Origin of the sequence: Rhodoferax sp., assembly GCF_030653815.1 — a bacterium.
GTDB lineage: Bacteria > Pseudomonadota > Gammaproteobacteria > Burkholderiales > Burkholderiaceae_C > Rhodoferax.
Genome location: NZ_JAURYQ010000038.1, coordinates 55984 through 111712 on the forward strand (window position 1 = coordinate 55984; position 55729 = coordinate 111712).

Below are 55729 nucleotides of genomic sequence, written 5' to 3' on the forward strand. Positions count from 1 at the left end.
ACGGGGGCCTCCACGGGTTTACGATACAGCGCGACCAACCCGATTCAGGCAAAAATAGCCCATTCTTTTGGAGACACCCATGCGTTATTTCGTCACCGGGGCCACCGGGTTCATTGGCAAACGGCTGGTCAAGAAGCTGCTGGAGCGCAAGGGCGCGGTGGTGTATTTTCTGGTGCGACCGGGCAGCGCAGGCAAGGTCAAGGCCCTGCGTGAATTCTGGGGCGCCAGCGCGGCGCGCGTGATTCCGGTGACCGGTGACCTGACCAGCAAGAAACTGGGGATTGCAGCCGCGGACCTCAAGCAACTCAAAGGCCAGATCGACCATTTCTACCACCTGGCGGCCATTTACGACCTGAGCGCCGACGCCGCCAGCCAGATCGTGGTCAACGTGGAAGGCACCCGCAACACCATTGAGCTGGCCCGCGCCATCGATGCCGGGCACTTCCACCATGTGAGCTCCATTGCCGCCGCCGGCCTGTACGAAGGCGTGTTCCGCGAAGACATGTTCAATGAGGCCGAGAACTACGAGCACCCGTATTTCATGACCAAGCATGAAAGCGAAAAAATCGTGCGTACCGAGTGCAAAGTGCCCTGGTCGGTTTACCGTCCGGCCATGGTGGTGGGCGACAGCCAGACCGGTGAAATGGACAAGGTCGACGGCCCGTATTACTTCTTCAAGCTGATCCAGCGCATGCGCCAGCTGCTGCCGCCGTGGCTGCCGTCCATTGGCCTGGAGGGCGGGCGCATCAACATCGTGCCGGTGGACTTTGTGGTGGCGGCGCTGGCAACCATCAGCCACCAGAAAAGCATCGCGCAAAAGTGCTTCCACCTGGTTGATCCGGTGGGTTACCGCGTGGGCGATGTCCTCGACATTTTCAGCAAGGCGGCGCATGCGCCCAAGATGAACCTGTTCATCAATGCTGCGCTGCTGGGCTTCATCCCGCGCAGTATCACCAAGGCCTTGATGACGCTGGCGCCGGTGCGCCGGGTGCGCGCCGCCATCATGAAAGACCTGGGCCTGCCCGAGGAAATGCTCACCTTTGTCAACTACCCCACGCGCTTTGACTGCCGCGACATGCTGGCCGCACTGAAAGGCACCGGTGTTGAATGCCCGAACCTGCGGGACTACGCCTGGCGCCTGTGGGACTACTGGGAGCGTCATCTCGACCCCGAACTGCACATCGACCGCAGCCTGCGCGGCACCGTGGGCGGCAAGGTGGTGCTGGCCACCGGGGGCTCGTCCGGCATTGGCCTGGCCGCCGCGCACAAATTTGCCGAGGCCGGTGCCATCACCCTGATTTGCGGGCGCGACCAGGACAAACTCGACGAGGCATGCGCCCAGGCCAAGGCGCGCGGCTACCAGTTTGTGGCCTACGCGGTCGACATTTCTGACGCAGCCGGCTGCGAGGAATTTGTGCAAAAGGTGGTGGCTGAACACGGCGGGGTCGACTTTTTGGTCAACAACGCGGGCCGCTCCATCCGCCGCGCCATCGAATCCAGCTACGACCGCTTTCACGACTACGAGCGCACCATGCAGCTCAACTACTTTGGCAGCCTGCGCGTCACCATGGGTTTCCTGCCTGGCATGGTGGCCAAGCACCACGGCCATGTGGTCAACATCAGCAGCATCGGCGTGCTCACCAACGCGCCGCGCTTCAGCGCCTACGTGGCCAGCAAGGCCGCGCTGGACGCCTGGACGCGCTGTGCCAGCAGCGAGTTTGCCGACCAGGGCGTGACCTTCACCACCATCAACATGCCGCTGGTGCGCACCCCCATGATCGCGCCCACCGGCCTGTACAACAACGTGCCCACCCTCAGCCCCGAAGAAGCCGCCGACCTGGTCGCCCAGGCCTGCATCTTCAAGCCGGTGCGCATCGCCACCCGCATGGGCATTTTTGGCCAGGTGCTGCACGCCGCGCTGCCGCGCGTGGCCCAAATCGCCATGAACACCAGCTTCAGGATGTTCCCGGACTCCTCGGCCGCCAAGGGTGCCAAAGCCGACAAGCAAAAACTCTCACCGGAAGCCGTGGCGATGCAGCAGATGATGCGGGGAATCCATTTTTAGGGTGGTCATGGTCGCCACGTCGCGTTGCTCCTCGCGATGACGGTGCCTCGACTGCCATTGCGCAATGAATGACTGTCATTGCGAGCGAAGCGCGGCAATCCATGGAGCCCGGAAGTCCTCAAACCCCAAGCATTGCCAACCTATTAGAATCCACCGCACTCGGGAGTAATTGAATAATGGACGTTGAAGCGCAAGAGGCAGAAATCAGTCTGCTGGATTTGTTGGTGGTGGTGGCGGAAAACATCAAGCTGCTCCTGCTGGGGCCGCTGCTGGCGGGGCTGGTGGCCTTGGGCATCGGATACGCGCTGCCGCAAAACTACGTCAGCCAGGCCATCCTGCTGCTACCCTCGACCAACTCGACCAACTCGACCAACTCGGCGCAGGCTGCGGCCATGATGACCTCGCCGCTGGTGCTTGATCCCATCATCGCCACCGACCCCGAACTCAACGCCAAGCCCATTGAGACCGCCCGCATTGCTCTGGCCGGCAAGCTCAAGGCGGCTGTCGCCAAAGACGGCCTGCTGCGGCTGGACGCGACCGCCACGCAACCCCAGGCAGCCCAGGCGCTGGCCAATGCGGTCATTGACAACTGGCTCAAAAGCACCGTGCCTGGCCCGCAAGACCGTGCCGACCTGGAAAAACGCCTCAGCTACGCCAGCAATGCGCTGGCCTCCGTGACCACCCTGCTCAACACGCTCAGTGTGGACGGCGCGGTCAGCCTGGGCAAGCCCCTGACCCGCGGCGAGGCCGGCACCAGCCTGGTGGGCCTGGGCGAGCTGCAAACCCGCTACCTGAACGATGTACTTGGCATTCCGCGCAGCTTGCAAGGCCTGTCGCGCGACGTGGTCAAACAGCCCCCCACCTTGCCCACCGAGCCGGTCTCCAACAAAAAAGCGCTGATTGCCGTCATGAGCACCCTGGGCGCCGGCTTTGCGCTGCTGTTGTTTGTGTTCATGCGTCAAGCCTGGCGCAACGCGTCGCAAGATCCCGAAACGGCTCCCAAAATGGCGCGCCTGCGTGCAGCGTTTGGCGCGCGCAAAGCCTGATCTCATCACCCTGACTAACGGCGCCTGCTGGCGGTGTCACATGGCACGCCGGTAGCGCGTCCGAACCACGCTTTCACCCCTGGCCGGCAAAGCAGCTCTTTCATCATCCAGCGCGCGGACCGCATTGCTTTCGCTGAGAAGGGTATGGGGACTGAATTTGAAATCCGCAGGCAAGGCGGATGGATTATTTTAATAACTGACTTGAAGTTATTAAAAAGAGATAATACGATCCACCAAAAGAGCCACAACAACGGGCCGACAGGCGTTTCAACCTTTATATTTATTTAATACCATGACCAATTTGATCGATATTCAAAACCAGATCGCCATCCTGCAAAAACAAGCCGAAGAAATCAAGGCTCAGGAGTTTAATAAAACCGTGCAGGAAATCAAGGCGAAAATGGCGGCCTTTGGTATTACCCTTGATGATCTCAATGGTGGCGGCAAGACGCGTGTGCGCAAAGCCGGCGCAGCCAAGTCGGGCACTCCGGCACCTGCCAAATACCGCGGCCCCAACGGCGAAACCTGGAGCGGCCGTGGTTTGATGCCGCGCTGGCTGGCTGCTTTGGTAGCACAAGGACAAAGCAAAGAATCGTTTGCCATCTAACTTAATTTCCAGTCAAGAAAAGCGTCTTGAAAGGCGCTATGGAACTTTAGGGGGTTAGTTTGCAAAGTCGGGTTTTATATTTGTCGCGCACCGTCAAGCAGTTGGTGGTGCTTTCGCTTGACGTGGTGTTGGCTTTGTTGGCCACATGGATCGCATTTAGCTTGCGGCTGGATGCGCCGCACTGGCCCAGTGGTGCCCAGTGGTGGGTTTACGCGCTGGCACCCGTTATTTCCATACCCGTATTTGTTCGTTTTGGCCTGTACCGGGCCATTTTTCGCTATACCGGTCAGGCCGCGTTGCAGGCCACGGGCATGGCGGTCTTCATTTATGGATGCCTGTTAATGTCGGTGCTGGCTTGGCAACAATGGCCAGCCGTGCCGCGCAGCTTGGGGGTGTTGCAGCCCTTGGTGTTTTTGGTTTTGATTGGCGCCAGTCGGGCATTTGCGCGGTTTTGGCTGGCTGATGTGAATCGGGCTCGAGCCCATTGCGAAGGCCGCTTGCTCATTTACGGCGCCGGCACGGCTGGTGTGCAAACCGCCGCGGCCTTGCGCATGTCACATCAATATGCCTTGCTGGGTTTTGTGGATGATGACGCGACCAAGGCGGGCCGCAGCCTCAATGGCGTGCCTGTGTTTTCCCCCCATGAGGTGCCGCAGGTGGTGGCGAAACAGGGCGTGACCGACATCCTGCTGGCCTTGCCCAGCGCCACGCGCGACCGGCGCAACGCCATTTTGAGCAGCTTGCGGCCGCTACCGGTGCACATTCGCACGCTGCCGGGCATGTCAGACCTGGCCAGTGGCCGTGTCACGGTACAGGATTTTCGCGAGCTGGATTTAGAAGATTTGCTGGGCCGCGACCCGGTACCGCCCAACGCCGCGCTGCTGGCACGCGAGTTGGCGGCACAGGTGGTGCTGGTGACCGGCGCCGGTGGCAGCATTGGCGGTGAACTGACGCGCCAGATTGTCTTGCAGCGGCCACGTCAGTTGCTGCTGCTGGACCACAATGAATTCGGTCTGTACAGTATTCACCAGGAGTTGCAGGGCATTTGTGCCGCCCACCAGTTGGGTGTCGAGTTGATCCCCCTGCTTGGCAGTGTGGCCAATCCGGCCCGTTTAAAGGCAATTTTCGAGGTCTATCGCCCGGCCATGGTTTACCACGCTGCGGCCTACAAGCATGTGCCGATGGTCGAAGACAATCCCGGCGAGGGCGTTTTGAACAACGTGTTCGGCACGCTCAATACCGCCCGTGCGGCACAAGCCAGCGGTGCCAGGCGCTTTGTGCTCATTTCCACCGACAAGGCGGTGCGCCCCACCAATGTGATGGGCGCCAGCAAGCGCATGGCCGAACTGGTGTTGCAGGCGCTGGCCATGCAGCAGTCTGGCACCTGTTTCACCATGGTGCGCTTCGGCAACGTGCTGGGCTCCAGCGGCAGCGTGGTGCCCTTGTTCCGGCGCCAGCTCAGCGAGGGCGGCCCGCTGACCGTGACCCACGCCGAGGTCACACGCTATTTCATGACCATCCCCGAAGCCGCGCAGCTGGTGCTGCAGGCCGGTGCCATGGCCGTGGGTGGTGACGTGTTTGTGCTGGACATGGGCGAACCCGTCAAGATCCTGGACCTGGCCCGGCGCATGGTTGAGCTGTCGGGCCTGCGCGTGCGCGATGCCGATCACCCCGATGGCGACATCGAAATCGCCGTGACCGGCCTGCGCCCGGGTGAAAAGTTGTACGAGGAGCTTTTGATAGGCGACAACCCCAAGCCCACCGCGCACACCCGCATCATGAAAGCGCACGAAGATTATTTGGCCTGGGACGATTTGCTGCCCCACCTGAACACGCTGCGCACCGGCGCCGAGCAGGCTGACCTGGCCCGGATCAAGACCGTGCTGCAAACCTGCGTGCATGGTTATGGGGACGCGCAGCACTGAAGTCATGGATGGCCACGTCGCTGCGCGCCTCGCAATGACGGTTTGGGTGTCATTGCATCCTGCTCATCATTGCGAGCGAAGCGCGGCCATCCATGACTGCAACATGGTGCACAATTTGCCTGTCATCCCCAAAAACCCCCAAATCCCACCATGACCGACGTATCCCACATCTCTCCGCGTGACAAGGCCGAAATCCTGGCACAGGCGCTGCCCTACATCCGCAAATTCCATGGCAAGACCATGGTCATCAAGTACGGCGGCAACGCCATGACCGACCCCGCCCTGCAGGCCGATTTTGCCGAAGACGTGGTGCTGCTCAAGCTGGTGGGCATCAACCCGGTGGTGGTGCATGGTGGCGGGCCGCAGATTGAAACGGCGCTCAAGCGGCTGGGCAAAAAAGGCGAATTCATCCAGGGCATGCGCGTGACCGACGCCGAGACCATGGAGGTGGTGGAGTGGGTGCTGGGCGGCGAGGTGCAGCAGGACATCGTGGGCCTGATCAACCAGGCCGGCGGCAAGGCGGTGGGCCTGACCGGGCGCGACGGTGGCATGATCCGCGCCCAAAAGCTCAAGATGCTCGACAACGCCGACCCCAGCATCGAGCACGATGTCGGCCAGGTGGGCGATATCGTCAGCATCGACCCCAGCGTGGTCAAGGCGCTGCAGGACGACGCCTTCATTCCGGTCATCAGCCCGATCGGCTTTGGCGAAAACAACGAAAGCTACAACATCAACGCCGACGTGGTGGCGGCCAAGCTGGCCACCGTGCTCAAGGCCGAAAAACTGATGATGCTGACCAACATCAGCGGCGTGCTCAACAAGGCCGGTGAGTTGCTCACCGACCTGACGGCGCGCCAGATTGACGCGCTGTTTGCCGATGGCACTTTGAGCGGCGGCATGCTGCCCAAGATTGCCGGTGCACTCGATGCCGCCAAGAGCGGGGTCAACTCGGTGCACATCATTGACGGCCGTGTGCCGCACGTGCTGCTGCTGGAAATTTTGACCGACCAGGCCTTTGGCACCATGATCCGGTCACATTGATGGCCTGATCCCACACCCCATGGAAAACAAATCACACGCACTGGCCGCCGGCCTGTTTGTTGTGTTTGTCAGTGCCTTGCTGGTCGCGTTGGCGGTATGGCTGACGCGCGACACACGCCAACTGCGCAGCTACGAACTGGCCGGGCAGGTTAATTTAAGCGGTTTGCAGCCGCAGGCCAATGTGCGCTACCAGGGCGTGCCGGTGGGCAAGGTGACTGCCATCAAGTTGGACCCCCAGACCCGCGGCCAGGTGCTGGTGCGCATTGCGGTGGATGAGCTGGCGCCCATCAGCGTCACCACGTTTGCCACGCTGGCTTACCAGGGCGTGACCGGGCTGGCTTTCATTCAGCTTGACGACAGCGTGCCCGCCGATGGCACGCAAGCGCCTGGGATGCAATTGGCCAACAACAGCCGCATTCCGCTCAGGCCCGGTTTGATGAGCAAGCTGACCGACCGCGGCGAGCGGGTGTTGGGGCAGCTGGACGAAGCCGCCCAACGCCTGAACCAATTGCTGTCAAGCCAGAACCAGCAGGCCTTGATCACCACCATGGACAACTTTGGCAAGGCCGCCCTGGAGATTCAGCAGCTGACGGCGCAAACCCGGAGCTTGTTGCCCACGGTGGCGCAGGAAACGCGCGACAGCCTGGCCGCGTTGAAAGCGGCCTCGGTGCGCCTGGGCGACAGCGCCGATGTCGCCCGCACCTCGGCCGGCGCATTTCAGCGCTTGACCGAACGCATGGCGGCCCCCGGCGGCACGCTGGACCAGCTGGGGCAGGGCGTTGAGGTCTGGGTGGCCACCAACCATGTGCTGCAAGGTGTCGCCCTGCCGCGCCTGAACCTGCTGGCCCAGGATGTGGCGCGCAGCACGCGCCAGATTGGTGAGCTGGCCCAGACCCTGCGCGACACCCCGCAGGCCCTGCTGTTGGGTGCCCCCGCCCCCCTGCCCGGGCCGGGTGAACCCGGTTTTTCTGTGCCATGAACATGAAAAAAACTGCCACTCCGATTTACTTGCTCAGGCCATACGGTCTGTTGCTGGTGTTGATGCTGTTGCTGGCCGGCTGCACCGCAACAAGGCCGGAGGCTGCGATCAAGGTCTACGACTTTGGCCCCGCTCCGCTGCAGACCCCGGTAGCGGCGTCGCAGCCCGCCCTGGCCACCCTGGTGCTGTATGAGGCTCAGGTCAGCCCGGCACTCGAGGGCAACGCGCTGCTGTACCGCCTGGCCTACGCCGACGCGCAGCAGCTCAAGCCTTACGCCCTGGCGCGCTGGAGCATGCCACCCGCGCAGCTCATCGGCCAGCGCCTGCGCCAGCAGTTGGGCGCGCAGCGCGCCGTGGTGGCGCCGGGTGAAGCCACGGCGCAGCTCAACCTGCGGCTGGTGCTGGAGGAATTCAGCCACGTATTTGCTTCCGCAACCGACAGTCATGGCCTGCTGCGCCTGCGCGCCACCTTGACACAGCGCAGTGGCAGCGGCGAGACCTTGCTGGCGCAGCGCAGTTTTGTGGTTCAACAAGCGGCATCAACGCCCGATGCCCAAGGCGCCGTGCGCGCCCTGACGGCGGCCAGCGACCAGGCGATTGAGCAACTGACGGCCTGGCTACCCCCGCTTTAGCGCTGGCCCACGGCCACCTGGCCAAACACCGCCTGGGCCTCGCGCGGCAGGCAGCGCCAGTACTGCGGGCTGGCTTCCACTGTGCCGCCCAGGGCAGCGGCCGCTTGCCAGCCCCAGCGTGGCTGGTACAAAAAGGCGCGCGCCAGGGCGATCAGGTCGGCGTCGCCGGCTTGCAAGATGGCCTCGGCCTGCTGGGCTTCGGTGATCAAGCCGACCGACGTGGTGACCAGGCCGGTGGCAGCGCGGATGGCCTGGGCAAACGGCACCTGGTAGCCCGCACCCAGCGCAATTTTTTGCAGTGGCGACACGCCGCCCGATGAGACGTGAATGAAGTCGCAGCCAGCGGCTTTCAGGCGTTTTGAAAATTCGACACTTTGCAGTAAATCCCAGCCGCCATCCACCCAGTCGCTGGCCGACAGGCGCAAGCCCAGCACGCCATCAAAGGCCTGGCGCACGGCAGCAAACACTTCCAGCGGAAAGCGGATGCGGTTCTCGAACGAGCCGCTATAGGCATCGCTGCGCTGATTGGCCAACGGCGACAAAAACTGGTGCAGCAGATAACCGTGGGCGCTGTGCAGCTCCACCGCCTCGATACCCATGCGCGCGGCGCGTTGGGCGGCGGCCACAAAGGCATCACGAATCTCGACCAACTGGGTGCCAGAAAGGGCTGTGGGCGCCGGTTCGGTCGGCAAATGCGGTAGCGCCGACGGGCCAAAGGTTTCCCAGCCGCCCTGCGCGGGCGCCAGCAGCTGGCCACCTTGCCAAGGTACCGCACTGGAGGCCTTGCGCCCGGCATGCGCCAGCTGGATGCACACCGCCGTGTGCGGCGCCAGGGCGCGGGCACGCTGCAGGTGGTCGGCCAGGGCGGCTTCGGTGCGATCGTCCCACAGGCCCAGGCAGCTGGGCGTGATGCGCCCTTCGGGCAACACGGCGGTGGCCTCGATGGTGAACAGCGCGGCACCGCTGTTGAGCAGGTTGGCCCAGTGCATCAGATGCCAGTCGGTGGCGCAACCGTTTTGGGACGAATACTGGCACATGGGCGCCACCACGAGCCGGTTGGCCAGTGTCAGGCCGCCACGCGGCGAGGGCAGGGTCATGGGAGAAAAAAGCAGGCTCATGGGGCAATTCCAGAAAACCTTCATTTTCTGGAGCAAACCAGGACAATTTAAGGGTGTCTGAAAATAAATGTTGGAAAAACGGAAACTTGTCGTATCATGCAGCCCGTATTGTTTTTAAAACGGTACATGTTTTGCGGTGAATGTCAGTTTCGCGTCTGCTTCTTAAGTCTTTACTGGTTTGTTGATTGCGGTTATGGACTCCATCGCGTTTTGAGTTATTTTGAGGAGTCCTTTCATGGGCAACAAACTTTACGTCGGCAATCTGCCATATTCTTTCCGTGATGATGATCTGCAACAAGCGTTCGCAGCCCACGGTACCGTCACCAGCGCCAAAGTCATGATGGAACGTGACACCGGCCGCTCCAAGGGTTTCGGTTTTGTCGAAATGGCCGATGATGCGCAAGCACAAACTGCCATCGAAGCCATGAACGGCCAACAATTCGGTGGCCGTGGCCTCGTGGTCAATGAAGCCCGTCCGATGGAGCCTCGTCCTCCCCGTTCAGGTGGCGGCGGCTTCGGCGGCGGCGGCGGTGGTGGTGGCGGCGGTTACGGCGGTGGCGCTGGCGGCGGCCGTTCCGGTGGCGGCGGCTACGGCGGCGGCGCTGGTGGCGGCGGTAGCCGTTCCGGTGGCGGCGGTGGCGGTGGTTACGGCGGTGGCCGTAGCAGCTACTAAGCGCTTACCAACTTCGCCAGATACATTTCTGGCGAGCACAAAAAAGGTCCTTCGGGGCCTTTTTTGTTTATCAACCCGTCGCGCGCGGTTTGCGGGGCCGGCCGGCAAACAGGCGGTCAAACAGGGGGTTGGGCAGCACGCGCAGCAGTTTGGCCACCACACCCATTTGCCAGGGAATCACGCGGTAGCTGCTGCCGGCCGCAATGGCCTGTGCCGCTTTTCGTGAAAAGGTTTCGGGCTGCATCAAAAACGGCATGGTGTACTGGTTGTTTTGCGTCAGCGGCGTGGCAATGTAGCCCGGGCACAACGTCAGCACCTTGACGCCGCTTTGGCGCAACTCGCCGCGCAGGCTTTCGCAATAGCTGATGACGGCGGCCTTGCTGGCACAGTAGGCGCCATGCCCGGGCAGGCCGCGGATGCCCGCCACGCTGCCGATACCCACCAGCGAGCCCGAGCCGCGCGCCACCATGGGCGCAATGAACGGGCCGAAGGTGGCCGCCACGCCCATCACGTTGGTGGCCAGCACCCGGGCCATCACCGCCAGGTCGTCCGGCACCGAGGTGTCGACGCCGATGCTGATGCCGGCGTTGGCAATCACCACGTCGGGCAGACCCTGCTGCGCGATGCAGGCTTGCGCCAGATCGGCCATTTGCTGGGCATCGGCCACATCGGCGCAGTAAATGGCGTAGTTTTCTGGCGCGATGGCGTGCGCGTCAAGCCAGCGTTGCATGGCCTCGCTGCGCCGCGCCACCAGGGCCAGCCGGGCCCCTTGCTGCGCGTAGTGCAGGGCCAGCGCCTGGCCAATGCCGCTTGAGGCGCCAGTGATCAGGACCAGGGGTGGTGTCATGGACGGAGTGCTTTCAAGGCGCCTTGCTGGGTACCAAATGGCCGCGCACGCGCCCGGTGAGCAGCATCAGGCCTGCGCGCTTGTCGTAGTCCATGCTGTTGCCAGTAAAACGGTCCGAGCCCCGGGTGAGCTCGACCGGTTTGTGCGATTGGATGCGATCCGTGTCCATGAAGGCGTGCAAAAACTCGCCCCGAAAGCTCAGGGCAGCCGTCATCTTGCCGTCTTTGTCCAGGCTGGCCTGGCGTTCCACCAGCGCTTGCCCCATGAGTTGAACCTCGGAGGCATCGCTGTTGACGAGCGCCTGGCGCGCGGTGGCCGTGGTCAGCTGCCCGTCGACGCCGAAGGAGCGGATGTGCACCCGGTCAATCTCCAGCGTGTCGGTGTCCGGAAAATGGCGTGCCTCCAGCCCCATGACCTCACTTTTGAGCTGGCCAGCGGTGCCAAAGGTCTTCACGGAAAACTGGTGCATGAAATAGTCGGGCAGGTGCTTGACGGCCGCGGCGGGCTGTTTTTGCTCCGGCCCCGGTGTGCTGCGCACCAGCCAATAGCTTGCGAGCGCCAGCAGGCCCATCAACAGCACCGGAAAATACAGCGTGAGCCGGTCGAACCAGTCACGTACTTTGTTCATCGCATGGCTTCCTGCAGCAAATCCACATAACGCCCGCTGGCCACCAGCAGCAGGTCGCACAGTTCGCGTACCGCGCCGTCGCCGCCCTGACGCTTGGTCACGTAATGGGCGTGCGTCAGCAGCTCGGCCTGGGCATTGGCTGGCGCGCAGGCAAAGGCGCAGCGCGTCAACATGGCCAGGTCGGGCCAGTCGTCGCCCATGGCGGCCGCCTGGGACCAGTCCAGACCCAGCGCCTTCAGGGTGAGCTCGGCCGCCGGGCGTTTGTCCTCGGTGCCAAAGTGGGCGTGCGCAATCCCCAGCGCGGCCAGCCGCACGCGCAGCGCCTGGGAGTCGCGCCCGGTAATCACCGCTGGCGTGATGCCGGCACGCTGCAGCAGCTTGAGGCCATGACCGTCGAGGGTGTTGAAACGCTTGATGGTTTCACCGTGCTCCGAAAAATACAGTCCGCCGTCGGTCAGCACCCCGTCGACATCAAAAAAGACGACGCGAATGCCCTGCGCCTGGAGCAGCAGTTCGGGGGAGAAATTGAGCGCGGGCGACATCAGATCACCTTGGCCCGCATCAGGTCGTTGCTGTTGAGTGCGCCACAGAGTTTGCCCTCAGCATCGAGCACCAGCACGCTGGTGATGCGGCGCTGTTCCATCAGTTCAACGGCATCCACCGCGAGCGCGTCACGGTGGATGGTGGCGGGCTGCGGGCGCATCACCTGCTGCGCGGTGCTGCTGCGCAAATCGGTGCCTTTTTCAATCAAGCGGCGCAAGTCGCCATCGGTAAAGATGCCCTGCACCTGTCCGCTGGCGTCCACCACCGCGCTGGCGCCCAGGCCTTTGGCGCTCATCTCGCGCATCAGCTCGCTGAAGCTGGCCTGCAGCCCGACGCGGGGCACCTGGTCGCCGCTGCGCATGACGTCGCTGACCAGCGTGAGCAGCTTGCGCCCCAGCGCGCCGCCCGGGTGCGAGCGGGCAAAGTCCTCGGCCTTGAAGCCGCGGGCGTCGAGCAAGGCCACTGCCAGTGCGTCGCCCAGCGCCAGTTGCGCCGTGGTACTGGCCGTGGGTGCCAGGTTGAGCGGGCAGGCTTCCTTGGCCACGCTGCTGTTCAGGAACAGGTCGGCATGGCGTGCCAGCGAGGACCCTGCCTGGCCCGTCATGGCCACCAGCGGTGCGCCCAGGCGCTTGATCATGGGCAGGATGGCCACGAGCTCTTCGGACTCGCCACTGTTGGAAATGGCCAGCACCACGTCCACCGGCTTGATCATGCCGAGATCGCCATGGCTGGCTTCGCCCGGGTGCACAAACATGGCAGGCGTGCCGGTGGAGGCCAGCGTGGCGGCAATCTTGCGGCCAATGTGGCCACTTTTGCCCATGCCCGTCACCACCACGCGGCCTTTGACTGCCAGCATCAGGCGCACCGCCTGCACGAAGTCAGGGCCAATGTGCTGCTTGAGGCCGAGCAGCGCAGCGGCCTCGATGTCGAGCGTTTCCCGCGCCAGCGCCATGGCCCGGTTGGCATCAAGTTCGGGAGCGGTGGGGGGCAAGATAGTCATGGCTGCATTCTATCGGTCAGGCCACTTGGAGCACGCATTCGCTTGGTAGTATCAGGGGGTGAATCCACTTGAATTAACCCTGCTGTACTTGCTGGCCGCCGTGATTGGCGTGGTGGCTTGCCGCTCACTCAAATTGCCGCCCATGCTGGGCTACCTGACCGTGGGCGTGGTGATTGGCCCGAATGCGTTGGCCTTGGCCAAGAACGCCGACGGTGTGCGCCATCTGGGTGAATTTGGCGTGGTGTTCCTGATGTTCGTGATCGGGCTGGAGTTCAATCTGCCCAAACTTCGCAGCATGCGCAACCAGGTGTTTGGCCTGGGCCTGTTCCAGGTGGCGCTGACCATGCTGGTCACCACCCTGGCCAGCATGGCCTTTGCCGTGCTCGCACCCCAATACTGGGGCATGAATTGGCACACCGCGTTGGCCCTGTCCAGTGCCATGGCCATGAGCAGCACCGCCATTGTGGTCAAACTGATGAGCGAGCGGCTGGAAATGGAATCCGAGCACGGCAAGCGCGTGATGGGCGTGCTGTTGTTCCAGGACCTGGCTGTGGTGCCGCTGCTGGTGTTGATCCCGGCACTGGGGGCACCGCCGGAACAGATGGTGGAGACCCTGGCCTGGGCGCTGCTCAAGGCCACGGTGCTGATCACGGTGCTGATGGTGGGCGGGCCGCACGTCATGCGCTGGTGGCTGACCCTGGTGGCGCGGCGCAAGAGCGAGGAGCTGTTTGTGCTGAACCTGCTGTTGGTCACGCTGGGCCTGGCCTGGCTGACCGAGCTGGCAGGCCTGAGCCTGGCGCTGGGCGCGTTCATTGCCGGCATGCTGATTTCGGAAACCCAGTACAAGCACCAGGTGGAAACCGACATCCGGCCGTTTCACGATGTGTTGCTGGGGCTGTTTTTCATCAGCATCGGCATGATGCTGGACTGGCGCCTGGTGCTGGACCGCTGGCCGCTGGTGCTGCTGCTGGTGACGGTGCCGGTGCTTTACAAGGCGGTGGTGGTGACTTTTCTGGCGCGGGCTCTGGGCGCGTCCATGGGCGTCGCCTTGCGCACCGGGCTCTACTTGGCGCAGGCCGGCGAATTCGGTTTCGTGCTGCTGACGCTGGCGCAAGGCAACAAGCTGGTGCCGCCTGAATTGCTCAATCCGATTCTGGCGGCGATGGTGTTGTCGATGCTGGCCACACCTTTCATCATCATGCGCAGCAGTCAGATTGTGATGAAGCTCGTCAGCAACGAATGGCTGATGGAGTCAGTCCACATGACCAGCATTGCGCGCAAGTCGATCAAGGCCAACAAGCACGTGATCATTTGCGGCTATGGCCGCTGCGGCCAAAACCTGGCGCGCATGCTCGACAAGGAGGCCATTCCCTACATCGCCCTTGACCTCGACCCCGATCGGGTGCGCCAGGCCGCCGGCGCGGGTGATTCTGTGGTGTTTGGCGATGCGGCACGCTTGCAGGCGCTGATGGCGGCCGGCCTGGCGCGCGCCAGTGCCGTGGTCATCACCTACCTGGAAACCCCTGGCGCCATGAAGGTGCTGGCCCACATCAAGGAGCACGCGCCCCAGGTGCCGGTGGTGGTGCGCACCCAGGACGACCATGACCTGGAAGCCCTGCAACTCGCCGGCGCCACCGAAGTGGTGCCGGAAGCCATTGAGGGTTCCTTGATGCTGGCCGGTCACGCGCTGGCGCTGGTCGGTGTGCCCATGCGCCGGGTGCTGCGCCTGGTGCAGGAGCAGCGTGAAGCGCGCTACAAGTTGCTGCGCGGTTTCTTTCGCGGTGCCGATGACGGCACGGCAGACGAGTTGCAACAGGAACGCCTGGCCTCGGTGTTGTTGTCGCTCACAGCCAGGTCCCTGGGCCGCACCGTGGGCGACATCGACTGGGACAACCTGGGCGTGCAACTGGTCAGCTTGCGCCGCAAGACCGGGCAAGTCATCAAATTGGCGGACGACCTGGTCTTGATGGAGGGTGATTCCTTGCTGCTTTCGGGCAAGGCCGACATGCTGGAGCAGGCCGAGCGCCTGTTGCTCAAAGGGGGCTTTTGACGCCAGAGGCTTGCCGTGCGGGGCACAATAAGGCACTTTGATTGATCCGGACTCTTTATGCTCAACATCAGTGTGAACCAATACCTGCGTGAACACATTCGCACCGTGCCCGACTGGCCCGCGCCCGGTGTGCAGTTTCGCGACATCACGCCGCTGCTGCAGGACGCCAAGGTGTTCCGGGTGCTGATTGATGCCTTTGTGCACCGCTACATGGACGCCGAGCGTCGACCCGATGTGGTCGCCGGGCTGGACGCGCGCGGTTTCATCCTGGGCGCGGTGGTGGCTTATGAGTTGGGCGTGGGCTTTGTGCCGATCCGCAAGAAAGGCAAGCTGCCCTTCACCACGGTCGAGGAAACCTATGAGCTGGAGTACGGCAGCGCCACCGTGGAGCTGCACACCGACGCCGTCAAGCCGGGTCAGCGCGTGCTCTTGATTGACGACCTGATTGCCACCGGCGGCACCATGATGGCCGGCAAGAAACTGCTGGAGAAATTGGGCGCCGAGGTCATGGAAGGCGCGGTCATTGTCGATTTGCCGGAACTGGGCGGTTCCAACAAGCTGCGCGCCACCGGCCTGACCTTGTTCACGCTGGTCGATTTTTCCGGCCATTGAGGCGCGGGTCAAAGAGCCACCCCATGAAAGACCATTACGCTGCCCTGGGCCTGAGCCCGTCTGCCACGCTGGCCGATATCAAGAAAGCCTTTCGCCAGCAGGCCGCCATTCACCACCCGGACCGCAATAGCGCTCTTGATGCCGCGGCGCGCTTCAGGCTGGTCCAAGTGGCCTATGAGGTGTTGTCGGACCCGGACAAACGCAAGGCTTATGATGACAACCGCCAGCGCAACCTGCTTGACAGTCCGATCGACACCGCCCGCCTGATTTGGCAAGATTACGTCAGCCGCATCCTTTGAAACCCACCCCCACCTTCGAGAACGCCATGAGCATGTCTGCTTTTTTTCGCGCACTGCGCACGTCTTACCAGGCCGAGATCGACGACCTCGCATTTGACTCGGAGGGGCGCAACGTGCTGCGCAAGCGTCTGCTGGAAAAGCGGGGCCAGATCACGTTCCTGAAGCAGATGATGGAACTGAGCCCCGAGATGGTGGCGGTGGTGTTCCACGACGGATTTCACTTTGAACTGCCGGCGGTAATGGAGCAGGTGCTCACCCTGGAGTCCGACGAGTTCCCCGACTGGACCAGCCTGAGCGACGCCGTGCAGTTGACTCCGTGGGCCAAGGAGCTGGCCGATCAGCTGCTGCAGGAGCCGCAGGGCGACTGGTTCATGGTGGTGGCGGCTGCGCTGGAGTATGTGTATCACCGGCCCTCGTCGCACCACCACGAGGCTGCAAGCCACGAAACCCACGGCCATGAGGCCGATGGTGCCCACGGCGCCGTGGGCCGGCAAGGCCACGCTGACGACTTTGACAAGGACGGCGAACAGCACCATGACCACGAAGAATCCAGCGCTGACTGGCTGGAAGAGCACGGCTTTGACCGCAAGGACTAAAGCCTCCACATTCGCGCCCGAATCCGCATCCGCAAGACCTCATCGACTCCACAGGAATCCTACATGCAGCATTTGGCTTTGATCGAAAAAACGCAGTCCCTGATTGCCGCGGGCGACATCGTGGGCGCCGAGTCGGCCCTGGTTGAACTGGCTGACCGCGAAGGTGACGGCGCGCTGATGGAAGTGCTGGAACAATTGCCGCCCAAGGATGTGCTGGCGGTGATTCGCGAGTACGACAACTCGCGTGCTTCCATCATCAACCTGATGCTCACACCCGAGCAGTTTGCCCGCGCCGTGGTCATCGAAAAGCAGTACCGCGACCTGACCCGCAGCCATTTGCGCGGCATGATGAACTCGATCATTTTCCGCGACGGTGCCGATCCGCTGGCCTTCATCAACGCCATTGGCGACCTGGAAGGCGGCAGCGAAGCGCTGGCCGATTATTTTGAAGAAAAGTGGAGCCGCGTCGAGGCCTTTGCCCGCACCGGCACCTTTGACACGGTTGAAGACGACGGCGACATGGTGTCCGAAGACGAACTTCGCGCCAACGCCTACGCGAGCGCCCGGCTGGACCAGGACGAGGTGGCCGACTCCGACTGGATGCAACTGGCCTGGTTGCTGCGCTACGAAAACCCCGACCTGTTCATTGAAATGCTGCTGGTGCTGCGCGCCAAGGCGCGCGCCTTCGAGCTCGGTCTGGACGAAGAGGACCTGGCCGAGGACGATGGCAAGTTCGAAACCAGCGACACCGACCGCGGCAAAGCCACCCCCGCCGCCATCGACCCCGACGAAGAATCCGCCATTTGACATGACACAGCCCCAGTCTGCATCCGCCCAAAGTGTGTCGCTGTTCGACGCGCGCCCGTTTTTTGAAAAAGCCTTGATTCACGGCGTGCAGCATGGCCTGATCGACCAGGCAAAATTGGCGGCGATAGCCGAGGACGCGCCCAAGGGCATGGTGCAGATTGCGCGCTATTTCGGCAGCGAGTATTTGCGCCCCGAGCTGGAAAAAGCGCGCGACCGGCTGGTCAACCTGATCAGTCTGCACCTGCAGGACGCAAGCCAAGGCGACCTGCACGCGGCCGCCGTGCTGCTGCGCGACTACTCCCTGCTGTCGCGCTCCAAGGCCGGCTCGGACCTGCTCAAGGCGCTCATTGTGATGCCGCAAAACACCCACTTCGGCATGAACGAGCGCGGTGGTTTCAGCGACCGTCATATTCCGCAACTGGCACGCTGGTCGCTGGCCAGTTATGCCGACTACCAGGCGGAGTTTCTGGCACGCCAGCACGCCGTGCAGGTGGTCGAGGCGGCGCTCTGGTTTGCCGACCAGTTGGGCCTGTCGCCTGATGACCTGCAGGACGCTGAGCCCGACGCCGAGGCCGTGATCCGCACCGCCTTGCTGCTGAACCTGACGCGGCGCAAGGAGCTGCCTGACTGGGTCACTTTCGAGAAAATGATCGCCGGCTTGCGCAAACAGCAGTTGGATGCAGCGCAGTTGACCCTGCCCGAGCATCTGCCTGCGGCTTACCGTACGGTGGTCGAGGCCGTTCGCCAAACGGTGCTGGCAGACTGGCCCCGCCTGCTGGACGCGCGCCTGCCTGCGCGCAAGCTGTTTGACCAGACCCCGGCCTTCATGGGCCGCTACTTCTGGCTTGAAGACGCCTTGAGCGAAGTCAGCCAGCATGACCGCAACCGGTCCTCGGCCTGGGACAAACTCACCCAGGGCCACAGTGACGACGGCACCGTGCTCACCCTGTGCCTGTGCGTGGCCGCCGGCAACGCGCCCAAGACTTTGCTGACCGACAAGAGCGCCGCCGCGCTGGTGCGCAAAATCCGCAAACACAGCTGGCAGCCGGCACTGGCCACCCAGTACCTGCAGACGCATGCGCCAGAGCAGCACCAGGACGACTTTATCGGGCTCTGGCAGGAATTTGCCCACGAGGCCCAAGCCACCCTGATCAGCGATCGTGACAGCAAACTGCTGGACGCCCTGGCCTTGTTGCGCCGCGAGTGCAATGTGGCCTGAGTTGCCGGGTTAGAATCCGTCCCCTGGAAGCGTGGCAGAGTGGTCGATTGCACCGGTCTTGAAAACCGGCAACCCGCAAGGGTTCGTGAGTTCGAATCTCACCGCTTCCGCCAGGATTTGACCCCAAGTGATTGATTTGCTTGGGGTTTTATTTTTTATGCGATCCAAAGACACACTTTGTGGCTTGCTGTAAGTGACCGCGTGTCATCACTGCGCGACTATTGCAAGTTTGCCCCGAAGGTGTACTTCCTCAAACGCACTCTTTCCACTTGACCGCAAGATCAGGACAACATGTTGGGAATCTCTATCGGCGTGGCCGATCCTGGCGCCATCTTCTCAAGGATTGGAGCCTTTGCAATTCGCGGGGTCATTCACAATCAGTGTGATGCAAATATGATTTGCAGAAATGACTGCGTTGGCTTGAGGGCTTCGGCATGGAAGGTGCCAACGCTTGATGTTCCACGACTGTTGATGGAGGTCGACATCAACTCATCATTGAAAACAGTAAAAAAAACTGTCAATCCGACGAGGCACGACAGCAGCAGAAATTTGACGGTAAAAAAGTGAATTTTCATTTTTGTCTCCTTGCATACGTCTATCGAAGAACCTTGGAAATATGTTTTCCGAAATGCTGTCTTCCCGGTGCGTCTCGCGTGAAGAATCGCATCTTGTGATCGCGTTGTCCTAGTCCTATCGAACTAAGTACTTACCCTCCCTTCGCTTTGATCGGCGTGGCTGAGGGCCCCCTTGCGCGCTGCCGGCAAGTCACGGATGCCTAGTCCGATTAAAGGATGGTGGCCTGTCACGCCAGACGTAATCTAACGACGTTATGGTTCGTTGGAAGAAACAGGAGTGCAACATGAAATTGAAAGACAAAGTGGCGCTGGTCACCGGTGCGGGTCAGGGTATGGGGCGCGCAATCGCTCAGCGTTTTGTTGCCGAAGGGGCGACGGTGGTTGCGCTTGATTTGAATCTGGAGGCGGCGCAGCAGACGCTGGCAGACCTGGGTGGCAAGAGTATTGCTCGCTGCCTCAATGTCGCTGACAGTGCTGCGGTTGCAGCCGTGGTGGACGAAGTCGTGACCCTTTTTGGGCGGGTGGATGTTTTGGTGAACAACGCGGGCACGGGTGCTGTGGATGCTTTTGCCGACATCACCGATGAAACCTGGGCGCGAGTGATTGGTGTCAATCTGACCGGGGCCTTTCACTGTGCCCGTGAAGTCGTGCGCGCCATGCAGAAGACGGCTAAGCCGGGTGTGATCGTCAACATTTCCAGCACTGCTGCCGCTTCTGGTGACGGCCCAGCCCACTACTGCGCGTCCAAGGCGGCTTTGATGGGTTTGACTCGAAGCATGGCCAAAGAACTGGCCAGCCACGGTATCCGCGTGAACACCCTGGTACCTGGGCCGACCAACACGCCCATGATGCAAGGTATCCCGCAGGAGTGGGCCGATGCCATCATCAAGGGTGTTCCCATGGGCCGCATGGCCGAGCCAGAAGATATCGCCCGAGTGGCCTTGTTCCTGGCATGCGATGACAGCGGTTTTGTGACTGGCCAGAACCTTGCCGTCAATGGCGGTAGCGCCTTTTTGTAAGGAGATGAGGATGACACAAGGAAGACTTCAAGGCAAGGTGGCTTTTGTCACCGGCGCTGGCACAGGTATCGGTGCGGCTACGGCAATCCGTTTCGCCCAGGAGGGTGCGACGGTTGTAATCTGCGGGCGCCGCAAGGAGCCGCTGGACGCAGTGGCGGCGCAAATCGTTGCTGCCGGAGGCAAGGCAGAGGCGGTACAGGCCGATGTCAGCGATGAGGCCGGCTTTACGGCCGCGTTGGACGCTGCTGCGCAGCGCCACGGTCGTTTTGACATCTTGGTCAACAACGCGATGGCTTACAGCTGGGGTGCGATTGAATCCACCAGCACGGAGGACTGGCATGGCAATTTCAGCACCTCGGTGGACGGCACTTTTTGGGGAACCCGTGCAGCGATGAAGTTAATGAAAAACAGCGGTGGCGCGATCATCAACGTCTCATCCATCTGCGGCCTGCTGGGAACTGCCTATATGGCGGGCTACTCTGCGGCCAAGGCTGCGATCATCAATTTCTCGCGCGCTGCGGCTGCCGAAGGCGCTGCCGCAGGTATTCGTGTCAACGTGGTGATTCCCGCCGTGGTCGAGACTCCGGCAACCGCCGGTATGCTGGCTGACGAAGCCAGCCGCAAGAACACCGAAAAGTTGATTCCGATGGGCCGCGTGGGACAGCCCGAAGAGTTGGCCAACGCCATCCTGTTCCTTGCAAGCGATGAGGCCAGCTACGTCACGGGTGCTGCCCTGCCGGTGGATGGTGGCCGTTCGGCCGTGCTGGTCACTGCGCTGTGAGAGCCAAGGTATGACCTGGCCAAATTCCCTCGATCAACGTATTGACCGGCTGGAGTCGCTCGATGCGATTCGCCAGTTGGTTGGCAAGTATTCGCTGTCGCTTGACATGCGCGACATGGATGCCCATGTGAACCTGTTTGCACCGGACATCCGGGTTGGCCGTGACAAGGTCGGCCGTGCGCACTTCAAGGCTTGGCAGGATCAAACCCTGCGCGACCAGTTCACGGGCACCTCGCACCACCTGGGTCAGCACATCATCGAGTTCGCGGATGCGGACCACGCAACCGGCGTTGTCTACTCCAAAAACGAGCACGAATGTGGCCCTGAATGGGTCATCATGCAGATGCTGTATTGGGACGACTACGAGCGCATCGGGGGTGTCTGGTATTTCCGCCGGCGCCTGCCGTGTTACTGGTATGCCACCGATCTGAACAAGCCACCGATTGGCGACATGAAGTTGCGCTGGCCCGGGCGCGAACCCTACAGCGGCAGCTTTCACGACTTGTTTCCGAGCTGGAAGGAATTCTGGGCTGAGCGGCCTGACAAGGACCAACTGCCCCAGGTGGCAGCACCGGCGCCGCTTGAGCAATTTTTGATCACCATGCGGCGCGGCACAGCCGCACCCAAAATGCGGGTACGTTGAGATGAGCAAACTGTTTGAACCCCTGCAACTCGGCGAACTGCATCTCGCCAACCGGGTCGTGATGGCGCCCATGACGCGCAACCGCGCCGCAAGCGATGGCACACCGGGCCCGCTGATGGTCGACTATTACGGCCAGCGCGGTGACGCGGGGTTGATCGTCGCCGAGGGCACCTGGCCCAGCGCAGTGGGGCAGGCTTACTGCCGCCAGCCCGGTATCGTCACGCCAGCACAAATCGCCGGGTGGAGACAAGTCACGGATGCCGTGCACGCGCGCGGCGGTCTGATCGTGTTGCAGATCATGCACGGCGGGCGCATTGGCAGCCACCATATCAAGCCCGCCGGGGTTGAGACCGTGGCGCCGACGGCGCTCCAGGCCGCTGGGGAAATTGTGACCGACAGCGCGGGCCTGCAGCCCTATGACACTCCTCGTGCACTCGGCCTGCAGGAGATCGGGGCGATCGTGCAAGAGCATGCGCAAGCGGCGCGCCGTGCCCGCGAGGCCGGTTTTGACGGCGTCGAATTACACGGTACCAGCGGCTATCTGCCAATGCAGTTCCTGAGTTCTTCGACCAACCGGCGCACCGATGCTTACGGGGGTTCCGCGGAAAACCGGGCGCGTTTTGCCTTTGAATGCCTGCGTGAGATGGCGGCGGCGATAGGTGCGGGTCGTGTCGGTTTGCGACTGAATCCGGGCAACACCTACAACGACACCAGCGACGAAAACTCTGCGGCGACGCATGGTGAGTTGATGCGCCAGGCGGCCACGCTGGATCTGGCCTACCTGCATGTGATGCGCGCACCGGCAACGGACCTTGATGCCTTTGCACTGGCGCAAACCTATTTTGGCGATAGGCTGATCCTCAATGACGGCTTCGGTGCGGACAATGCCGAGGCTGCGTTGCAGGTGTATCCGAATGCTGCCTTGTCTTTTGCCAGGCACTTTATTGGCAATCCAGACCTGGTGACCCGCTTGCGCGCCGACCTGCCACTGGCGCGCTTTGATCGCAAGACGCTGTACACGCCTGGGGCAGCAGGCTACACAGACTATCCCTTGGCTTGATCGCCTAAATGACTGCGGCTCACGCCACGATGATGCCAAGTTCTGCAATCAGCTGCGCCGCCTGACGGTGCGAGAGGGTGGCGCCGCGGAACAGCTTGGCATCGATCAGCTTGAGGCCATCAAGCTTGGCTTCGCGCAGGTCAGCACCGTCAAAACGTGTCAACTTGAGCTGGGCATGGCGCAGGCTGCCACCCTCAAAGACCACGTCGCGAAAATCGCAGCCTGACAAGTCTGCCTCGGAGAAATCAAGCTGCCTGAGGTGCAATTTTCGGAACGACATCTTGCGCAAGTCGGCGCCAACGAGCAGGCTGTCCTCAAACGACAGTCCGAGGTGTGCCACTTCTTGAAAACTGGCACCGGTAAGCTTGCACGCCATGAACGAAGCCGATGACAGTCTGGCACGGCGCCATTGGCTGTTGTTGAGGTCGCAATGTTGGAAGCGTGCGTCGCTCAGGTTCGCAGCTTCAAAGTCGGCCTGGCGCGCGCGGCAGCCAAGCCATTGGGTCTGCGACAGGCCGGCCGCGTAAAGCGACGCCTCCACCAAAGAGCAGCTCCTGAATTCAAACCCGCTCAGTTCGAGCCGCGACAGGTCAGCGCTGTCAAAGTTGCAGCCATCAAACACCACGGCCCGCGGGTTTTGTGTCAGGAGCTCTTCCAGCGCTGCACGTGACAGCGTTTGGCCGCTGATGTGGTGCTTGCTGGCCTGAGGCGGTGCGTCTGTGGGGTTCATTTTTCTGGTCTCTGCTCGGTCACGGGCCTGGATTGTTGCACGCAGCGATCTTCAACGAGGGGTTGGCGTTAGTCTCAACGGACGATGCTTCTGCCGGTCGAAGTCAGGAAAATTCAGCTCACAAGCCTCAATGGGTGGGGCCAAGAAAGTAATCAATGATCGACATCCGCGGACTGGCTTATGTGGTGGCCGAAACCACTGACCTTGCAAAGTGGCAAACCTATGCCGAGGGCGTCCTCGGCATGATGACGGCGCCCTCACCCGACGGGGGCTTGTATGTGCGTATGGACGAGCGGCAGTTCCGCTTTGCCGTGCAGGTCGGCGCGCGTGATGCCTATGTTGCCTCGGGCTGGGAGGTGGCAAATCAGCCGGCATTCCAGGCTGCCCTGGATCATCTGGCTGACGCCGGTGTTGCAGTGGCGTTGGGTGATGCCGCCCTGTGCCGCCTGCGTTGCGCGCAGCAGGTGGCGAGTTTTCAGGACCCGTCGGGCAACTGCCATGAGCTGGTCTGGGGCTTCAAATCTGATTTTGTGCATTTCGCCTCGCCGGCCGGGGTTTCCCGTTTTGTGACCGGCAACATTGGCATGGGGCACACCGTGCTGCCTTCAGTTGATTTCAAGAAAACAGCCGATTTTTATCAGGATGTGATGGGTTTTGGCCTGTCGGACATCTACAACTTTCAGCCAGCAGGTGATGCCGGTCCTACCCTGCCGATTCACTTTTTCCATTGCAACAACGGGCGCCATCACAGCCTGGCGGTGGCTGGATTTCCGGTGGAGAGTGGTTGTGTGCATGTGATGGTGGAGGTGGAAAACATGCCCGAAGTCGGGCGAGCCATGGACCGTATGCAGCAGCACCAGGTGCTGCAGACCGCCACGCTGGGTCAGCACACCAACGACCGGGTGACCTCCTTCTACATGCGCAGCCCGTCGAACTTTGACATCGAGTTTGGCTACGGTGGCGCGGTGATCGACTGGCAGGAGCACATCACCCACGAGTTCACCCGCGTGAGTCTGTGGGGCCACGATTTCAGCATTGCACGCCCGAAGGCTTGAACGACCATGGCAAACAAACAGATGAGCGCGACCCAGGTGGTCGCCCAAATGAAAGACGGCATGACGGTGGGTATCGGTGGTTGGGGCCCCAGGCGCAAGCCGATGGCGCTGGTGCGCGAGATCCTGCGCAGTCCACTCAAGGACTTGACGGTGGTGGCTTATGGCGGCGCCGATGTGGGCATGTTGTGCGCTGCGGGCAAGGTCAAAAAACTGGTGTTCGCCTTCGTTTCGCTCGACTTCATCCCGCTGGAGCCTTATTTCCGCATGGCGCGCCAAAGTGGTGCGCTCGAGGTCATGGAGGTTGATGAGGGCCTGTTCATGCTGGGCCTGAAGGCGGCCGGCATGCGTGTGCCTTACATTCCCACGCGGGTTGGGCTGGGGACCGATGTGCTCAGGCGCAATCCCGGTCTCAAGCTGACCGGTTCACCCTATGACGACAAAGACTGGGTGGCGATGCCGGCTTTGCCGCTGGATGTGGCTTTGCTGCATGTGGACCGGGCTGATGTGCGTGGTGTCTGCCAGATCAAGGGGCCTGACCTGTACATGGATGACCTGTTCGCGCGCGCGGCCAGGCAGACTTTTGTCAGTTGCGACGAATTGGTTGACAGCAGCTATTTCGAGCAGGGGGACGAGGCGCGTTATGTGTTCTGGGAGCGTTCGCACACCAGCGGTGTCGTGCACATGCCCGGTGGTGCGCACCCGAGTTCCTGTGCGCCGCTGTACGGTTTTGATGCCAAGCACTTCAAGGACTACGTGGCCAGTGCCAAGGAGGCGGGTGGCTGGCAGCAGTATGTAGAGCAATACGTGAGCTGTGGCGAGCAGGCGTACCTGGCGCAATTGGGCGGGTTGGAGGCGGTGCGCAAGTTGCCACTGCCGGTGTTTTGATGGGAGCAGTCATGCGTGAAATTACATTGGTTGACCGGATCATTTGTGCTGCGGCGCAGGCCTGGAAAGACGACGGAGAAGTGCTCGCCACGGGCATTGGCATCGTGCCGCGGCTGGCGGCCTCGCTGTGTATGGCATCCATCAACACGGATTTGATGATGACCGATTCCGAGGCTTGGCTGGTGCGTGAGCCGGTGCCTGTGGGGCCGCGCGGCGCTTATGTGCCCAAGCGCGAGTCCTGGATGGGTTTTTCCAGAATTTTCGACAATGTCTGGAGTGGCAGACGCCACGCCATGGTGGGGCCAACCCAGATCGACCGCTTTGGTCAGGCCAACATCTCGATGATTGGCAGCGACTACGCCAAGCCCAAATCGATGATGCTGGGGGTGCGAGGTTTCCCGGGTAACTCCATCAACCATGCCAACTCTTTTTTTGTGCCGAACCACAGCCCCAAGGTGTTTGTGGCGGGCGAGGTCGACATGGTGGCGTCTGTGGGTTACAACCCGGCGCGCCTGGCCCGCGGCTGGAGTCTGGATGAGATCGATATCCGCCTGATCTTTTCCAACCTCGCCGTTATGGATTTTGGCGGACCCGAGCGTCAGGTTCGACTGGTGTCCTTGCATCCCGGGGTGACGGCGGCTCAGGTGCAAGACGCCACCGGCTTCGCGCTTTTCGTGCCAGACGCTGTGCCAGAGACCGCGGCACCGACCGAGGTGCAACTGGCCCTGCTGGACCGGCTGGATCCTCATAATGTGCGCGCCTCGGCGCTCGGCTGAGGTGTCGGCGATGAGCAGTCTTGACCCCGGCGATGGTTTTGTGGCGCGTGAGGATGCGTCGGTTTACGAGACCGCTGAGCCTGTGCTGTATGAAGTCATGGATGGCATTGCCATCCTGACCATGAACCGACCGGCGTTCAATAACGCGCAGAACTCGCAGATGACCTATGCGCTCGACGCCGGCTTCCGCCGTGCGGTGGATGACGACAGCGTCAAGGTCATCGTGTTGAAAGGTGCGGGTCGGCATTTCAGCGCCGGTCACGACATTGGCACGCCGGGCCGCGACATCAACAAATCCTTTGAGCGCCAGAGCCTGTGGTGGGACCACACCAACAAGCCCGACGCCGAGCAGCTTTTTGTGCGTGAGCAAGAGGTTTACCTGGCCATGTGCCGCCGTTGGCATGACCTGCCCAAGCCCACCATCGCCATGGTGCAGGGCGCCTGCGTGGCGGGCGGGCTCATGCTGGCCTGGGTTTGCGATCTGATCATTGCCAGCGACGACGCATTCTTTCAGGATCCGGTGGTGCGCATGGGTATCCCGGGGGTGGAGTATTTTGCCCACGCCCATGAGCTGAACCCACGCATCGCCAAGGAGTTTCTGTTTCTGGGGGATCGTATGAGTGCCGAGCGCGCTTACCAGATGGGCATGGTCAACCGGGTGTTCTCGCGTGAGCAACTTGAGGCGCAAACGCTGGACATTGCCGCGCGCATCGCGCAACAACCACGCCTGGGTCTGGCACTGACCAAGCAGGTGATCAACCGGGTCGAAGAGCTGCAAGGCTTGCGCACAACGATGGATTTGGCATTTGGGTACCACCATTTTGCCCACGCGCACAGCCAGGTGCTGGGCACGGGTGCGCTCGGTGGCCATGATGCCAAGACAATGGCACAAGCCAATAAAAAGGAAAACCAAGCGTGAGCATTGACTCTGATCCGAATAGCCCACTCCACGATATGTTGGGCGCCATTGCAGCCAAATCGGAACTGTACACCCCCCTTTGTGACCTGCTCGGGTGCAGGTACCCCATCGTCCAGACCGCCATGGGCTGGGTTGCTGGTTCGTCCTTGGTCGCGGCCACCACCAAGGCCGGTGGCTTTGGTTTTTTGGCTGGGGCCACCATTGCGGCGGACCGCATCGAAGATGAAATTCTGCGCGTCAAAGAGCTCACTGGGGACCAGCCTTTTGGCCTTAACTTTCACATGTTCCAGCCCAACGCGCAGCAATTGCTGGACCTGGCGGTCAAACACAAGCTGCGCGCGGTGAGTTATGGCCGCGGGCCTGACAAGAAGGTGATCGGCCGACTGCGCGATGCCGGGATCGTTTGCATGCCAACCGTCGGGGCACTCAAGCATGCTCAAAAAGCCATCGAGATGGGCGCCAACGTCATCACCATTCAGGGTGGGGAGGGTGGCGGCCACACCGGCTCGGTGCCGACCACGGTGCTGTTGCCCCAGGTGGTCGATGCGGTCAAGGTGCCGGTGGTGGCTGCAGGCGGGTTTTACGACGGCCGTGGGTTTGTGGCAGCGCTGGCTTTCGGGGCACAAGGCATTGCCATGGGCACGCGTTTCATGATGACACGTGATTCGGGCGTGCCCGAGGTGACATTGCAACGTTACCTGGCGACCAAAGATGCTGAAAAAATCCAGATTTCACACTTGGTGGACGGCATGCCGCAGCGCATGATCCCGAATGAATACCTGGCAATGCTGGAAAAAGCGTCGGCCTTCAAGCGCTTGCGCATCGCCCTGAGCCTGGCCTTGCAATGGAAGGCCCAAACCGGCATGACCCTGCAGCACGCCTTCAGTGTGTTGTGGCAGGCTTTTCGCGACGATGCGTCCAGCGTTGCACAGACGGTGATGGCTGCCAATGCACCGATGCTCCTGCAGCGTGCCATGGTCGACGGCAAGCCGGCCGAGGGCGTGATGTCTGCCGGCCAGGTGGCCGCGCTGATTGGCCGCCTGGACACCTGCCAAGAAGTGATTGACGGCATGGTGGCACTGGCCTGCGAGCGCCGCGCTGCCTTGAACATGATGACCGCCTGATCGGCACAAAGGAAACCTCACCCCATGACACAACAGTTTCATACCCAACTTCATGACAACGGTGTGGCCGAAATCGTGCTGGATCGCCCCCCCGTGAATGCGCTCAATGCCGCCGGTTGGTCTGGCCTGGCCGCTGAAATTGCAGCAATCGGCGAACGTCCGGACGTGCGTGTGATCGTCATTCGCGCCGAGGGCCGCGGTTTTTGTGCCGGCGTTGACATCAAGGAGCTGGCGGCCAATGACAAGCTGATCATTGATGTGAACGCCGGCAATTACGCCACTTTCAAGGCGGTTCACCTCAACAAGGTGCCGGTGATCGCCGCCGTGCAAGGCTTTGTTCTGGGTGGCGGCATTGGCATTTGTGGCGCGGCCGACATCGTGGTCGCGGCTGACGATGCCAGCTTTGGCTTGCCCGAGGTGGACCGGGGTGCCATGGGCGGCGCAGCGCACTTGCAGCGCATGTTTGGCGTACAGAAAACCCGCTACCTGTTTTTCACCGGCGACATGATTGGTGCCCCCGAGGCCTACCGTCTGGGCGCCATTGAGCGGGTGGTGCCGCGCGCCGAATTGCGCGATACGGCGCTGGCCATTGCCGCCAAAATCGCCGCCAAAAGTCCGGCCATGATCCGGATTGCCAAGGAAGCCCTGACCGGCATTGAAGACGGCAATCTCGAAGACAAATACCGCTGGGAGCAGGGCTTCACGCTGCAGGCCTACATGAGCCCGGACTCGGCTGAAACCCGTGATGCCTTCGTTGCGAAGCGCGACGCCAAGTTCTGATTGCAAAGGAATCCACCATGGAACTGAGTTATACCCCTGAGCAGCACGCCTTTCGCGCCGAGGTGCGCGATTGGTTACATGCCAACGTTCCCTCCGCGGCGTTTGCCAGTTATGACACCCGCGATGGCTTCGAGCAGCACCGCCAATGGGAGGCCCAGCTGGCCGATGCGGGGTGGAGCAGCGTCACCTGGCCCAAGGAACTGGGTGGGCGCGGTTGCAGCCTGACTGAGTGGCTGATTTTCGAAGAGGAATACTGGGCGGCCGATGCGCCGCAACGTGTCAACCAGAACGGCATCAATCTGCTGGGTCCGACCTTGATGGAGTTCGGCACGCCCGAGCAAAAAGCGCGCTTCCTGCCGCGCATGGCGCGTTGTGATGACATGTGGGCGCAGGGCTGGAGCGAACCCAATGCCGGTTCCGACATGGCCGCCATCACCAGTCGCGCGCTGCGCAGTGATGATGGTGAACACTATGTGCTTAACGGTCAGAAGACCTGGTCCACCCGTGCCCTGTTTGCCAATTGGTTGTTCGGCTTGTTCCGCAGCGACCCGGCGTCAAGTCGCCATCATGGCCTGAGCTATCTGATGGTGCCGCTGGATGCGCCAGGCATCACGATTCGGCCCATCCGCGCGCTCAATGGCAAGCAGGCCTTTGCCGAGGTGTTCTTTGACGATGTCAAGGTGGCTGCCAGCAATCGTGTGGGTGAGGAAGGCCAGGGCTGGCACGTGGCCATGGCCACGGCTGGGTTCGAGCGCGGCCTGCTGTTGCGCTCACCCGCGCGTTACCAGCGCAGTGCCCAGAAGCTGGTCGCGCTGTACCGCCGCCATCAGGCCAGCGCCGACCGTGACCCTTCCATCCGTGAAGCGGTGACGCGGGCCTGGATGGGCGCGCAGGCCTATACCCTGGCCACCTACCACACCGTGGGCCGCATGGCGCACGGCGCCACCATTGGTGCCGAGTCCAGCACCAACAAGATCTTCTGGTCGGAACTGGACTTGCAATTACACGAGACCGCCATGCGCATCCTGGGGCCCTACGCCGAGCTTTGTGACGACCCCGAGGCGCACGATTGGCTCGAAGGCTTCTTGTTTGCCCAGGCCGGCCCGATCTACGCTGGCAGCAACGAAATCCAGCGCAACATCATCGCCGAGCGTATGCTCGGTTTGCCCAAATCTTGAAGGGGGCCTGACCATGGACTTCACTTTCAGCGGCGACCAGATCGCCTTTCGCGACTCGGTGAGTCGTTTTCTGATGACCGAAGCGGCGCCGGAAATGCTGCGCGAGATTTGGGAAACCGACATTGGCCGTTCGCCCGAATTACGCGGCAAGATTGCGGCGCAGGGCCTGATGGGGCTTTCGGTGCCCGAAGCCGAAGGCGGCCTGGGCCTGAATGACATCGACTGGGCCCTGATGACCCAAGAACTGGGTTATTACGCCATTCCTGACTCTCTGGGCGATACCGCCTATGTGGCTGCCGGCCTGCTTTCGGGTCTGTCGGCAGAACACCCGCTACGCGCTACCTGGTTGCCACGCATTGTGGATGGCACCTGCCGGATTGCGGTCGGCCATCCGGTCAACCCCTATGTGGCGGATGCCCATCTGGCCGATTTGCTGTTGCTGGCAGAGGCCACGCCGAACGGACTGGCGTTGCATGCCGTGGCCGGGGATGCGGTCAACCTGACACCCTTGCGCAGCATCGACGCATCGCGTCGCCTGGCCCAAGTGGACTGGACCCCAAGCCCCCTCACCCTGGTGGCCGAAGGGGATGCCGGTCAGCTTCTGTGGGACGAAGCCCTGGAGCGCGGTGCCTTGTGCGTGGCTGGGCAGTTGATCGGTCTGGCGCAGCGTATGCTGGATTTGTCGGTGGACTATGTGGCCCAGCGCAAACAGTTTGGCAAGCCGATTGGTTCGTTTCAGGCCGTCAAGCACCACCTGGCGGATGTGGTGACCAAGATTGAATTTGCCAAGCCCGTGTTTTACCGTGCGGTCCATGCCCTGGCGCATGGCGAGGCTAATCTGGCAGCCTGGGTGTCCCACGCCAAACTGGCCTGCGCCGATGCCGCCTGGACTGCGGCCCGCAAGGGCATTCATGTTCATGGTGCCATGGGCTACACCTGGGAGGTGGACCTGCAGATGTTCATGAAGCGTGCCTGGGTGCTCGATGCCGCCTGGGGTGACCGCACCTTCCACCAGGCCCGCATGTCGGAATTTTTGCTGGGTGAGGCCAGCGCCAGCGTACCCGGACCTGGCGATGCCTTCGATTTCTCTTTGTCAACCGGAGCCTGAATTCATGGCCGAAGCTTATATTGTTGATGCCTTGCGTTCACCCACGGGCAAACGTAACGGCTCTCTTGCCCAAGTGCATGGTGCCGATCTGGGGGCCCACGTCATCCGCGCCATCGTCGGGCGCAACGCGATTCCCGCCGAAGATTACGACGACGTCATCTTTGGCTGTGTCGACACCATCGGCGCACTGGCCGGCGACATTGCGCGCACCGCCTGGCTGGCTGCCGGTATGCCCATGTGCGTGCCCGGCACCACCGTAGACCGCCAATGTGGCTCGTCCCAGCAGGCCGTCCATTTTGCCGCCCAAGCCGTCATGAGCGGCACTCAGGATGTGGTGCTGGCCGGTGGCGTGCAAACCATGAGCAGCATCCCGATTTCTTCGGCGATGCTGGCGGGGCAAGCCTTGGGCTTTACCACGCCATTTGCCGAAAGCAAGGGCTGGCAGGCGCGATTTGGCGATGCACCAGTGAACCAGTTTTATGCAGCGCAGCGCATTGCCGACCACTGGGGCCTGTCGCGCGAGGACATGGAACGATTTGCCAAAGAAAGCCACGACCGCGCGTTGCGGGCCATCACCGAGGGGCGTTTTGACCGTGAGATCGTGCCCTTTGCCTTGCCCGGTGGCGACTTCCGCATGGACGAAACCGCCCGCGCCAGCACGCTGGAAAAGCTGGCCACACTGACGCCGGTGGATCCAAACTATCCCAAAATAACGGCGGCGGTTTCCAGTTCCACATGTGACGCATCCTCGGCGGTGCTGGTGGTCTCAGAGGCTGCGCTTAAACGTTATCAATTGACACCACGCGCCCGCATTGCGCACCTGAGCGTGCGCGCCGATGACCCGATCTGGCACCTCACGGCCCCGATCAGCGCCACCGCCCACGCACTAAAAAAATCCGGCATGAAGCTCGAAGACATGGATCTGGTTGAGATCAACGAGGCCTTTGCTTCGGTGGTCATGGCCTGGCTCAAGGAAACCGGTTACTCACACGAACGCACCAACGTCAACGGCGGTGCCATCGCGCTGGGCCATCCGCTGGGTGCTTCTGGCACCAAACTCATGACCACCCTGCTGCATGAACTGGAGCGCACCGGTGGCCGATATGGCCTGCAAACCATGTGCGAAGGCGGCGGCCAGGCCAACGTCACCATCATCGAGCGGCTGTAACTATCAAACCATGAGGTAACACGATGGATAACAACGTGAATGACCTGGAGCGTCGCCTTTTTCTGAAGGGCGCAGCCGCCACTGCGGCGGCGGCAGCTCTTCCGGCCACAGCGGTGGGTGTGGCTTCAGACCATGCTGCACCTCAAGATGCGGTTGCCTTGGCTAGGCAAATGCGCCGTGGTGAGATCACACCACTGGAAGTCCTGGACAGGGTCATCACCCGTATCGAAGCCCTGCCCAAGCTCAATGCCGTGGTGCTGCGCGACTTTGAACTGGCCCGGGAACAGGCCAAAAAATCATCGGCCCTGGGCCGTGAGGCGCGCCAGCAAGCCGTGGCAGCAGCCCCCCTGTGGGGTGTGCCCTTTTTGCTCAAGGACTTGGGCCAGAGCATGCAAGGCACAGTCACCACCCATGGCTGTGCCTTCTTCAAGGGCGCAGTGGCCACGCATGACTCGACGCTGGTGCAGCGTTACAAGGCCGCCGGGCTCAATATTTTTGGCAAGACAGCGTCGCCAGAGTTCGGCATGACCACCACCACCGAATCCCGCCTCTATGGCCTCACGCCCAACCCCTGGAATGCCGAGTTCACCACCGGGGGGTCGTCTGGTGGTGCAGCGGCGGTGGTGGCCAGCGGCATTCTTCCGGTGGTGCATGCCAGCGATGGCGGCGGCTCCATCCGCATCCCGGCGGCGCACTGTGGTGTGTTTGGTCTCAAGCCCAGCCGTGGCCGCGTGCCTGCCGGCCCCGATGCGCTCGATGGTGCGGTGGGGCTGTCGGTGAACCATGTCATCAGCCGCAGCGTGCGCGACAGTGCGCTGCTGCTGGACCTGAGCGCGGGCCCGGAATGGGGCTCGCGCGTGCGCCCACCCATTGATGTAACTGGCAGCTATGTTCAGGCGCTGGCGCAGCCGGAGCGCCAGCTGCGTATTGCCGTCTGGCGCAAGAATTACTTCGGCGTTCCCGTTCACACCGATTGTCTGGCCGCGCTGGACAAGGCCATCAAGACCTGCGAGGCCCTGGGCCATGTGCTGGAAGAGGCCATGCCAGAGTTGCCGGTGCGAGACATCTACGCCGGCATGTCTGCGGGCATGGCGGCAGGCATGCAGAGCAGCATCGAACAGCGCGAAAAGTTGCTCGGCCGTGCCGTGCGTGAAGATGAAATGGAGCCGCTGAATTGGGCTACTTTGCAGGCGGCCAAAAAGACCACCGCCCAGCAGCTCTACCAGGCGCGTGCCGGCTTTGACAAGGCCGGGCAGTTGCTGGACAAATTTTTGAGCCAGTACGACTTGATCCTGACACCGACCACCGCCGTGCCGGCCCAGCGGCTTGGGGTGCTTCGGCTGGACCAGCCTTTCGAGAGTTATGCCGCGGAGGCGATGAAGTCGTCCGCGTTTACCTCGCTGTTCAATATCAGTGGGCATCCCGCCATGTCGGTGCCCATGCACTGGACGGCCGAAAAGCTGCCCGTGGGCGCTCATTTTGTGGCGCCTTATGGGCGCGAAGGACGTTTGCTTCGCCTGGCCGTCCAGTTGGAGCAAGCCGTGCCGTGGGCACAGCGCCTGCCTGACGTATCGATTTTTAAAGCGTAATTATTGCCGGCAGGCCTTGTTTTAAGCAGGGTGGCCGAGCAAGCAACTTAAGGGACTGAAATGGGTATTTGTGATAACCGAACCGTGATCATCACCGGCGCTGGCGGCGGCTTGGGCCGCGCCTACGCGCTGGCCTTTGCCGCCGAGGGCGCGAATGTTGTGGTCAACGACATTCGTCTGGACGCGGCGCAGGCCGTGGCCGACGAAGTGGCGGCAGCGGGTGGCCGCGCCATGGCCAACCACGGCGACATCACCAGCCTGGCTGGCGCGCAGGCCATTGTGGATTCGACACTGGCCACCTTTGGCGAAGTGCATGTGCTGGTCAACAATGCGGGCATTTTGCGCGACCGCATGTTCCTGTCCTTGTCGGAAGAGGACTGGGACATGGTAATGCGAGTGCACCTCAAGGGCCACTTTTGTCTGGCCAATGTGCTCGGTCGCCGCTGGCGCGATGCGGCCAAGTCAGGCAACATGGTCGATGCCCGCATCATCAACACCAGCTCCGGCGCGGGCTTACAAGGCTCCATTGGGCAAAGCAATTACGTGGCGGCCAAGGCGGGCATTGCCGGCCTGACGCTGGTGCAGGCCGCCGAGCTGGCGCGTTACGGCATCACCGTCAATTGCCTGGCGCCAGCGGCACGTACCGCCATGACCGAAGCCGGCATGCCCGACATGGTCAAGAAGCCGGAAAGCGGCTTTGACGTCTGGGATCCGCTGAATGTGGCCTCGATCGTAGTCTGGCTGGGCAGCCCGCTGTCGGCCCATGTCACAGGCCGTTGTTTTGAAGCCAAGGGCGGTGAACTGTCGGTGGCCGACGGCTGGCACACCGGCACGATCAACGACAAGGCTGCGCGCTGGTTGCCCGCCGAATTGACAGGTGTGGTCGACCAGCTTATCCGCGAGGCACGGCCCCCCCAAAAAGTGTACGGAACCTGAGATAGCGATGGGCATGAACCTTTTGCTGGATGACGAACAGCAACTGATTGTGGACAGCGCGATCAGTTTTTTGGCCGATGCCAGTCCCATGAGCCGGGTGCGCACGGTCAGTGAAACCGAGGATGGCATCGATCACGCGCTCTGGCTCGGCATGGTGGACATGGGCTGGTGCGGGGTGCATCTGCCCGAGGATGTGGGTGGCTTGGGTCTGGGTTGGATTGCGCTTTGCCTGCTGCAAGAGCAACTCGGCCGCCATCTGGCGTGTGTGCCTTTTTTTGAAGGCATCGCGATGGCCGCAACGCTCCTGCGGGAGCTGCCCGACAGTGCCGAGGCTCAAGCCCTGCTGCCCGAGTTGGCCAGCGGTGCGCTGCGGGCGGTGCTGGCCATGCCGCCCGAATCTGACACTGCGGCGCTGGCGCACGCCACCCCAGACGGTTGGCTGCTGGACGGCAGCTGGTCACACGTCAGCGCGGCGGGCTCGGCAGATCTGTTGTTGCTGCCCGCGCGCGCAGCCACTGGTGAGTGGCTGCTGTTTGCGGTGGGCCAGGGCTCAGCTGGCCTGCAGGTGCAAGCCACACCCACGCTCGATGCCACACGCCACGGCGCCATCGTTCACGCCCAGGCACTGGCCTTGCCCGCCTCGGCCTGTCTGGCCCGTGGTGCGAAGCTGGGTGCAGCCCTGGAGCGGGTGCGCTGTCTGGCCGCCATTGCCCTGGCGGCCGAACAGGTAGGCGTGGCCCAGCAATGCCTGGACCTGACACTGGCCTACACCGCACAGCGCAGCCAATTTGGCAAAACCATTGCCGGATTTCAGGCGGTCAAGCACCGTTGTGCCCAAATGCTGGTGATGGTGGAGGCGGCCCGTTCCGCGGTGTATGGCGCCGCATGTATGGCCGATGCCACGACCGATGCGGCGACCTTGCTGTTGTATGCCGCCCAGGCGCGTCTTGAAGCGACGCAGGCCGCGCAGTTCTGTGCCCGGGAATCGATCCAGCTGCATGGTGGGGTTGGTTTTACCTGGGAATACGACCCGCATTTTTTTCTGCGCCGGTCGCAGGCCAACAGCCAGCGGCTTGGTTCCGTCAGCGTTTGGCTGGAGCAGGTGGCTGCCCAGCTGCTGGATGCACCCGCAGGAGAATTGGCATGAATTTGCTTGAGACACAGATGGAGCGGGATTTCCGCGTTGAGGTGCGCAGCTGGATGGCGGCGCATTTGTGCGGCGAATTTCAGCCTTTGTATGGTGCCAGCGGCCTGGGCGCGCCGGGTTATGACCCGGTCTTGGCCAAACGCTGGGAGCAGCAATTGGCGGCGGGCGGCTGGATCGGCATGGGCTGGTCACCTGCACATGGCGGGCGTGACATGCCTTTGGCGCAGCAGGTGATCTTTCACGAAGAATATGTGCGCTGTGGTGGCCCCGGGCGACTGGGTCACATTGGCGAGCAGTTGCTGGCCCCCACGCTGATGGCACACGGCACCCCGGAGCAGCAACAGCGTTTTTTGCCTGGCATCCTGGCAGGCGAGACGTATTGGGCGCAGGGCTACTCCGAGCCGGGGGCCGGGTCGGATCTGGCGGCGGTTCGCACCCGTGCGCAGCGCGACCCGCAGAGCGGCGACTGGGTCATCGATGGGCAAAAGGTCTGGACCTCCTGGGCACATGAGTCCGACTGGATTTTTGTGCTGGCGCGTTGTGATCCGGGCTCACAACGTCACAAAGGCCTGGTGCTGCTGCTGGTGCCGCTGCGCCAGCCTGGGGTCACGTTGCGGCCGATCCGCCAGATCACCGGAGGCTCGGAATTTAACGAAGTTTTCTTCGACGGTGCACGCACCGAGGGCAGCCTGCATCTGGGTGAGCCGGGACAGGGGTGGGCGGTGGCGATGTACCTGCTGGGCTGCGAACGCGGTGTGTCCACGCTGGGCCAGCAAGCGCATTTCCGGCGTGAGCTGGAGCAGGTGATCACCGTGGCACGCCGCAATGGCGCTGCCCGCAACCCGCTGTTGCGTCAGCGTCTGGCGCAAGCCGAATTGGGTTTGTTGACCTTGCGCAGCCATGCCTTGCGGGTGGCCGGGCAGGACGACGTGGCCCCGTCATCGGCAGCGGGGCGTGCCGCCAGCATCTCCAAATACGCCTGGTCCAACTGGCGGCGTTCGTTGGGCGCGCTGGCCATGGACGTGCTGGGTGTTGAGGGTGACATCGCCGATGCAGACCCACTGTGCAGGTCCTTGCAGCAGCTCTGGCTGTCCAGTCTGGCCGACACCATTTACGCCGGCACCAACGAAATCCAGCTCAACGTCATGGCCGAGCGTGCGTTGGGGATGCCGCGCTGAGGTCGTCTCAATTGAGTTCGTACCAAACACCACGCCCGCTGCCCTGCTGATTCAAATGACCGTGCTCGACCAGGTTGCGGAAATGAAGCTTGAGCGTGTTTCGGCTGACTCCCGTCAATTTGATGGCATCGCCGATCGTGACGCGCTGGCGCTCACGGGCAAATTCGACGGTCTTGCGTGACGGCTCTGGCACAGCCGCCGGCACTCTTCCTTCGCGCGTTACCTTCTTTTTTACCGCTAAGATGCCCGCATTCATTCAGCAGCATCCCCAAGCCCATGGTCCCCACCCTGCAACGCGTTTTCGGCTATGGCCAGTTTCGCCCTGGCCAGGAATCGGTGATTTCAGCCGTGCTGGCCGGGCGCTCGGCGGCGGCCATTTTTCCCACCGGTGCGGGCAAGTCACTGTGCTACCAGTTGCCAGCGCTGCTGCTGCCGCACCTGACGCTGGTGGTGTCGCCGCTGCTGGCTTTGATTCAAGACCAGCTTACCTTGATGCAAGGCTTGGGAATCGCGGCGGCCAGCATCGACTCGACCCAAAGCCGCGAGCAAACCCAGGCGGTGATGGCGCTGGCCCGCTCGGGTGAGTTAAAGGTTTTGATGATCTCGGTGGAGCGACTCAATAATGAGCGTTTTCGCAACTTCATAGCGCAAGTGCCGATCTCGCTGCTGGTGGTGGATGAGGCGCATTGCATCTCGGAGTGGGGCCACAACTTTCGCCCGGACTACCTGAAACTGCCCGCCTACCAGCAGCAATTGGCGATCCCGCAAACACTGCTGCTTACCGCCACGGCCACGCCGCCAGTGGTGGCCGACATGCAGGGCAAATTTGCAATTCACCCCAGCGACGTGGTGTGCACCGGCTTCTACCGGCCCAACCTCAATTTGACGGTGGAGCCCGTCAACGCGCACCACAAATTGCGCCGCTTGCTGGACTGGCTGGCCCAACGCGCCGAGCAGCCGACGATTGTTTATGTCACGCTACAAAAAACTGCCGAGCAAGTGGCGGAGTACTTGAGCCGCAGCGCTGTGGCGGCGCAGGCCTACCACGCGGGGCTGGCGCATGAGCAGCGCGTGGCGATTCAGCAGCAGTTCATGGCGGGCCAGGTGAACTGCGTGGTGGCCACCATCGCCTTTGGCATGGGTATTGACAAGAGCAACATTCGTAACGTGGTGCATTTTGATTTGCCCAAGTCCATCGAAGGTTACAGCCAGGAAATTGGCCGGGCCGGGCGTGACGGGCAAACTTCTGACTGTCTGGTGCTGGCCAATCAGGACAGTCTGCAAGTGCTGGAAAACTTTGTCTATGGTGACACGCCCGAGCCAGACGGCATTCGCGATGTGCTCAATACCTTGCAGGCTGTGCCGCCAGGCCAAGCCTGGGAGCTGACGCTGACTGCGCTGTCCAACCAAAGCAATATCCGCTTGCTGCCGCTCAAAACCTTGCTGGTGCAACTGGAGTTGCGCGGCATCATCGCATCGCGCTACGCTTATTTTGCCGAGTACCGGTTCAAATATTTGGTCGAGCCAGCCACGCTGCTGGCCCATTTCAGCGGCGAGCGCTTGCAATTTTTGGAGGCGCTGTTGCGCTGCGCCCCTCAGGCCCGCACCTGGTGCACGATGGACTTTGACGCGCTGCACAAAAGCTACCCAAGCGAACACAGCCGGGTGGTCAAGGCGCTGGATTATTTGGCCGAAAAAGGCTGGATTGAACTCGAATCCAGGCAAATGACCGAGGTCTATGCGGTGCTGCTGCCGCACTTTGATGCAGAGGCCGTCTGCCGTGAACTCAGCGACTATTTTCAGAGCAAAGAAACCAGCGAGGTGGCGCGCATCCAGGCGGTGCTGGACTTGTTTGCCAGCGAAACCTGCCTCAGTCAGCGCCTGGCGGTTTACTTTGGTGACCAAGCTGCACCGCAGCGCTGTGGCCACTGCTCGGTGTGCGCAGGGCAGGTGGCGCAGTGGCCCGAGCCTGAAAAACAGCCGCCTTTGGACAGGATGAACTTCTTCACCCTGTGCGGCGAGTTGACGACCCGCCACCAAGCGCTGCAAGGCAAGCCCGCCAGTGCGGAATTGCTGACCCGCTTTTTATGCGGCATCACTGCACCGCTCCTGACCCGCCTGAAAGCCCGCAGCCTGAGCGGCTATGCCGCACTGGAGACTTACCCTTATGCCCAGGTGCGTGCCTGGGTAAGTGGCCGGGATGACTGAATAATTTCGTCGTCCATCCAGACGATGCGCCAGGGGGCGACGTCGGCGACCATGGGCTCTTTGACATCCAATCCAAAGAGAGTCGTCCATGAAACCCGCTCCCAACTATGTTCCTGCGCATGCCCTCCTTCAAGGTAAATCGGTTCTGGTCACCGCCGCTGCTGGCGCCGGCATCGGTTTTGCGGTGGCCAAGCGCGCTGCTGAAGAAGGCTGTCGCGCCTTGTTTATCTCAGATGTGCACGAGCGGCGCTTGCAGGAGGCGGTCGAGGCCATCCAGCGTGACACTGGCCTGCAGGCGGTGTTTGGCCAGCTCTGTGATGTGAGTCAGGAAACACAGGTGCAGGCGCTGGTGGATGCCGCCAATGCGCGTATGGGCGGCATCGATGTGCTGGTCAACAACGCCGGTCTGGGCACCAGCAAACGTATTGTCGACATGCCCGACGACGAATGGCACAAGGTGCTCGATGTCACGCTGACCGGCACGTTCCGCATGGTGCGCGCTGCACTCAAGGTGATGCAGCCGCGCGGCCAGGGCGTGATTGTCAACAATGCGTCGGTGCTGGGCTGGCGTGCCCAGGTGGAGCAGGCCCATTACGCCGCCGCCAAAGCCGGGGTGATGGCGCTGACGCGCTGCGCCGCCATGGAGGCAGCCGAGTTTGGCGTACGCATCAACGCGGTGGCACCGTCCATTGCCATCCATGCCTTTTTGAAGAAATCGGCTTCCGAAGAATTGCTCAATGAGTTGTCGGCCAAAGAGGCGTTTGGCCGGGGCGCCGAGCCGTGGGAGGTGGCCAATGTGATGGTGTTCCTGGCCAGCGACTATTCCAGCTACATGACCGGCGAGGTGGTCTCGGTCAGCTCGCAGCACGCTTGAGGCGCGCCGACATGGCAACACAGTTTGATTCCGTGGCCGCAGTGCTGACGGCGGTGGGCCAGGACCTGGGCACCACCGACTGGATCGACATAAGCCAGGACCGCATCAACACCTTTGCCGATGCCACGGGCGACCACCAGTGGCTCCATGTGGACCCCGAGCGGGCCAAGACCGGGCCCTTTGGCGCCTGTGTCGCGCACGGTTATCTGACGTTGTCGCTGGCCAATCTTTTTTTGCCGCAGTTGGTCAGTTATGACCGCTTGAAGATGGGCGTCAATTACGGCTGCGACAAAGTGCGTTTTCCGGCCCCTGTCAAGGTCGGCTCACGCGTGCGTGGTTGCGGCCAGGTGGTTGCGGCGGAGTCCATCAAGGGTGATGGCGTGCAGGTCACCGTGCGCATCTCAGTCCAGATCGAGGGCCAGGACAAACCGGGCTGTGTGGTCGACACCATCAGTCGCTTGTATTTTGAATAAGGATATTGATCATGAATGAAGCAGTTATCGTTTCCACCGCCCGCACGCCCATTGGCAAAGCCTACCGCGGCGCTTTCAACGACACCGAGGCGCCCGTGCTGGGTGGCCATGTCATCCGCGCTGCGCTCGACAAGGCAGGGGTCGCCGGCCATGAGGTGGACGACGTGATTTTGGGCATCGCCGCACAGCAGGGTACGCAGGGTTACAACCTGGGCCGCCTGTGCGGCTACACCGCCGGCTTGCCCGAAAGCGTCGGCGGCATGGTCATTGACCGCATGTGCGCCTCAGGCCTGATGAGTATTGCCACGGCAGCCAAAGGCATCATGACCGGCGAGATGGACATCGCCGTCGCGGGGGGCCTGGAGTCGATTTCCCTGGTCCAGAACAAGCACAAGAACAGCTACCGCGCCCAGTCCAGGGCGGTGCTGGCGGCTTCGCCCACGGCCTACATCCAGATGATCGAAACGGCCGAAATTGTCAGCCGCCGCTACAACATCAGTCGCAGCGCGCAGGACGACTATGCGCTGCGCAGCCAGCAGCGTGTGGCTGCGGCCCAGGCAGCCGGTTTATATGCCGACGAGATCGTGCCGCTCACCACCAGCAAGCAGCTCTTTGACAAGGAGGGCAATGTCACCGGCAGCGAAGAGGTGACGCTGCGCCAGGACGAGGGCAACCGCGCCGACACCACGCTGGAAAGCCTGGCCAAGCTCAAACCGGTCTGGAAAAACGGCCAGTGGGTGCCTGAGGGGGAATTCATCACGGCCGGCAACGCCTCGCAGTTATCGGATGGCGCCTCCGCCTCGGTGCTGATGAGTGCGGCCGAGGCCAAGCGCCGTGGACTCACTCCGCTGGGCACCTACCGTGGTGTTGCGGTGGCGGGCTGCGGCGCCGACGAGATGGGCATCGGCCCGGTTTTTGCCATCCCCAAACTGCTGCAGCGCCACGGTTTGACGGTGAAGGATATCGATCTGTGGGAGCTCAACGAGGCCTTCGCCTGCCAGGTGATCCATTGCCGTGAGACGCTGGGCATAGCCGACGAGCGCCTCAATGTCAATGGTGGTGCGATCGCCATTGGCCACCCATTCGGCATGTCGGGTGCGCGCATGGTGGGCCATGCCCTGCTGGAGGGCCGCCGCCGTGGGGTGCGGTATGTGGTGGTAAGCATGTGTATTGGCGGTGGCATGGGGGCGGCGGGCCTGTTTGAACTGAACTGATTCGATTCGATTCGATCCGATGTAGAGGCCCTACGTCGTGAATGGCTTGCGGTTCAGGAACGTCAACTCTTATACTTAAACTCTCATGACCAGACCGTCCGTTGAACCTTCCGCGACCTCGAAGCCGATGCATCCTGCGGGTGCAACGACTGAGATATCTCTTGACCGGTTCAGCCGTATTCTTGACAAGATCTACGAGGCAGCGCTGGATTCGAGTCACTGGTCTGATTGCCTGGAAGAGATACGTCGGGAACTGGCAGGCAACTTTGCCTCGTTGATCGTGCAGCCGGGCACGGCCGACGACATTGGCCTCATTGTGTCGACCTCCGAGCAGAGCCGCAACCTGGGGCTGGGCAACCCCTTGATCATGTTCAGTCCGTTCACGGGCATGCCGCCGGACCGGTTGGTGACTATCACCGACGTGCTGTCAGAAGCCAAATGGCGGGAGTCTTCCTACTACCGTGACTGGTGCCAACCGCGCAACGTGTTTCACGTGATGGCGGCTGACATCGGCACCAGCAATGGTGGCGTCTATGGCTTTCGCATCACCCGCCCGGAAGATGCGCCGGCATTCTCGAAGCAGGACCTTGAACTCGGGCGGCGTCTGTTGCCCCATATCAAGCGCGCGCTCAATCTGCACCTGTCGACCCATCAGGATCGCAAGGTGATTTCGCTTTACAGCCATGCAATGGCGCAGCTGATGGTGGGTGTTTTCATCCTCGACCAGAACCGCCAGGTCATCGAATGCAACCCGGCGGCCACGGCCATTCTTGCCATGTCGGATGGCCTGCGCATCGTTGGCGGCAACCTCGAAGCCACTTATCCCAACGAAAACCGCAGCCTGCAACGCCTGGTGCGCGATGCACTGGCCCATCCCAAAGCGTCCAAGATATCGCTGACCGACGCGCTCTCCATCAGTCGACCCTCGGGGCAGCTCAGTTGGGGTCTGGTGGTGCAAAGCATTGCGTCCGATCAGTGGACCGAAGGCAAGCAGCGGCCCACGGTGGCGGTGTTCGTGCGCGACACCGAGGGCAAAGCTCAGCCGCCGATTCGCCTGACCCAGCAGTTGTTTCAGCTCACCCCCGCCGAGACCGCGCTGGCCATTCAGCTCGCCAACGGCTTGTCGCTGGACGAAGCCTCCGATGCGCTGAACATTCGGCGCAACACGGCCCGTGCGCACCTGCGCTCCATTTTTTCCAAAACTGGCGTGCGCCGCCAAACCGAACTGGTGCGCCTGTTCCTCAACAGCGTGGCCTGGCTCGGCACACACGACTGAGCGCGCCGTTCAGGCGTTGTTCTTGCCCGCACGCTGCGACCTAGCGTCTCGTCTGTTTGAAGTAGGTTGATGCGCAACAAGTCACGCATACTGGAGCGCGTGATTTGCACAACCTCTACTCCAAGGATTCAGGATGACGACAACAACTTCCCCGTTGTTCAAACTCGATGGCCGCGTGGCGCTGGTGACCGGCTCGGGCCAGGGCATGGGTCTGGGCGTGGTGCGGGCGCTGCTGCGCCAGGGTGCCCGCGTGGTGATCAACGATTATTATGCTGAACGCGCAGAAAGCGCAGCAGCAGCCCTGCGCGCTGAAGGTTTCACCGTGTGCGCCGCCCCGGGCGACATCACCAGCGCCGCTGTGCGCGAACAGATCGTGGCCACGACGCGCCAGGTGTTTGGTGAGATCGACATATTGGTCAATAACGCTGGTGTACCACCGGGCATGCCCAACTCGCTGCGTCAGTTCAAGGATTTGGCCGACGAAGACTTTGAGCGTCAACTGGACCTGAACCTGCGCGCCATTCTGGGTTTCACACGGCTGCTGGTGGGCGGCATGTGTGAGCGTGGCTTTGGCCGCATTGTCATCATCAGTTCTGAATCCTGGCGCCTCGGTATGCCCATGGGCCTGTCCAACTACGCTGCGGCCAAGGCCGCCGCCCTGGGCTTCATGCGGCATCTGGCGCATGAGGTTGGGCGCCAGGGGGTTACGGCCAATGCGGTGTCGCTTGGGGCCATGAACAACTTTGGTTACGACGAGATCGCCAAACGCACCACAGCAGTGGGCCGCGCCGGAACGCCCGACGACGTGGGTGCGGCGGTGGCTTATCTGGTGTCCGACGAAGCCAGTTGGATGAGTGGCCAGGTCATGGCGCTCAACGGCGGGTCAACGACGGCCTGACCGTTTACATGCACGATCGACAACAAGATATCGGTACACGGCCGCGCTACACGCTTGCCTTGCTGACCGCCTTGGCGGCGCTGGCCTACATGGACCGTCAAATACTGGCGGTTTTGATCCAGCCGGTCAAAGCGGAGTTCTTGCTCTCGGATTTGCAGATTGGCTTGATCACCGGGCTGGGTTTTTCGCTTACCTTTGCGCTGTTGGGCATCCCCCTGGGCCGACTGGCTGACTGTGGCGAACGCCGCGGCCTGGTGGTGTGGTGCCGTGGCTTGGGTGGTGTGTTGGGGGCCGCAGGTGCTGCAGCCACCGGTTTCTGGACGCTGCTGTTCTCGCGGGCCGGTGGCGCCATCAGCGACGCTGGCGGCGGGCCTGCCTCGATGGCCATGTTGGCAGACTTGTATCCGGCCAGTCAGCGCTCGCGCGTGATGAGCGTTTTTGGCACGGGGGGCAGCATCGGCGCGCTGATGGCCATGGTGCTGGGTGGCTGGCTGGCCCAGCATTACGGCTGGCGCTGGGCCATGGGGTTGGTGGGCTTCAGCGCGCTGGTGCTGGCACTGTTGCTGCGCTTTACCGTGCGTGAGCCGCTGCGCGCATTGGCGCAAGCGACGGCACCCCACGCCTCGATCCATCAGGCCACACCACGCGGCGCAGTGCGTGAAATATGGAGCCAGCCGGTCACTCGCTGGTTGATCATTGGTGCTGCCTGCGCGCTGGTCGCTGGCTACTCTTTTGGCGCGTGGAACACCGCGCTGCTGGTGCGCCGCCACGGCCTGTCATTGCAAAACGCGGGTTGGATCTCGGGCTCTGCCGCCTTGGTGTCGGTCTTTGGTGGCCTCTGGTCGGGTGCGCTGACGGACCGCCTGACGCGGCTTGACAAGCGCTGGCAGCAGGGTGTGCCCTTGATCGGGCTGGGCATTGCCCTGCCTTGTGGCCTGGCTTATCTGATGCTGCCACCTGGCGCTGTGGTGGCGGCCGCTTGCCTCATCGTGGCCTACGCCTTTTTTATTGTCTGGTGGGTGGCGCCGACTTATGCGGCACTGAGCCTGGTGGTGCCGGCATCACGACGTGCCACGGCCAGCGCCATGGTGTTGCTGGCAGGCGCCATTGTGGGCAATGGATTTGGCCCCATTTTTACCGGTTGGCTGAGTGACCTGCTGAGCGTGACCCTGCCCGGCGATGGCCTGCGGTACGCGTTGGCCTGCATGGTGGCCATGCTGGCACCGGGCGTGTACGCCTTCGCGCGCGTGTTGCCGACCTATCCCGCGGCTTATGCTGCCGCCCATCCCGCGCAGGCCGAGGTCAGTCGCGCCGTTGTCGAATGACCATTCGCATTAGAAAGAAATTGCCATGACCGAGGCTGTTTGGAAAATGATTTACCTGGCACGGCGCAATCCACAATTGCGCGCTGAAGACTTCCCACAAGCCTGGCGCGAGCACTCGGCGCTGGGCAGGCAGTGCACAAACGTGGCGACCCGCGTCAAAAGTGTGGCGCAGTGTTCGCGCGTGCTGGCACCCGCCGGGCTGGCCGGAACCGATCAGAGCTACGACGGCGTCAATCTGCTGGTGCTGAGCGACCGCGAGTCGGCCGCCGCCATCTGGAGCGATCCCGAAACCCTGGCGGTGATGCGCCCGGACGAGCCGCGTGTCTTCTCGACCTACGTGCGCCACTTCTCGCTGGTGTGTCGCGAGCAGGTGCTGCACGAGCAGCCTCGCAGCGAGGTGGTGCTGCACGGTTTTCTGCGTCGCCGGGCAGATCTTGCTGCCGATGATTTTCACCTGGCCTGGCAGGCTGCCAACCCCGCGCGTGCGCTGGATCAGGGGCCAATGGGCTGTGCAGGCCGCGTGGTGGTCAACGAGGTGATTGACACGCCCCCGCCCGGTTATGCCTTCGATGTCATCGTTGAGTGGTGGTTTGCGTCCGTGGAGGAGGTGGCGCAGGCCTTTGGCAAGCACACCGTGCAGGATCAACTGCCCGACACGCTGACAGGTTTGCTGGACGTGAACGGCTCGGTGTTTTTGCTGACCCAAGTAACGCACAGCCGCCCCTGAGCTTCTGTCGTCGTTGATTCCCGCACCCGACCCGAGTGCGCCACCTGGCACGGCCCGTGCCAGGTTGGGAGGTTATTGGCTCTGCGTGTACGGCGGGATACCCCTGGGCACATAGACCCCTTCGCATTGCTCCAGGTATTCGTTCTTTTTCACACGCGGGTTGTAGAACTGCTTGAGCCAGACACGTGCTTTCATGAAGGCGCCGTCGCTGGGGATGAACAGGCCGTTGAGGCAGGGGGCCTTGTGGTTCCAGACCTCCATGTCCTGGACGAAGGCGGTGAGTGCCATTTCCTGAAAATGGGCCGCGCTCACGGCATCGGCCGGCGTGGCCACTGCGCTGCCGGTGGGTGATTTCACCACCAGGGCGTGCCAGACCTTGACGGTGCCATCTTCCACCGGGGTGTTGGTGATCAGCATCACCGCTTCGTACATGCCGGTCAGGTCCGACATCAGGCAACCCGGGCCGTTGTAGGTGGTGATGGTGTGCAGCTCGGCACTGACACCGTCGGCCGACACCAGCGTGCGGTGGCCGCCGCACTGGCGCTGAATGGCCAAATGGCCCTTGAATTCGTTCTCAAAACGGGCCACGGTGGAGCCGTGGATCGGGCTCAGGTGGCCGTAGTCGCAAATGTTGTCGATGACTTCCTGCTGGTGCTGGTTGAGCACGCCCAGGTGATCCCACTTGGGGTGCACCCAGGCGGGGTCGCTCCACTGCGGCAGGCTGGGGTGCTCCCACTCGGGTGCACCGCCCTCGGGGTCGTGCCAGACCCACACCGCACCCAGACTCTCCACCACGGTCCAGCTCTTGACGCAGGCCGCCGCCGGAATGGCGCCTTCGTGGTACGGAATGTCATCACACTTGCCGTCCGGGCCAAAACGCCAGCCATGGTAAGGGCAGCGAATGCCATCGCCTTCCAGGTTGGTGCCCATGCCGTCTTGCACCACATAGCTGGTCTTGTTGGGCGCGGCCAGGTGGGTTTTCATGTGGGGGCAGTAGGCATCGAGCAAGACCACCTGGCTGCTGGTGCGGCCGCGGTAGAGGGCGAAATCCATGCCAAAAAACCGCACCGCCAGCGGCCGGTGGGTGTTCAATTCGCAGGACTCGGCAATCATGAACCAGCCGCGTGGGTAGGTGAATTCACCAAGTCGATAGTCTTTTGTGGTCGCCATGTGTTCTCCAGATTTGGGTGTTGTAGACAGGCCTATCTTCAAGGACTGTTTGACCGGCTGCATACCCTATTTGGACGATGGCTGGCGCCGGGGCGCCAATTTCAATGCAACAGACAGTGTTGTGCGCCATGCCCTGGCTGGCACCCTGAGCAGGTCAGGCTGACGCCAGGTTTTGTTCCCGCACCAGCTTTTGCAGGTCGATCAGGCTGGGTTTCTGGCTCAGTTCGGCGGCCTGCGGCTCGGTCGCCAGCCAGAGCAGCGCCCGGGCAATGGCGTGCGGCGGCATGGCACCAAAACGCCTGGCGAGGACGCCATCATCGCCCAGGGTTGCGGTGACGGCTTCGGTGGTGACCAGGCCCGGGTTGACGCTGAAGGCGCGCAGGCCCTGGTGCCCGTGCTCGCGGTTGATGCAACCCGCCAGGCGTCCCAACGCGGCCTTGGAGGCGCCGTAAGCAAAGCCCCAGCCGCCCTGGTCGGCGGCTACCGGCGGGTCATTTTGACCGGCGCCGGAACACACGTTGATGATTTGCCCGCCGCCTTGTGCCAGCATCACGGGCAGCACGCGGCGCACCAGCAGAAAAGGCGCAATCACGTTGGCTTGCAGTGTGCGCCCGAGCGCATCCCCTTGCAGTTCGCGCACCAGTGAATTGGTTTCACGGTCCTGGTAGACCGCATTGTTGATCAGCAGGTCAATGCGCCCGTAGTGCGCCAGTGTGGCGTCCACGGCGGCATCGAGCGAGTCGGGCTGCATCAGGTCCATGGCCTGGGTGAAGACCTCACCGCTTTGGGCTTGCACGCGTGCTGCCGTGCTGGCCAGGCTGCCGGCCAGCAGGCTGCCGTCGGGGCGGCGCAACTGGTGGTTCAGCGCCTGCTTGTCGGTTTGTGTGCGCGCCGTGATGGCCACGCGCCAGCCGGCGCGGGCAAAGGCTTCAGCTGAAGCCGCACCAATGCCGCGGCTGGCGCCGGTGATCAGGACGACGGGCTGATAGGCCGGAATCATTCGGTTTCTCTGTTGCGCGCCAATTGCTCGCGGTAAGGGTTAACTGCCAGCGCAAAAAACAGCACGGTCAACAGGAAAAGAAGCACCACAGCCACCAGTGCCCAGCGCAACGCATCGGCGCCAAACCTGGGCGTCAACAAATCACTGAACACACCGGTCACCAGGGGGCCGACGCCAACGCCAAGCAAGGTGATGAACAGGTTCAGCAGCGCTGCGGCCACCGTGCGCTCGCTGGTGGCAATCATTTGACTGACCGCGCTGTAAGACAGGGCCGCCCACCAGCTGGCAAAAAAACCGAAGAGCATGGCAAACACCATGGCCTTGGGCACCAGCAGCGGGCCCAGCACCCAGGGCGAGCCGGTGGGCCAGAGCAGAAAAGTCAGCGCCGTGGGCACACTCAGTGCCACGCCGATCAGCGGCAGGCCGATTTGCCAGCGCACATCGCGTGGTGTGAGCCGGTCACACAGGGCCCCGCTGAACAGGGCGCCACCCACGGCGCCGACGCCGCTGGCGACCCCGAACATCAGGCCGGCATGGGCAATGCTCAGGCCGTGAGTGCGCACCAAAAAGCTGGGCGTCCAGATGCCATAACCGTAGCCAGCCACCCCGGCCATACCGCAGGCCAGCGCCACGTTGCGAAAGGCGCTGATCGCCAGCAGGCGCCGCACCTGCGTCCAGAGCGGCTCGGTGGCTGCCACCGGGCCCGCTTTGGGCGCGTCAAAGCCACCGCGCCTGGGTTCACGCACCAGCAACCACACCAATGGCCCCAGCACAATCCCGGGAATGCCAAAAGCGATGAAGGTGGTGCGCCAGCCGTAATTTTGCGCAATCCAGCCGCCCAGGGCCAGCCCGATCAGCACCCCGAGGTGGGGGCCCATCATGAACAAACTGATCACCAGCGAGCGGCGCTTGGGTGGGTACAGGTCTGACACCAGCGAGATCGAGGGTGCCATGCCACCGGCCTCGCCAATCGCCACCGCCATGCGTGCCGCCAGCAGTTGCCAGAACTGCGCCGCCATGCCGCAGGCCATGGTGGCGAGGCTCCACAAGGTGCAGGAAATGGCAATGATGTTGCGTCGGTTGCTGCGGTCGGCCAGTCGGCCCAGTGGGATGCCCATCAGCGCATACAGCAGCCCGAAGGCGATGCCGGTGAGCAAGCCGATCTGAGTGTCAGAGGCGCCAAACTCCTGTTTGATCGGCTCGATCAGGATCGAAATCACCTGCCGGTCAATATAAGAAAAAATATAGACCAGGGCCAGCAGCCCCAGGCTAAGGTGGGTGCGCCAGTTGACGCGAGGTGGGTTGGGTGTGTTCATGCCCAATGGTGCAATATTTCCTCAGTGCCCGCCATCGTCCTTTTGGACGAAGTTGAGAAAAATCATGCCGTTAGGATGCGATCTTTTGGTCAGTGACGTGACTATTCTTTTTTTTTGGTTCAGGAGTTCCCATGTCCGAAACAGTTACCTCCCCAATTCTTCGCACTGTACTGGCGACCCAACAGGCGGCCTTTCGGGCCGAAGGCCCGGTCAGCGCGGCCACCCGTCAGGCGCGCTTGCAGCGCGTGATCGACATGCTGGTCAAGCACAACGACGCCTTGTGCGCGGCCATGGGAGACGACTTTGGCGGGCGCTCCACGGTGTTTTCGATGATGAACGACATCGCCGGCTCACTGGGTTCCCTCAAGCATGCCCGTGACAAGCTGGCGCAGTGGATGCCTGATCAGGCCCGGCCCAGCGTGGCGCCCTTTGATAATTTTGGCGCCACGGCTTGGGTCAGGTACCAGCCCAAGGGTGTGGTCGGCATCATTGGCACCTGGAATGCCCCGGTGTTCACCTTGCTCTCGCCGCTGGCCAGCGTGCTGGCGGCGGGCAACCGGGCGGTGCTCAAACCGTCCGAAATTGCGCCCCGCACCGCAGCAGCGTTGGCACGCGCCGTGGCCGAATTTTTTGCCCCCGAGGAGCTGGCCGTGGTCACCGGTGGGCCGGACGTGGCGGCGGAATTTTCTGGGCTGCCTTTTAACCACCTGGTCTTCACCGGCTCCACGGCCGTGGGCAAACTCATCATGAAGGCAGCGGCCGAGAACCTGGTGCCAGTGACGCTGGAGCTTGGCGGCAAGTCGCCGGTGCTGATTGGCCAAAGTGCCGACATCCGCAATGCCGCTGAGCGCATCGCGGTCGGCAAGGCCATGAATTCAGGCCAGTTGTGTGTCTCACCAGACACCGTTTGGGTGCATGCATCACAACTGGTGCCGCTGTTGTCGGGCCTGCAGGAGTTTTACAGCGGATTGCACCCCGACGTGGCCCACAACCCGGATGTGACGCCGGTGGTCAACGAGCGCCATTTCGCCCGCATCGAATCCTATGTGGCCGACGCCGGTGCCCGGGGTGCGCGCGTCGTGATGGCCGGTGACTGGCCCAGCGCCGAGGGCGTTGCCGCGCGGCGCATGCCGTTGCGCATCGTGGTCAATCCACCTGCGGAGGCCGAGATCTCCTGCCATGAAATTTTTGGCCCGGCGCTGGTGGTGCGCAGCTACAGCAGCTTGAGCGAGGCGGTCGATCAGCTCAACACCGGTGAGCGTCCGCTGGCACTCTACTACTTTGGCCAGGACGCCAGCGAACAGCAATGGGTGCTGGACCACACCTTGTCGGGCGGTGTTTCCATCAACGACGTGACCATGCATCCGGCGCTGCACGACGCGCCCTTTGGCGGAGTAGGCGCATCAGGCATGGGCCACTACCACGGTCACGAAGGCTTTCTGGAGTTCAGCCATGCGCGCGCTGTCTACAGCCACTCGGCCCACGACCCACGCCGTGAATGGGGCATGCTGCCACCCTACACCGAACAATTCGCGCAGATGATTCGCGGCGCCGTCACGCCCTGAGAGGAGTCCTTCATGCAAACCATTTCACAGCTTTTTTCCCTGCAGGGCCAGGTGGCCATCGTGACCGGTGCCGGCAAAGGCATCGGCCGCGCCTGCGCCCTGGCGCTGGCCCAGGCCGGGGCCGATGTGGCACTGGCTGCGCGCACCCAGGCCGACCTGGACGCAGTCGCCGAAGAAATTCGCGCCATGGGTCGGCGTGCCATCACCGTGGCGGGTGATGTCAGTGACGAGTCCGTGCTCGACATCCTGGTCTCCCGCACCCTGGCAGAACTCGGCAAGATCTCGATCCTTATCAACAACGCGGGTGGCGCCGGTCCGAACAGCCCGCTGAAGATGGGCGGCGCCGACTTCAGCGCGGTGCTGGCCTGGAACGTCACCCCGGCCTACCTGCTGATCCAGAAGACGGCCAAGGCCATGCGCGAGGCCGGTGGCGGCGCAGTGGTCAATATCTCCTCGGTGGCGGCGCGTTACGCGCAAAAGCACTTCAGCGCCTATGGCGCGGCCAAAGCGGCGCTGAACCAGATGACGCGCAACCTGGCGCAGGACTTTGGCCCCACGGTGCGCATCAATGCGATTGAACCGGGCACCATCATGACCGAGGCGCTGGCGCCCTTCCTTACGCCCGAGCGCAAGGAGCGCATGTGTGCCACCACGCCCCTGGGTCGCCTGGGCCAGCCCGAAGACATTGCAGCGGCCGCCCTGTTTCTGGTCGCGCCAGCCTCCTCGTGGATCACGGGCAAGGTCCTGGGCGTCGATGGGGGTGTCGAAGCGCCCAACTTCTGAGTCTCGTGGAAAACCCCTAGTTGATTTAATTGGATTAAACCAACTTCTCGTCCATGCAGACTAGGTGCTTGGCGTCGCGCACTTCTACATTGGAGTCTCTGGAACTTGCTGCAGAAAAACTCTGCAGCCTCAGGGCTAAAAACAATGAGAAGGAGATCCCCGCATGATGAAGTCGACTGATGTGCCGAATCGGGAAAAAATCAAATCAATGCCCCGTAGGCTTTGTACTGTGATGTTGGCCGGATTTTTGTCGCTGTCTGATACCACGGTCATCGTCCGAGTTGTGTCTTTGCCCTTGACGGGCTTTTGACTATGAGTTACGCAGAAAATCAGCGCCAGTCAGGTCGGAAAAGTCTCGGGATTTTTTTCGTGGTCGTGCTGCACCTTGTCACGGCCTACGCGCTTGTTACAGGCTTGGCTCGCAAGGCCGTGGAAGTCATCCGGGGACCGATTGAAACCAAGTTGATTGAGGAGTTGAAAAAACTCCCGCCGCCGGACAAGCCACCACCACCCCGTCAAAAGGTGGATCCGCCTCCTTTTGTCCCGCCCGCCGAGGTGGCCGTCGTCGCGCCGGTGCTGTTGGCCCCGGCGATTACCGCTACGGCAACTGTCGTTGCGCCTGCGCCAGTGGAGGCGCCACCCGCGCCGCCTGTGCCACCCAAGCCGGTGCAGCGCATTGCGCCGGTCATTGACGCAGCAAAAAACTGTGTCAAGCCCGAGTATCCCGCCACCTCTAAACGGCTTGAAGAGGAGGGTCTGGTGTTGTTGCGTTTCATGATCGATGAGGGTGGCAAGGTCATTGAAAGTCGTATCGAGACTTCCAGTGGCTACGCCCGCTTGGATGAGGCGGCCCGTGCGGCACTGAGTCGGTGTCAGTTCAAACCAGGAACAGCGGACGGGACGCCGGAGCGCTCTTGGGCCAGTCTGAAATATGTGTGGCGGCTCGAGTGACCCTCGGGTGCCCACACAGCAGCAGTCGAATTACTCATTTCTTGGAGAAAAACATGTTTGAAATCAATCATCTTGGCAAGCGATCCATCGCTACATTGACGCTGGTTATGGGCTTGTATGGGGGCTCGCTTGCTTCCGCGCATGCCCAAACGGCTAACTCGGCAGCTCAGCCGGCCATGACGGCCCTTGCTGGCCCGACGAATGGCGTAGCTAGCGAGTCGGTCCCCTTGCCCCCGCCAATGCCGGCAAAGAAAACCATGGAAGTGGTGGATAACCCCTACGGTATGAGCGCCATCTGGGCGCAGGGCGATTTTGTTGCCAGGGGCACCTTGCTCATCATGATCATCATGTCCATGGGTAGCTGGTACATCCTGGTGACCAAACTGCTGGAGCAGCGCAAGTTGTTTTCCGATGCCAAAAAAGTACGCCAACTGTTCTGGACCGCCAACACGCTGGAGCAGGGCGTTGATGCGCTGCCTCAGGAGGGTGCCTTTTGTTATGTTGCAAAGAACGCTGTGGAGGCGCGCAATGAGCACCAGGGTGCACTTGCCAAGGAAGTGGCATTAAACAACTGGATTGAAATGGCTTTTGACCGTGCGTTTGAAGAGATCCAGGCGCGTCTGCAGGTGGGTCTGGCCTTTCTGGGTACGGTCGGCGCGACGGCACCGTTTGTTGGCTTGTTTGGTACCGTATGGGGCATTTATCACGCACTCACTGCCATTGGCATCGCGGGACAGGCCTCGATTGACAAGGTCGCCGGACCGGTGGGTGAGTCATTGATCATGACCGCCATTGGTCTTGCTGTAGCTGTACCTGCAGTGCTGGGTTACAACTGGCTGGTGCGGCGCAACAAGAGCGCCTTGGCACAGGTTCATGCCTTTGCCGCAGACCTGGAGAAGTGTCTGCTCGGGGGTAGCAAGCCGAAGAGCCAGAGCTGATGCGCCGCTTTTCAAGGACACCATCATGGGCATGAATATCGGCTCTGACGAAGGCGAAGACGAGGTGATCTCGGCTATCAACACCACACCCCTGGTGGACGTGATGCTGGTGTTGCTGATCATTTTTTTGATCACGATTCCAGTAGTGGTGCAGACCCAGAACGTGCGCTTGCCGCAGGAGGTCAATCATCCCCGCCTGACCAAGCCGGATGACGTCAACATCGCCGTCAATCGGGAAGGTCAGCTGTTCTGGAACGAACTGCACATGAAAAGCGACGGGGACTTGCTGGAGCGGCTCAAGTCGGTGTCTTCCCGGCAGCCGCAACCGGAAGTCCACATACGTGGCGACCAGCGCACACCCTATGAGCACATCGCCAAGGTGATTCTGGCCTGCCAGCGGGCTGGCATCGCAAAAGTGGGATTCATTACCGAGCCACCGCCGAAGGGCTGATCAGGAGTCACTGATGCGCAAGAAAAAAAACAAACCGGGCGAAGCGGACATCATGTCCGAAATTAACACCACACCCTTGATCGACGTGATGCTGGTTTTGCTCATCATGTTCATCATTACCATTCCGGTCCAGTTGCATTCGGTGAAGATGAACATGCCGGTAGCCAGCAATGTTCCGCCGACCCAGCCTCCGGTGGTCGTGAAAATCAATCTTGACGACCAGGGCGGTATCCTGTGGGATGGTTTGCCGGTGCCCTTTGGCCCACCCTTGGACCGGATGATGCTGCAACTCGCCGAAATGCCGGATCAGCCCGAGGTCCATCTCAAACCCACCAAACTCACCGAATACCGTCATGTGGCCGCAGTCATGGCATCTGCCCAGCGCATAGGTGTTACAAGGATCGGCATTGTGGGTAATGAACGATTCATTCCCTGAGCTTTTCAATCATGACAAATGTCCGAAAACTGGCAGCACTGACGCTCGCCTTCCTGCTGTCGCTGTCAGTCTATCTGGCGCCGGGGCACACCCAGCAGGAAACGCTGCGAGCCCAGGTGTTGCTGCCCCTGCAGGCGGTCCAGGAATTAAGCAGGCAAAACAAGAACGCTGAGGCAATCAGACGTTTTGCCGAGGTCGATGCGCTTGCCGCCGTCAATCCACTTGAAGTCTTCACCATCGAACGCCAGCGCGCGGTCGTGCTGGTGGCAGTCGGGGATTCAGCGGCCGCAGCCAGGGCGTTGGACAAGGCGCTACAAACCGGGCGCGGCGCTTTGCCCGACCGTCTGGTCCTGATGGAGCATCTGGTGCTTATCCAGTACCGTGCCAGTATGTACTCCGATGCTGCCCAGTGGGCAGGGCGTTACCTCGCCTTGGGTGGTCAGCGCGAGCAGTTGCGCCAGGTGCAGGCCCAGGCCTTGTACCTGTCAGGCCAATATCAGCAAGCTGTCGAGGTCCTTCAGCAGCGTCTGCAGGCTGATTTGGCGGCCCGGCGGGTGCCTGAGGAAGTTGAGCTCCGGCTACTCGCCAGCGCCTACCAGCAACTGAAAAACGAGACCGGCTACGTGGAGACCCTAGAGACACTGGTGCATTTTTATCCGGGGCCGGAAGTCTGGGCCGATTTGCTTTATCGAGTGATGCAACGGCCGGATTTTCCGAGCTATCTTGAGATCGATGTGCGCCGGCTGATGTTGGCTGTTGGTGCTATGGGCAGTGCCGCCGACTTCC

Annotated in this window: 57 protein-coding genes and 1 tRNA gene (1 of these 58 cut by a window edge); 47 read left to right on the forward strand and 11 right to left on the reverse strand. The window is 62.0% G+C overall.

The window, feature by feature from the left end; translation table 11 throughout:
• Positions 1–79: 79 nt before the first annotated feature.
• The 7 genes from Q7U49_RS14850 (at position 80) to Q7U49_RS14880 (ending at position 8295) form a co-directional block, all read left to right on the forward strand.
• On the forward strand, positions 80–2065 hold the full coding sequence (locus Q7U49_RS14850) for an SDR family oxidoreductase (protein ID WP_304765380.1): 1986 nt from the start codon (positions 80–82) through the stop codon (positions 2063–2065).
• 176 nt (positions 2066–2241) lie between these two features.
• Entirely contained in the window at positions 2242–3111 is an 870-nt protein-coding gene (locus tag Q7U49_RS14855) for a Wzz/FepE/Etk N-terminal domain-containing protein (protein WP_304765383.1), read from the forward strand.
• 292 nt (positions 3112–3403) lie between these two features.
• Entirely contained in the window at positions 3404–3718 is a 315-nt protein-coding gene (locus Q7U49_RS14860; RefSeq protein ID WP_304765386.1) for an H-NS histone family protein, read from the forward strand.
• Between the two features lie 59 nt (positions 3719–3777).
• Positions 3778–5643 carry a polysaccharide biosynthesis protein gene (locus Q7U49_RS14865; RefSeq protein ID WP_370654021.1) on the forward strand — a complete coding sequence of 622 codons (1866 nt, stop codon included), beginning with the start codon at positions 3778–3780 and terminating at the stop codon, positions 5641–5643.
• Between the two features lie 150 nt (positions 5644–5793).
• Positions 5794–6684 (forward strand): acetylglutamate kinase, encoded by an 891-nt coding sequence (gene argB / locus Q7U49_RS14870; protein ID WP_304765390.1) that lies wholly within the window; start codon positions 5794–5796, stop codon positions 6682–6684.
• 19 nt (positions 6685–6703) lie between these two features.
• A complete protein-coding gene (locus Q7U49_RS14875) occupies positions 6704–7663 on the forward strand; it encodes an MlaD family protein (RefSeq protein ID WP_304765393.1) in 960 nt (319 codons plus the stop codon).
• 2 nt (positions 7664–7665) lie between these two features.
• A complete protein-coding gene (locus tag Q7U49_RS14880; RefSeq protein WP_304765396.1) occupies positions 7666–8295 on the forward strand; it encodes an ABC-type transport auxiliary lipoprotein family protein in 630 nt (209 codons plus the stop codon).
• Here Q7U49_RS14880 and Q7U49_RS14885 read toward each other — a convergent pair.
• On the reverse strand, positions 8292–9413 hold the full coding sequence (locus tag Q7U49_RS14885; protein WP_304765399.1) for an NADH:flavin oxidoreductase/NADH oxidase: 1122 nt from the start codon (positions 9411–9413) through the stop codon (positions 8292–8294). The genes Q7U49_RS14880 and Q7U49_RS14885 overlap by 4 nt on opposite strands.
• A gap of 235 nt (positions 9414–9648) precedes the next feature.
• Here Q7U49_RS14885 and Q7U49_RS14890 point away from each other — a divergent pair, with 235 nt between their 5' ends.
• Positions 9649–10086, forward strand: coding sequence for an RNA-binding protein (locus tag Q7U49_RS14890; RefSeq protein WP_304765402.1), 438 nt, complete (start codon positions 9649–9651; stop codon positions 10084–10086).
• Between the two features lie 70 nt (positions 10087–10156).
• Here the strand turns inward: Q7U49_RS14890 and Q7U49_RS14895 are convergent, their stop codons facing one another.
• The 4 genes from Q7U49_RS14895 to Q7U49_RS14910 are packed head-to-tail and all read right to left on the reverse strand — an operon-like array spanning position 10157 to position 13104.
• Positions 10157–10933, reverse strand: a complete 777-nt coding sequence (locus Q7U49_RS14895) for an SDR family oxidoreductase (RefSeq protein ID WP_304765404.1) — start codon at positions 10931–10933, stop codon at positions 10157–10159.
• 13 nt (positions 10934–10946) lie between these two features.
• Complete coding sequence (gene lptC / locus Q7U49_RS14900) at positions 10947–11561, reverse strand: LPS export ABC transporter periplasmic protein LptC (RefSeq protein WP_304765407.1); 615 nt, start codon at positions 11559–11561, stop codon at positions 10947–10949.
• On the reverse strand, positions 11558–12103 hold the full coding sequence (locus Q7U49_RS14905) for an HAD family hydrolase (protein WP_304765410.1): 546 nt from the start codon (positions 12101–12103) through the stop codon (positions 11558–11560). Before Q7U49_RS14905 ends, lptC begins: the two co-directional genes overlap by 4 nt.
• Positions 12103–13104 carry an SIS domain-containing protein gene (locus tag Q7U49_RS14910; protein WP_304765414.1) on the reverse strand — a complete coding sequence of 334 codons (1002 nt, stop codon included), beginning with the start codon at positions 13102–13104 and terminating at the stop codon, positions 12103–12105. The genes Q7U49_RS14905 and Q7U49_RS14910 overlap by 1 nt, the downstream gene beginning before the upstream one ends.
• A gap of 58 nt (positions 13105–13162) precedes the next feature.
• Here Q7U49_RS14910 and Q7U49_RS14915 point away from each other — a divergent pair, with 58 nt between their 5' ends.
• The 7 genes from Q7U49_RS14915 to Q7U49_RS14945 all read left to right on the forward strand — a co-directional run bounded on the left by Q7U49_RS14915 (position 13163) and on the right by Q7U49_RS14945 (position 18800).
• Positions 13163–15154: a cation:proton antiporter gene (locus tag Q7U49_RS14915; RefSeq protein WP_304765417.1), complete on the forward strand. Its 1992-nt coding sequence runs from the start codon at positions 13163–13165 to the stop codon at positions 15152–15154.
• A gap of 57 nt (positions 15155–15211) precedes the next feature.
• On the forward strand, positions 15212–15766 hold the full coding sequence (locus tag Q7U49_RS14920; protein WP_304765420.1) for an adenine phosphoribosyltransferase: 555 nt from the start codon (positions 15212–15214) through the stop codon (positions 15764–15766).
• 23 nt (positions 15767–15789) lie between these two features.
• On the forward strand, positions 15790–16065 hold the full coding sequence (locus Q7U49_RS14925) for a DnaJ domain-containing protein (RefSeq protein ID WP_304765423.1): 276 nt from the start codon (positions 15790–15792) through the stop codon (positions 16063–16065).
• Positions 16062–16661, forward strand: a complete 600-nt coding sequence (locus Q7U49_RS14930) for a hypothetical protein (protein ID WP_304765425.1) — start codon at positions 16062–16064, stop codon at positions 16659–16661. Before Q7U49_RS14925 ends, Q7U49_RS14930 begins: the two co-directional genes overlap by 4 nt.
• A gap of 63 nt (positions 16662–16724) precedes the next feature.
• A complete protein-coding gene (locus Q7U49_RS14935) occupies positions 16725–17468 on the forward strand; it encodes a hypothetical protein (protein WP_304765428.1) in 744 nt (247 codons plus the stop codon).
• 1 nt (position 17469) lies between these two features.
• A complete protein-coding gene (locus tag Q7U49_RS14940) occupies positions 17470–18687 on the forward strand; it encodes a hypothetical protein (protein WP_304765431.1) in 1218 nt (405 codons plus the stop codon).
• 25 nt (positions 18688–18712) lie between these two features.
• Positions 18713–18800, forward strand: a tRNA-Ser gene (locus tag Q7U49_RS14945).
• 264 nt (positions 18801–19064) lie between these two features.
• Here the strand turns inward: Q7U49_RS14945 and Q7U49_RS14950 are convergent.
• A complete protein-coding gene (locus tag Q7U49_RS14950) occupies positions 19065–19262 on the reverse strand; it encodes a hypothetical protein (protein WP_304765434.1) in 198 nt (65 codons plus the stop codon).
• Positions 19263–19546: 284 nt separating this feature from the next.
• Here Q7U49_RS14950 and Q7U49_RS14955 point away from each other — a divergent pair, with 284 nt between their 5' ends.
• From Q7U49_RS14955 to Q7U49_RS14970, 4 genes are read left to right on the forward strand one after another with little or no spacing between them, the layout of a single operon-like run.
• Positions 19547–20281, forward strand: coding sequence for an SDR family NAD(P)-dependent oxidoreductase (locus Q7U49_RS14955; protein WP_304765437.1), 735 nt, complete (start codon positions 19547–19549; stop codon positions 20279–20281).
• A 10-nt stretch (positions 20282–20291) separates the two neighbouring features.
• Positions 20292–21062: an SDR family NAD(P)-dependent oxidoreductase gene (locus tag Q7U49_RS14960; RefSeq protein WP_304765441.1), complete on the forward strand. Its 771-nt coding sequence runs from the start codon at positions 20292–20294 to the stop codon at positions 21060–21062.
• 10 nt (positions 21063–21072) lie between these two features.
• Complete coding sequence (locus tag Q7U49_RS14965) at positions 21073–21705, forward strand: nuclear transport factor 2 family protein (protein WP_304765443.1); 633 nt, start codon at positions 21073–21075, stop codon at positions 21703–21705.
• Between the two features lies 1 nt (position 21706).
• Positions 21707–22765 carry an alkene reductase gene (locus tag Q7U49_RS14970; protein WP_304765446.1) on the forward strand — a complete coding sequence of 353 codons (1059 nt, stop codon included), beginning with the start codon at positions 21707–21709 and terminating at the stop codon, positions 22763–22765.
• A gap of 19 nt (positions 22766–22784) precedes the next feature.
• On the opposite strand, the gene Q7U49_RS14975 is transcribed toward Q7U49_RS14970, so the two are convergent.
• Positions 22785–23495, reverse strand: coding sequence for a pentapeptide repeat-containing protein (locus Q7U49_RS14975; RefSeq protein WP_304765449.1), 711 nt, complete (start codon positions 23493–23495; stop codon positions 22785–22787).
• A 155-nt stretch (positions 23496–23650) separates the two neighbouring features.
• Between Q7U49_RS14975 and Q7U49_RS14980 the strand changes: the two genes are divergently transcribed.
• Genes Q7U49_RS14980 through Q7U49_RS15040 form a run of 13 tightly spaced genes read left to right on the forward strand, consistent with a single transcriptional unit; the run spans position 23651 to position 37338 of the window.
• Positions 23651–24550 carry a VOC family protein gene (locus Q7U49_RS14980; protein WP_304765452.1) on the forward strand — a complete coding sequence of 300 codons (900 nt, stop codon included), beginning with the start codon at positions 23651–23653 and terminating at the stop codon, positions 24548–24550.
• 6 nt (positions 24551–24556) lie between these two features.
• Positions 24557–25435: a CoA transferase subunit A gene (locus Q7U49_RS14985; protein WP_304765455.1), complete on the forward strand. Its 879-nt coding sequence runs from the start codon at positions 24557–24559 to the stop codon at positions 25433–25435.
• Positions 25436–25446: 11 nt separating this feature from the next.
• Positions 25447–26211: a CoA-transferase subunit beta gene (locus Q7U49_RS14990; protein WP_304765458.1), complete on the forward strand. Its 765-nt coding sequence runs from the start codon at positions 25447–25449 to the stop codon at positions 26209–26211.
• 10 nt (positions 26212–26221) lie between these two features.
• Positions 26222–27130, forward strand: a complete 909-nt coding sequence (locus Q7U49_RS14995; RefSeq protein WP_304765461.1) for an enoyl-CoA hydratase — start codon at positions 26222–26224, stop codon at positions 27128–27130.
• 35 nt (positions 27131–27165) lie between these two features.
• A complete protein-coding gene (locus tag Q7U49_RS15000) occupies positions 27166–28254 on the forward strand; it encodes a nitronate monooxygenase family protein (protein ID WP_304765561.1) in 1089 nt (362 codons plus the stop codon).
• A gap of 24 nt (positions 28255–28278) precedes the next feature.
• Positions 28279–29034 carry an enoyl-CoA hydratase family protein gene (locus Q7U49_RS15005; RefSeq protein ID WP_304765463.1) on the forward strand — a complete coding sequence of 252 codons (756 nt, stop codon included), beginning with the start codon at positions 28279–28281 and terminating at the stop codon, positions 29032–29034.
• A 17-nt stretch (positions 29035–29051) separates the two neighbouring features.
• Positions 29052–30212: an acyl-CoA dehydrogenase family protein gene (locus Q7U49_RS15010; RefSeq protein ID WP_304765465.1), complete on the forward strand. Its 1161-nt coding sequence runs from the start codon at positions 29052–29054 to the stop codon at positions 30210–30212.
• A gap of 13 nt (positions 30213–30225) precedes the next feature.
• Entirely contained in the window at positions 30226–31320 is a 1095-nt protein-coding gene (locus tag Q7U49_RS15015; protein WP_304765468.1) for an acyl-CoA dehydrogenase family protein, read from the forward strand.
• Between the two features lie 4 nt (positions 31321–31324).
• The gene (locus Q7U49_RS15020; protein WP_304765471.1) at positions 31325–32488 is read left to right on the forward strand and encodes an acetyl-CoA C-acetyltransferase; all 1164 of its coding nucleotides are present in this window, start codon (positions 31325–31327) and stop codon (positions 32486–32488) included.
• 23 nt (positions 32489–32511) lie between these two features.
• The gene (locus Q7U49_RS15025; RefSeq protein WP_304765474.1) at positions 32512–34077 is read left to right on the forward strand and encodes an amidase; all 1566 of its coding nucleotides are present in this window, start codon (positions 32512–32514) and stop codon (positions 34075–34077) included.
• A 60-nt stretch (positions 34078–34137) separates the two neighbouring features.
• Positions 34138–35013 (forward strand): SDR family oxidoreductase, encoded by an 876-nt coding sequence (locus tag Q7U49_RS15030; protein ID WP_304765477.1) that lies wholly within the window; start codon positions 34138–34140, stop codon positions 35011–35013.
• 13 nt (positions 35014–35026) lie between these two features.
• The gene (locus Q7U49_RS15035) at positions 35027–36160 is read left to right on the forward strand and encodes an acyl-CoA dehydrogenase family protein (RefSeq protein WP_304765479.1); all 1134 of its coding nucleotides are present in this window, start codon (positions 35027–35029) and stop codon (positions 36158–36160) included.
• Positions 36157–37338 carry an acyl-CoA dehydrogenase family protein gene (locus tag Q7U49_RS15040; protein ID WP_304765482.1) on the forward strand — a complete coding sequence of 394 codons (1182 nt, stop codon included), beginning with the start codon at positions 36157–36159 and terminating at the stop codon, positions 37336–37338. The genes Q7U49_RS15035 and Q7U49_RS15040 overlap by 4 nt, the downstream gene beginning before the upstream one ends.
• Positions 37339–37345: 7 nt before the next feature.
• Here Q7U49_RS15040 and Q7U49_RS15045 read toward each other — a convergent pair whose 3' ends face one another.
• Complete coding sequence (locus tag Q7U49_RS15045) at positions 37346–37594, reverse strand: hypothetical protein (RefSeq protein ID WP_304765485.1); 249 nt, start codon at positions 37592–37594, stop codon at positions 37346–37348.
• Between the two features lie 20 nt (positions 37595–37614).
• On the opposite strand from Q7U49_RS15045, the gene Q7U49_RS15050 reads away from it, so the two are divergent.
• The 8 genes from Q7U49_RS15050 to Q7U49_RS15085 all read left to right on the forward strand — a co-directional run bounded on the left by Q7U49_RS15050 (position 37615) and on the right by Q7U49_RS15085 (position 46333).
• Entirely contained in the window at positions 37615–39546 is a 1932-nt protein-coding gene (locus tag Q7U49_RS15050; RefSeq protein WP_304765488.1) for an ATP-dependent DNA helicase RecQ, read from the forward strand.
• Positions 39547–39634: 88 nt separating this feature from the next.
• Entirely contained in the window at positions 39635–40420 is a 786-nt protein-coding gene (locus Q7U49_RS15055) for an SDR family oxidoreductase (protein WP_304765490.1), read from the forward strand.
• An 11-nt stretch (positions 40421–40431) separates the two neighbouring features.
• On the forward strand, positions 40432–40893 hold the full coding sequence (locus tag Q7U49_RS15060) for a MaoC family dehydratase (RefSeq protein ID WP_304765492.1): 462 nt from the start codon (positions 40432–40434) through the stop codon (positions 40891–40893).
• Positions 40894–40904: 11 nt separating this feature from the next.
• On the forward strand, positions 40905–42107 hold the full coding sequence (locus Q7U49_RS15065; RefSeq protein ID WP_304765494.1) for an acetyl-CoA C-acyltransferase: 1203 nt from the start codon (positions 40905–40907) through the stop codon (positions 42105–42107).
• A gap of 85 nt (positions 42108–42192) precedes the next feature.
• A complete protein-coding gene (locus Q7U49_RS15070; RefSeq protein ID WP_304765496.1) occupies positions 42193–43383 on the forward strand; it encodes a helix-turn-helix transcriptional regulator in 1191 nt (396 codons plus the stop codon).
• A 133-nt stretch (positions 43384–43516) separates the two neighbouring features.
• Positions 43517–44281 carry an SDR family NAD(P)-dependent oxidoreductase gene (locus Q7U49_RS15075; protein WP_304765499.1) on the forward strand — a complete coding sequence of 255 codons (765 nt, stop codon included), beginning with the start codon at positions 43517–43519 and terminating at the stop codon, positions 44279–44281.
• Positions 44282–44289: 8 nt separating this feature from the next.
• Entirely contained in the window at positions 44290–45606 is a 1317-nt protein-coding gene (locus Q7U49_RS15080) for an MFS transporter (RefSeq protein ID WP_304765501.1), read from the forward strand.
• Positions 45607–45631: 25 nt separating this feature from the next.
• Positions 45632–46333, forward strand: coding sequence for an EthD domain-containing protein (locus tag Q7U49_RS15085; protein ID WP_304765504.1), 702 nt, complete (start codon positions 45632–45634; stop codon positions 46331–46333).
• A 72-nt stretch (positions 46334–46405) separates the two neighbouring features.
• Here the strand turns inward: Q7U49_RS15085 and Q7U49_RS15090 are convergent, their stop codons facing one another.
• From Q7U49_RS15090 to Q7U49_RS15100, 3 genes are all read right to left on the reverse strand, one after another.
• Positions 46406–47503, reverse strand: coding sequence for a Rieske 2Fe-2S domain-containing protein (locus Q7U49_RS15090; protein ID WP_304765507.1), 1098 nt, complete (start codon positions 47501–47503; stop codon positions 46406–46408).
• A gap of 154 nt (positions 47504–47657) precedes the next feature.
• Complete coding sequence (locus Q7U49_RS15095) at positions 47658–48503, reverse strand: SDR family oxidoreductase (RefSeq protein WP_304765510.1); 846 nt, start codon at positions 48501–48503, stop codon at positions 47658–47660.
• On the reverse strand, positions 48500–49819 hold the full coding sequence (locus Q7U49_RS15100) for an MFS transporter (protein ID WP_304765513.1): 1320 nt from the start codon (positions 49817–49819) through the stop codon (positions 48500–48502). Before Q7U49_RS15100 ends, Q7U49_RS15095 begins: the two co-directional genes overlap by 4 nt.
• A 131-nt stretch (positions 49820–49950) precedes the next feature.
• Between Q7U49_RS15100 and Q7U49_RS15105 the strand changes: the two genes are divergently transcribed.
• The 7 genes from Q7U49_RS15105 to Q7U49_RS15135 all read left to right on the forward strand — a co-directional run.
• Positions 49951–51384: a coniferyl aldehyde dehydrogenase gene (locus Q7U49_RS15105; protein WP_304765516.1), complete on the forward strand. Its 1434-nt coding sequence runs from the start codon at positions 49951–49953 to the stop codon at positions 51382–51384.
• Positions 51385–51396: 12 nt separating this feature from the next.
• Positions 51397–52167, forward strand: coding sequence for an SDR family NAD(P)-dependent oxidoreductase (locus Q7U49_RS15110; protein ID WP_304765519.1), 771 nt, complete (start codon positions 51397–51399; stop codon positions 52165–52167).
• 312 nt (positions 52168–52479) lie between these two features.
• Entirely contained in the window at positions 52480–53118 is a 639-nt protein-coding gene (locus Q7U49_RS15115; protein ID WP_304765522.1) for an energy transducer TonB, read from the forward strand.
• 53 nt (positions 53119–53171) lie between these two features.
• Complete coding sequence (locus tag Q7U49_RS15120) at positions 53172–54056, forward strand: MotA/TolQ/ExbB proton channel family protein (protein WP_370654022.1); 885 nt, start codon at positions 53172–53174, stop codon at positions 54054–54056.
• Positions 54057–54081: 25 nt separating this feature from the next.
• Positions 54082–54507, forward strand: coding sequence for a biopolymer transporter ExbD (locus Q7U49_RS15125; protein ID WP_304765524.1), 426 nt, complete (start codon positions 54082–54084; stop codon positions 54505–54507).
• 13 nt (positions 54508–54520) lie between these two features.
• Positions 54521–54943, forward strand: a complete 423-nt coding sequence (locus tag Q7U49_RS15130) for a biopolymer transporter ExbD (RefSeq protein ID WP_304765527.1) — start codon at positions 54521–54523, stop codon at positions 54941–54943.
• An 11-nt stretch (positions 54944–54954) separates the two neighbouring features.
• A protein-coding gene (locus tag Q7U49_RS15135) for a lipopolysaccharide assembly protein LapB (protein WP_304765530.1) crosses the window boundary here: on the forward strand, positions 54955–55729 show its 5' portion. It continues 470 nt past the right edge of the window; only the first 775 of its 1245 coding nucleotides appear in the window; its start codon is at positions 54955–54957; the stop codon falls past the right edge of the window.

Excerpts from the sequence above, each read along its gene's own strand:
- Q7U49_RS15045 (WP_304765485.1), bottom strand. The coding sequence starts at position 37,594 with ATGAATGCGGGCATCTTAGCGGTAAAAAAGAAGGTAACGCGCGAAGGA.
- Q7U49_RS15105 (WP_304765516.1), top strand. The coding sequence starts at position 49,951 with ATGTCCGAAACAGTTACCTCCCCAATTCTTCGCACTGTACTGGCGACC.
- Q7U49_RS14975 (WP_304765449.1), bottom strand. The coding sequence starts at position 23,495 with ATGAACCCCACAGACGCACCGCCTCAGGCCAGCAAGCACCACATCAGC.
- Q7U49_RS14955 (WP_304765437.1), top strand. The coding sequence starts at position 19,547 with ATGAAATTGAAAGACAAAGTGGCGCTGGTCACCGGTGCGGGTCAGGGT.
- Q7U49_RS15110 (WP_304765519.1), top strand. The coding sequence starts at position 51,397 with ATGCAAACCATTTCACAGCTTTTTTCCCTGCAGGGCCAGGTGGCCATC.
- Q7U49_RS14935 (WP_304765428.1), top strand. The coding sequence starts at position 16,725 with ATGCAGCATTTGGCTTTGATCGAAAAAACGCAGTCCCTGATTGCCGCG.
- lptC (WP_304765407.1), bottom strand. The coding sequence starts at position 11,561 with ATGAACAAAGTACGTGACTGGTTCGACCGGCTCACGCTGTATTTTCCG.
- Q7U49_RS15080 (WP_304765501.1), top strand. The coding sequence starts at position 44,290 with ATGCACGATCGACAACAAGATATCGGTACACGGCCGCGCTACACGCTT.
- Q7U49_RS15125 (WP_304765524.1), top strand. The coding sequence starts at position 54,082 with ATGGGCATGAATATCGGCTCTGACGAAGGCGAAGACGAGGTGATCTCG.
- Q7U49_RS15015 (WP_304765468.1), top strand. The coding sequence starts at position 30,226 with ATGGACTTCACTTTCAGCGGCGACCAGATCGCCTTTCGCGACTCGGTG.
- Q7U49_RS15035 (WP_304765479.1), top strand. The coding sequence starts at position 35,027 with ATGAACCTTTTGCTGGATGACGAACAGCAACTGATTGTGGACAGCGCG.
- Q7U49_RS15060 (WP_304765492.1), top strand. The coding sequence starts at position 40,432 with ATGGCAACACAGTTTGATTCCGTGGCCGCAGTGCTGACGGCGGTGGGC.
- Q7U49_RS15100 (WP_304765513.1), bottom strand. The coding sequence starts at position 49,819 with ATGAACACACCCAACCCACCTCGCGTCAACTGGCGCACCCACCTTAGC.
- argB (WP_304765390.1), top strand. The coding sequence starts at position 5,794 with ATGACCGACGTATCCCACATCTCTCCGCGTGACAAGGCCGAAATCCTG.
- Q7U49_RS15065 (WP_304765494.1), top strand. The coding sequence starts at position 40,905 with ATGAATGAAGCAGTTATCGTTTCCACCGCCCGCACGCCCATTGGCAAA.
- Q7U49_RS14985 (WP_304765455.1), top strand. The coding sequence starts at position 24,557 with ATGGCAAACAAACAGATGAGCGCGACCCAGGTGGTCGCCCAAATGAAA.
- Q7U49_RS14895 (WP_304765404.1), bottom strand. The coding sequence starts at position 10,933 with ATGACACCACCCCTGGTCCTGATCACTGGCGCCTCAAGCGGCATTGGC.
- Q7U49_RS14920 (WP_304765420.1), top strand. The coding sequence starts at position 15,212 with ATGCTCAACATCAGTGTGAACCAATACCTGCGTGAACACATTCGCACC.
- Q7U49_RS15040 (WP_304765482.1), top strand. The coding sequence starts at position 36,157 with ATGAATTTGCTTGAGACACAGATGGAGCGGGATTTCCGCGTTGAGGTG.
- Q7U49_RS15085 (WP_304765504.1), top strand. The coding sequence starts at position 45,632 with ATGACCGAGGCTGTTTGGAAAATGATTTACCTGGCACGGCGCAATCCA.
- Q7U49_RS15070 (WP_304765496.1), top strand. The coding sequence starts at position 42,193 with ATGACCAGACCGTCCGTTGAACCTTCCGCGACCTCGAAGCCGATGCAT.
- Q7U49_RS14850 (WP_304765380.1), top strand. The coding sequence starts at position 80 with ATGCGTTATTTCGTCACCGGGGCCACCGGGTTCATTGGCAAACGGCTG.
- Q7U49_RS14880 (WP_304765396.1), top strand. The coding sequence starts at position 7,666 with ATGAAAAAAACTGCCACTCCGATTTACTTGCTCAGGCCATACGGTCTG.
- Q7U49_RS14860 (WP_304765386.1), top strand. The coding sequence starts at position 3,404 with ATGACCAATTTGATCGATATTCAAAACCAGATCGCCATCCTGCAAAAA.
- Q7U49_RS15055 (WP_304765490.1), top strand. The coding sequence starts at position 39,635 with ATGAAACCCGCTCCCAACTATGTTCCTGCGCATGCCCTCCTTCAAGGT.
- Q7U49_RS15005 (WP_304765463.1), top strand. The coding sequence starts at position 28,279 with ATGACACAACAGTTTCATACCCAACTTCATGACAACGGTGTGGCCGAA.
- Q7U49_RS14980 (WP_304765452.1), top strand. The coding sequence starts at position 23,651 with ATGATCGACATCCGCGGACTGGCTTATGTGGTGGCCGAAACCACTGAC.
- Q7U49_RS15000 (WP_304765561.1), top strand. The coding sequence starts at position 27,166 with ATGTTGGGCGCCATTGCAGCCAAATCGGAACTGTACACCCCCCTTTGT.
- Q7U49_RS15030 (WP_304765477.1), top strand. The coding sequence starts at position 34,138 with ATGGGTATTTGTGATAACCGAACCGTGATCATCACCGGCGCTGGCGGC.
- Q7U49_RS14905 (WP_304765410.1), bottom strand. The coding sequence starts at position 12,103 with ATGTCGCCCGCGCTCAATTTCTCCCCCGAACTGCTGCTCCAGGCGCAG.
- Q7U49_RS14890 (WP_304765402.1), top strand. The coding sequence starts at position 9,649 with ATGGGCAACAAACTTTACGTCGGCAATCTGCCATATTCTTTCCGTGAT.
- Q7U49_RS15010 (WP_304765465.1), top strand. The coding sequence starts at position 29,052 with ATGGAACTGAGTTATACCCCTGAGCAGCACGCCTTTCGCGCCGAGGTG.
- Q7U49_RS15130 (WP_304765527.1), top strand. The coding sequence starts at position 54,521 with ATGCGCAAGAAAAAAAACAAACCGGGCGAAGCGGACATCATGTCCGAA.
- Q7U49_RS15020 (WP_304765471.1), top strand. The coding sequence starts at position 31,325 with ATGGCCGAAGCTTATATTGTTGATGCCTTGCGTTCACCCACGGGCAAA.
- Q7U49_RS15120 (WP_370654022.1), top strand. The coding sequence starts at position 53,172 with ATGTTTGAAATCAATCATCTTGGCAAGCGATCCATCGCTACATTGACG.
- Q7U49_RS14965 (WP_304765443.1), top strand. The coding sequence starts at position 21,073 with ATGACCTGGCCAAATTCCCTCGATCAACGTATTGACCGGCTGGAGTCG.
- Q7U49_RS14950 (WP_304765434.1), bottom strand. The coding sequence starts at position 19,262 with ATGAAAATTCACTTTTTTACCGTCAAATTTCTGCTGCTGTCGTGCCTC.
- Q7U49_RS14970 (WP_304765446.1), top strand. The coding sequence starts at position 21,707 with ATGAGCAAACTGTTTGAACCCCTGCAACTCGGCGAACTGCATCTCGCC.
- Q7U49_RS15025 (WP_304765474.1), top strand. The coding sequence starts at position 32,512 with ATGGATAACAACGTGAATGACCTGGAGCGTCGCCTTTTTCTGAAGGGC.
- Q7U49_RS15095 (WP_304765510.1), bottom strand. The coding sequence starts at position 48,503 with ATGATTCCGGCCTATCAGCCCGTCGTCCTGATCACCGGCGCCAGCCGC.
- Q7U49_RS14875 (WP_304765393.1), top strand. The coding sequence starts at position 6,704 with ATGGAAAACAAATCACACGCACTGGCCGCCGGCCTGTTTGTTGTGTTT.
- Q7U49_RS15075 (WP_304765499.1), top strand. The coding sequence starts at position 43,517 with ATGACGACAACAACTTCCCCGTTGTTCAAACTCGATGGCCGCGTGGCG.
- Q7U49_RS15090 (WP_304765507.1), bottom strand. The coding sequence starts at position 47,503 with ATGGCGACCACAAAAGACTATCGACTTGGTGAATTCACCTACCCACGC.
- Q7U49_RS14940 (WP_304765431.1), top strand. The coding sequence starts at position 17,470 with ATGACACAGCCCCAGTCTGCATCCGCCCAAAGTGTGTCGCTGTTCGAC.
- Q7U49_RS14855 (WP_304765383.1), top strand. The coding sequence starts at position 2,242 with ATGGACGTTGAAGCGCAAGAGGCAGAAATCAGTCTGCTGGATTTGTTG.
- Q7U49_RS14960 (WP_304765441.1), top strand. The coding sequence starts at position 20,292 with ATGACACAAGGAAGACTTCAAGGCAAGGTGGCTTTTGTCACCGGCGCT.
- Q7U49_RS14995 (WP_304765461.1), top strand. The coding sequence starts at position 26,222 with ATGAGCAGTCTTGACCCCGGCGATGGTTTTGTGGCGCGTGAGGATGCG.
- Q7U49_RS14885 (WP_304765399.1), bottom strand. The coding sequence starts at position 9,413 with ATGAGCCTGCTTTTTTCTCCCATGACCCTGCCCTCGCCGCGTGGCGGC.
- Q7U49_RS15115 (WP_304765522.1), top strand. The coding sequence starts at position 52,480 with ATGAGTTACGCAGAAAATCAGCGCCAGTCAGGTCGGAAAAGTCTCGGG.
- Q7U49_RS14910 (WP_304765414.1), bottom strand. The coding sequence starts at position 13,104 with ATGACTATCTTGCCCCCCACCGCTCCCGAACTTGATGCCAACCGGGCC.
- Q7U49_RS15050 (WP_304765488.1), top strand. The coding sequence starts at position 37,615 with ATGGTCCCCACCCTGCAACGCGTTTTCGGCTATGGCCAGTTTCGCCCT.
- Q7U49_RS14990 (WP_304765458.1), top strand. The coding sequence starts at position 25,447 with ATGCGTGAAATTACATTGGTTGACCGGATCATTTGTGCTGCGGCGCAG.
- Q7U49_RS14925 (WP_304765423.1), top strand. The coding sequence starts at position 15,790 with ATGAAAGACCATTACGCTGCCCTGGGCCTGAGCCCGTCTGCCACGCTG.